Below are 57,671 nucleotides of genomic sequence, written 5' to 3' on the forward strand. Positions count from 1 at the left end.
AGGACACCGACGGGGAGATCGACCCCGCCGATCTGCTCGCCGCGATCGTGGCCGGCGGGGTGGTGGTGGCGATCGACGACACCGACTCGGTGGTGTTCATCCACGGGCAGGACGGGAAGCCGTGGTTGCCCGCGTTCGTCGACGCCGCCACCTGCGCCCGGGACGTCCCGCACGCCCGGCCCCACGTGTGCGACGCGGCGCGGCTGGTGGACATCGCCGGGCGGACCGGGGTGCGGACCATGACGGTGGCCTCCGCGACGCAGTGCGCGACGGTACCGCTGGCCCTGGTGGCCAAAGCGTCGACGGCCCGGGACTGACCTCCCGCCCGCCGTGAGGGGCTACTTCGCGCGCAGTCGGGCCGCCGCTCGGCTCACATTGCGGGCGATCTCCTCCTCGTCCACCCGGGACAGGTGACCCTGCTCGACCACCTCGCGGCCGTTCACGAGCAGCAGGGTCAGCGGGGCGGCGGCACCCAGGACCAGCGCGGCCACCGGGTCGACGACGCCCGAGTGCGACACGCCGTCCACCCGCCACATGGCCAGGTCGGCGAGCTTGCCCGGTTCCAGGGAGCCGATCTCGTGCTCCCGGCCGAGCACCTTCGCGCCGCCCGCGGTACCCAGGCGCAGCGCCTGACGGACCGTCAACGCGGCCGGGCCGCCGCGCAGTCGGGCGATCAGCAGCGCGTTGCGCAGTTCGCCACCCAGTTCCCCCGACTCGTTGGAGGCGGCGCCGTCCACGCCGAGGCCCACCGGGACGCCGGCGGCCAGCATGTCCGGCACTCGGGCGATGCCCGCCGCGATCCGGGCGTTGGAGGAGGGACAGTGCGCCACGCCGGTGCCGGTGGCGGCGAACTTGGCGATGTCCGAGTCGTCCATGTGGATGCAGTGCGCCATCCACACGTCCTCGCCCAACCAGCCCAGGCTCTCCAGGTAGTCGGTCGGCCCCATGCCGAATCGTTCCCGGCAGAACGCCTCCTCCTCCACCGTCTCGGCGCCGTGGGTGTGCAGCCGGACCCCCTTGGCGCGGGCCAACTCGGCTGCTCCGCGCAGCAGTTCGGGGGTAACGGAAAACGGCGAGCAGGGCGCGGCGGTGACCCGGACCATCGCGTCGAAGGAGGCGTCGTGCCAGCGGTCGATGGCCTCGGCGGTCGCGGCGAGCGCCGCGTCCGTGTCCTCGACGCACGCGTCCGGCGGCAGTCCGCCCCGCGAGGCGCCCAGGTCCATCGACCCCCGGGTGGGCTGGAATCGCATGCCCAACTCGGCCAGTGCGCGGATCTCCGCGCCCAGGATGTCGCCGCCGTCCTTGGGGAAGACGTAGGCGTGGTCGGTGGAGGTGGTACAGCCCGAACGCAGCAGCGCGGCGGCCGAACCCTGCGCCGCGGCGTAGCACATCTCGTCGTCGATCCCGGCCCAGACGGGGTAGAGCGTGACGAGCCAGTCGAAGAGGTCGCACTCCTGCGCGAGGCCGCGCGTGATCCACTGGTAGAAGTGGTGGTGGGTGTTGACCAGGCCGGGGGTGACCAGGTGCCCGGTCCCGTCGATCCGGCGCACGACCCGTTCCGCGCCGGCGGGGGCGGGCCCGGCGCCGACCGCCTCGATGCGGTTGCCGGCGACCACGACGTGGCCGGAGTCGTACTCGGTGTCCCGGGCGTCCACGGTGGCGATCGCGCAGTTCTCGATCACGATGCGCCCGGGGGCGGTGGTGTCGGTGGAGCCGGTGGAGCGGTCGACAGACATGGGGCGGTCCCTTTGCGGCAGCGGTCCGGACGGCGAACGTACCGCCGTCCGTTGCTGCGCGAGGGCCCCGGAGGCGGGACGGCGGACGAAGATCCTCCGGGGGAGTGATGTGCCGCTCGCGACGTCCGCGTCGACCGGTCGGGTGTTCGATCGGTCGGCGGGTCGGTGGGTTCAGTCCACCGGGATCAGTGGCGTGACACCCTCGCGGTGCACCGTGCCCTCGATCAGACCGTACGGCCGATCGGCGGCGTAGTACACCTCCCTGTCGTTCTCGACGCCCATGCGCTCCATGTCGACGAGGAAGTGGTGCTTGTTCGGCAGCGACAGGCGGACCTCGTCCACCTCGTGCCGGTGGGTCAGCACCCGGTCGGCCATCGCGTACAGGCTCTGCTGGAGCGAGTAGGAGTAGGTCTCGGCGAACGCTTCGAGCAGATGCCGGCGCACCTGCGCGTACGAGCGTTCCCAGTCCGGCTCGCTCGCGCCGGCGGAGGCGTCGAAGGAGAACCGCCAGCGGGCGCCGACCCGGGTGGCCAGGATGCGGTCGTACGCCTCCTGGAGGGTGGTGTAGCGATCCTTGATGTAGCCCCGGAATTCGGAGGCGGTCGTGTTCATCACCACCAGGTCCTTCAGCCCGGAGATCACCCGCACCCGTCCGTGCTCCCAGACGATCTCGGTGGTGCGGGTCTCGCTCCCGTCGCGGACGAACGAGTGGCGGATCTCGTCCGCGCCGACGAATCGATCGCGTCCCGGGGCCGAGGTGATCCGGTTCCACGGGTATTCCTCGATCCGGATCCGGGCCCGGGTGATCGACGGCTGCGATTCGACGAAGTGCCGGGCCAGGCATATCCCGTAGGTCTCGGCGGAGTCGATGCCGTGCTCGCGGGCGAAGGCGAACACGGTGTTCTTCATGGTGTCGGTCGGCAGTACCTTGTCGTTGCCGCCGGTGAAATGGGTGTCGGACAGGTCGCCCGACAGCGCGACGCCGACGTTGAGGTCCTTGACCTCGTGCCGATCGGTGTCGCGGCGGACCCGGACGACGCGGGTCTCCGCCTTTCCGTACTGGTTCTGGCCGAGCACCATCGGCATCTTGTCAGCTCCCTCGATAGACGGAGTATCCGTACGGGTTGAGCAAGAGCGGTACGTGGTAGGGCGTTTCGGGGTCGGCGGTGAAGACCACCCGTACCTCGGGGAAGAACGGCGTCTCGCCGCGGGCGCGGCGGTAGGCGCCGACGTCGAAGACCAGGCGCACGTCGACGGGGCCGGCGGCCGGGTCGACGCCGAGCGCGGGCAGGTCCGGGCAGCGGCCGTCGGCGTTCGTCGCGGACGTGCCGAGCACGATCCAGGTGCCGTCGGCGGTGCGTCGGGACAACTCGACGGGGACGTCGGCGGCCGGGCGGCCCTCACTGGTGTCGAGGATGTGGGTGGAGATCACGCGGAGATCAGTCCTTCCAGGCGCAGGCGGTTGATCTTCCGCAACTCCTCGCGGGTGACCTCCCACTCGGACGCCGGGTCGTTGTCGAGTCGGTGTCGCAGTTCGGCCAGGATCTCCGCGGCACCGCGCCCGCTCGCGCAGGTCAGGAAGACCCGACCGAAGCGGTCCCGGTACGCGATGTTCCCGGCCCGCAGGTCGGCCGACAGCGTGTCGTCCGCCTGCCGCACACCCGCCTGTTCGCGGGTCGACCGCGGATCGTCGTGCCGGGGACGCCCGATCACGGCGTGTCCCTCGATCGCCTCCCGCAGGTCGTCGGTGGTGAGCCCGGCGGTCGCCGCGTCGGAGCCGGCCAACAGCGCGGCCGGGTCCGCGTAGGGGCGCCCGGTCAGGACCGCCGCGATCCAGGCCCGACTGGCGCATACCTCGCCGAGCAGCCGGATGCCCTCGTCGACGGACGCGTCGTCGAGCCGTTTCAGTCCTGGGGTCGATGGCATGTCGAGGCCTCCTCGCTCGGCGGGTACTCCCGTCCAGAGGTGAGCACCACGCCCGAGCGACTACCCGGCGTCGGCACTGGCCGGAACGCTAGGCGTTGCGAATCCCGATCGTCAACAGTTTGTTGAAGTGGATCACCGAGGTGATCGTGGGGCCTCGGCTCAGGGGCGCGCGTCGCGGTTCAGGTAGTTGTAGACGGTGAAGCGGCTCACCCCGAGGGCCGCGGCCACCGTCTCGACGCCGTGGCGGATGGTGAACGCGCCGCGTTGTTCGAGGGTGCGGACCACCCGCTGCTTGTCCTCGCGGGCGAGGTCGGCCAGGGGGCCGTATTGGCGTTCGGCCTCGCCGAGGAGGCGGTCCAGGGCGCTGCCGAGGCCGGGCAGCCGTACGGCGACGGCGGGGCGGCCCTCCCAGTCGAGCACGACGTCCTCGGGGCCGGCGTCGCCCACCGGGACGAACTCGGCGCCGATCGCGGTCACCAGGGGCTTGATCGCGGCGGACAGGGGGTGTTCGGCGGTGCTCACGCCCGCCCTCCCGGCGTCCGCGGCACGCTCGTCACCTGGACCGAGACGCGGGACGCGCCGACCCCGAACGCACCTCGGCACACCCGCTCCAACGCCGCGAGCACCACCTCGGCCTCGCCCTCGGCGGTCGTGCCGAAGGGGCCGACCTCGATGTCGAGCCCCGCCTCGTCGAGGGCGCGTCGGGCCTCCAGGGCATGGGCCGGCACGCCGTCCAGATCGAACGGCTCGGTCGAGAACTCCATCCGCAATCGCACGCCCGAACCCTAGCCGGCCGATCCCGGGCAGGCCAGACTGCCGGCCGCCCATCCTTGACAAAGTGTTGAAGCCGCGTGGCATGATTTCGTTAAGCAGAATATTACTTCCGCATTATGGAATCAACGTGGAAGAGGTGGTCCCGTGAGCGCTCGCGAGCTGCGCTTCGACATCAATCTCTCGATCCTCTTCACCGAACTCCCGCTTCTGGAACGGCCCGCCGCCGCCGCCGAGGCCGGCTTCACCGAGATCGAGCTCTGGTGGCCCTTCGCCGGGCCGACCCCCGCCGACGCCGAGTTGGACGCGCTGGCCCGCGCCGTCCGCGACGCCGGCGTCGCCCTGGTCGGGCTGAACTTCGACGCCGGGGACATGCCCGCCGGGGATCGCGGCCTGCTGTCCCGACCCGCCGAGTCGGCGCGCTTCCGGGCCAACATCGACGTCGCGACCGGCTTCGCCGCGAGCCTGGGCTGCCGCGCGCTGAACGCGCTGTACGGCAACCGGGAGGAGGGTGTGGATCCGCGGGCCCAGGACGAACTCGCCCTGGAGAACCTGGTGTCGGCGGCGGTCGCCGCCGAGCGGGTCGGGGCGATCGTACTGATCGAGGCGCTGAACACCCCGGAGAACCCGCGCTACCCGATCGTCACCGCGGCCGACGCGCTCGCCGTGGTGGACAAGGTGAACGCCGAGACCGGCCTGGGCAACACGGCCTTCCTGGCCGACTTCTACCACCTCGCGCGCAACGGCGAGGCGCCGGCGGGGGTGATCGACGCCCACGCCGACCGCTTCGGCCACGTCCAGATCGCCGACACTCCCGGACGGGGGCAACCCGGCACCGGCGAACTGGACTTCGAAGACCTGTTCCGCCGACTCGTCACCGCCGGGTACACCGGGCGCGTCGGCCTCGAATACCGGCCGGTCGGCGCCGCCGCGGACAGTTTCGGCTGGCTCGCGCACGAGTCGCGCGGCAATCGGGGAGGGGCCGGATGACCGGCGCGGGGGACACCGGGCGGATCGGGTTCGTCGGTCTGGGCATCATGGGCGGCCCGATGGCGGCCCATCTGGTCCGGGCCGGCCACCGGGTCACCGGATACGACCTGGAGCGGGCCGCGGTCGACCGGCTGATCGCGGCCGGCGGCGAGGGCGCGGCGGACATCGCCGCCGCGGCGCGCGACGCGGACGTGGTGATCACCATGGTCCCGGCCGACCCGCAGGTCGAGCGGGTGATGTTCGGCGCGGGCGGCGTGCTGGAGACGGTCGCGCCCGGCACCCTCGTGATCGACATGAGCTCGATCAAGCCCGGCACCTCGATCGCGGTGGCCGAGGCCGGCGCCGAGCGCGGGCTGCGCGTGCTGGACGCGCCGGTCAGCGGCGGCGAGGCCGGGGCGATCGAGGCGGTGCTCTCGATCATGGTCGGCGGCACCGAGCAGGACTTCGCCGCCGCACTGCCGCTGTTCGAGGCGCTGGGCCGAACGATCGTGCACGTCGGTCCGCACGGTGCGGGCCAGACGGTCAAGGCCGCGAACCAGCTGATCGTCGCGGGCAACATCCAACTCGTCGCCGAGGCACTGCTGTTCCTGGAGCGCGCGGGTGTGGACACCGGGGCCGGGCTGAAGGTGCTGGCCGGCGGACTGGCCGGCAGCGCCGTGCTGGACCGCAAGGGGCGGGTGATGCGCGACCGCGACTTCGCGCCCGGATTCCGCATCGACCTGCACCACAAGGACATGGGCATCGTCACCGAGTCGGCCCGCGAGTTCGACCTCGTGCTGCCGCTGGCCGGGCTCACCGCGCAACTCGTCGCGTCGCTGCGCGCCCAGGGCGGGGGCGGCCTGGACCACTCCGGCCTGCTGCTCGGCCTGGAACGGCTCAACGGCGGGCCCCGCGAGGGCGGTTCGGTGGCCACCGGCCCCGAGGACAGCGTTTCGAAGCAGGGAGACAACTGATGGCACCCCGTCGTGTTCCGGTCATGAACGCCGTGGTGGAGGTGCTGAAGTCGGAGGGCGTGGACACCGCTTTCGGCTGTCCCGGCGCGGCCATCCTGCCGCTCTACGCGGCCCTGGAGGCGGTCGGCGGGATCGAGCACCTGATCGTCCGGCACGAGGAGGGCGCGACCCACATGGCCGACGGCTGGGCCCGGACCAACGGCGGTGTCGGCGTCGCGATCGGCACCTCGGGTCCGGCCGGCACCAACATGATCACCGGCCTGTACACCGCGCTCGCCGACTCCGTCCCGATCGTGTGCGTCACCGGTCAGGCCGTCTCCGACAAGCTGCACCAGGAGGCGTTCCAGGCGGTCGACATCGTGGAGATCGCCAAACCGGTGACCAAGTGGTCGGTGCAGGTCAAGGAGGCCGCGCAGGCCCCCTGGATCTTCCGCGAGGCGTTTCGCCGGGCCCGCTCGGGCCGCCCCGGCCCGGTGCTGATCGACCTCCCGCTGGACGTGCAGCGACAGGAGATCCGGTGGGACGCCGAGGTGGACGCGCCGCTGCCGGTGAACGAGGTGCACCCGCATCCGCCGCGGGTGGACGCCGCGTTGGACCTGCTGCTCGCCGCCGAACGCCCGCTGCTGCTCTCCGGCGGCGGGGTGATCATCGGCGAGGCGCACGAAGAACTGGTCGAACTCGCCGAACTGCTCCAGGTTCCGGTGCAGGTCACCCTGATGGGCAAGGGCTCGATCGACGAGGACCACGCGCTCTACAGCGGGATGACCGGCGTGCAGACCTCGCAGCGCTACGGCAACGCCTCGTTCCTGGAGTCGGACCTGGTGCTCGCGCTCGGTGCCCGCTTCGGTGACCGACACACCGGCACGCTCGATGTGTACCGGGGGCGGCGCACGTTCATCCACGTCGACATCGAACCCACCCAGATCGGCAAGGTGTTCGAGCCGGACCTGGGCGTCGTCTCGGACACCCGGTTGTTCCTCCGGGCGATCCTGGCCGCCGCCAAGGAGCGCGGCATCCGCCGCGAGGCGGGCGCGTGGGTCGCGCGGATCCGGGAGTTGCGCGCGTCGTTGACCCGGCGCGAGGACTTCGACACGGTGCCGATCAAGGCGCCGCGCGTGTACAAGGAGATCAACGAGGTCTTCGACGCCGACACCTACTTCGTCACCGCGATCGGGCTCTACCAGATCTGGGGCGGCCAGCACCAGAAGGCGTACAAGCCGCGCCACTACCAGGTCTGCGGCCAGGCCGGCCCGCTCGGCTGGGAGATCCCGGCGGCGATCGGGGTCAGGAAGGCGCTCGAGCGCGGCGACCCGGACGCCGAGGTGGTCGCCATCGTCGGCGACTACGGCTTCCAGTATCTGGTCGAGGAACTGGCCGTGGCGGCGCAGTACGACGTGCCGTTCGTGATCATCATGATCAACAACGAGTATCTGGGCCTGATCCGGCAGGCGTCGATTCCGTACGAGATGAACTTCCAGGTCGACATCCACTACGACGAGGTCGGCACCGACAACATCAAGTTGATGGAGGCGTACGGCTGTTCGGGCAAGCGGGTGATCGAGCCGGGCGACATTCGGGCGACGATCGAGTGGGCCCGCAAGGAGACGCGGCGCACCTCGCGGCCGGTCCTGGTGGAGATCATGATCGAGCGCAAGGCGAACACGCCGCACGGGCCCGCGATCGACGCGGTCGTGGAGTTCGAACCGGTGCCGTAGCGGACCCCGCTCCCATCGGTTCCGTCCGGTGCCGTCGACCCCGTTCGCGGTGTCGTGCCCGCGTCACCGGGCGGTTGCCGGCCCCGTCGGTCCTGCCCGAAACGGCGGCCGCGTAGTTGACTGTGCCCGCTGCACCGCCCACCCGACAGCCCACCCGAAGGAGCAGCGCATGGGCCCGGTCGTCGTGCTGGCCCCCGACAAGTTCAAGGGGACCCTGACCGCGGTCGAGGCCGCGGCCCGGATCGGTGCCGGGATCCGCCGGGCGCGCCCGGACGCGGAGATCCGCGTGTCGCCCGTCGCCGACGGCGGCGAGGGCACGGTCGACGCCGCGGTGGCGGCCGGCTTCGCCCGGATCCCGGCGCGGGTGAGCGGTCCCACGGGGCGGCCGGTCGACGCGGCGTTCGCGGTGCGCGGCGCCACCGCCGTGGTGGAACTGGCCGAGGCCGCCGGGTCGGCCCGGCTGCCCGCCGGACCCGAGCCGCTGACCGCCGACACCACCGGGGTGGGCGAGTCGATCGCCCGCGCGCTCGCACTGGGCTGCACCCGGATCGTGCTCGGCCTGGGCGGTGCCGCCGCCACCGACGGCGGCTCCGGCCTGGTCCGCGCGCTGGGCGTACGCCTCCTCGACGCGGCCGGGGCGGACCTGCCCCGGGGCGGGGCCGCGCTGCGCGACCTGGACCGGATCGACGGCGCCTCGGCCCTGGCCGCGCGGCTGACCGGCGTCGAGGTGGTGATCGCCTCGGACGTGGACAACCCGCTGCTCGGCCCCAAGGGCGCGGCGGCGGTGTACGGGCCGCAGAAGGGCGCCACGCCCGCCGACGTGGCCCTGCTCGACGCGGCCCTCGCGCGCTGGGCGGAGGTGGTCGCGCCGGACCTGGCCGACGTCCCCGGCGCGGGGGCGGCCGGCGGCACCGGGTTCGGCGCGCTGGCGCTGCTCGGCGCGACCGTGCGCCCCGGCATCGGCCTGCTGCTCGATCTCCTGGGCTTCGAGGAACTGCTCGACGGGGCCCGGCTCGTGGTCACGGGCGAGGGCAGCCTGGACGCACAGACCCTGCACGGCAAGGCACCCGCCGGGGTGGCCGCCGCCGCCCGCGCCCGGGGGGTGCCCGTCGCGGTGGTGTGCGGCCGCGTCGAGTTGAGCCGGGACCGACTCGACGCGGCCGGCATCGTCGCCGCCTACGCGCTGACCGATCTGGGCCCCGACAGCCTGACCCGTGCCGGCGCCCTCGCCGAGATCGCGGGCGAGCGGTTGGCCCGCGACCTGCTTACCGCATCGGAGGACGCGCCGTGACCCGCACCCCCACCCTCGTACTGCGCTCGCGCCGGGTGCTCGCCCCGGACGGGGAGCGACCCGCCGACGTGGTCGTGGCCGGCGACCGGATCGTCGAGGTGTCGCCGTATGGCACCGCCGCCGGCGGCGGTGCGCCGATCGAGGATCTGGGCGACGTCGCTTTGTTGCCGGGCCTGGTGGACACCCACGTACACGTCAACGAGCCGGGCCGCACCGCGTGGGAGGGCTTCACCAGCGCCACCCGGGCCGCCGCCGCCGGCGGGGTGACCACCCTGATCGACATGCCGCTCAACTCGATCCCGGCCACCGTCACGGTCGACGCGCTGCGGGTCAAGCGGGACGTGGCGCGCGGGCGGGTGTACGTGGACGTGGGCTTCTGGGGCGGGGCGATCCCGGGCAACACGGGCGAGTTGGCCGCGCTGTACCGGGCCGGCGTGTACGGCTTCAAGAGCTTCCTGGCGCCCTCCGGCGTGGACGAGTTCCCGCATGTGAACGCCGCCGAGCTGGCCGAGGCGCTGACCGAACAGGCCCGGCTGGGCGCGCTCGCGATCATCCACGCCGAGGCCCCGCGGATCCTGGACGCCGCCCCGCAGGTGCCCGGTCGGGCCTACGCCGACTTTCTCGCCTCCCGGCCCGACGCGGCGGAGACGGTCGCCGTGCGGCAACTGTTGGACACCGCCGAGCGCACCGGTGCGCGGGTGCACGTTTTGCACGTGTCCTCGGCGGACGTACTGCCGCTGCTCGCCGCCGCCCGCGCGGACGGGATCGCGGTCACCGCCGAGACCTGTCCGCACTATCTGACCCTGGTCGCCGAGGGGGTGCCGGCCGGCGACACCACGTTCAAGTGTTGCCCGCCGATCCGCTCCGAGGACAACCGCGACCGGCTGTGGCGCGGAATCGAGGCGGGCGCGTTCGCCGCCGTGGTCTCCGACCACTCGCCGTGCACCACCGACCTCAAGCGGCTGGACGTCGGCGACTTCGCCGCCGCGTGGGGCGGCATCGCCTCGCTGCAACTGGGCCTGCCAGCGGTATGGACCGAGGCCCGGGCGCGCGGTCTGGCGCTGGCGGAGGTCGTCGCGCTGATGTCGAGCGGGCCGGCCCGCCTGGTCGGCCTGGCCCGCAAGGGCACGATCGCGCCCGGATACGACGCGGACCTGGTCGCCTTCGACCCGGACGCGGTGTTCACCGTGGACCCGGGCGGGTTGCACCACCGCAATCCGGCCACCCCCTACGCCGGTCGCACGCTCACCGGCGTGGTTCGCGCCACCTGGCTCGCGGGCGCGCCCGTGGACGTACACGGCACCCCGCGCGGGCGCCTGCTGGACCGCGTGGGGACCGCCGCGTGATCACCCCCGTCGGGCGCCGCCCGCGCGGCCACGGCCCGCCTCGTTCCCGTGGTCTCCAGTCACCGCGGGCGTCCGCCCGCGGTTGTCGACTCCCGTTCCGGGTGAGGGGATTACCCATGACCACCGACTTCACCGCATACGTCAACCTGGCCTCGCGCGCGCTCGGCGCCGGCGTGGTCGCCGCCAACGACGAGTGGTTCGCCGAGAAGGAGAACCTGCTCCGGGCCGAGCCGCCGGTCTTCGCGCCGCACACGTTCGGCCCCAGGGGGCAGATCATGGACGGCTGGGAGACCCGCCGCCGGCGCGGCCCCTCGGCCGCACACCCGCACCCCGAACCGAACGCGCACGACTGGGCGATCGTGCGCCTCGGCGTGCCCGGCATCGTGCGCGGGGTCGTGATCGACACCGCGTTCTTCACCGGGAATCATCCTCCGGGCGCCTCGGTCGAGGCCGCCGCGGTGCCCGGTACGCCCTCGGTCGAGGAACTGCTCGACCCGGCGGTCGTATGGACCACGATCGTCGCCCGCACGGAGCTGAAGGGCGACACCGCGCATCCCTTCGAGGTGGACGCGGAACGGCGGTTCACCCATGTACGGCTGAACATCTTCCCCGACGGCGGGGTGGCCAGACTGCGGGTGCACGGCGAGGCGGTGCCGGATCCGGCCTGGCTCGACGGGCTCACCGTGGACCTCGCGGCGCAGGAGTTCGGCGGGGTCGCCGAGGCGGCCAGCGACCGCTACTTCTCCTCACCGCACAATCTCAACGCGCCGGGCCGCTCGCGGGTGATGGGTGAGGGCTGGGAGACCCGCAGGCGGCGCGACGACGGCCACGACTGGGTGCGGTTGCGCCTGGTCGGCCGCGCGGAACTCCTGGGTGCCGAGCTGGACATCGACAACTACCTGGGAAACGCGCCGGGTTGGGTCGCGTTGGCCGGCAGCGACGCGGGAGTCGATCCCGACGTGTGGTTCGAACTGCTGCCGCGCACCCGGGTCCAGCCGGACACCCGACACCGATTCCGCTTCACCGACGCGCCCCCGGTCACGCACGTACGCATCGAGATCTTCCCGGACGGCGGGGTGGCCCGACTGCGGCTGCCGGGCCGACTGACCGAGGCGGCCCTGACCGCGCTGCGCGAGCGCCTGCCCGGCGCCGGACCGGCATAGCCGACGGGGAGTCGAAGCCGAGCCGATCCCGGGGCGCGCGTTCGGCCGTTCGGACCAAGGCGGCCGGGCATCCGGACGACCCGGGAAACCTCCGTCAGAGCTAGTTAGCCAATTCGCACCCCCAGCAGTCTCACTCGTTCGGGTAATGGCCGGCCGTCGACGCAGCGGCGACGATTGACCGCGCAAACGGGTTCATCCAGGGGAGGCGGAATCGTTGTCGATCGATGCTGGGGCGCGCACCGAAGGTGACGCCCGGGACACGCAGGCCCGTTCGAGTCTCGCGACGGAGGCGGCGCGAAATCTCGCGACGACCACCAAGACCGTCCCGCAGATGCAGGACATCACGTCGCGATGGCTGCTGAAGATGCTGCCGTGGGTCCAGGTATCGGGTGGTACGTACCGGGTCAACCGACGGTTGAGCCATCGGGTGGGGGACGGTCGGGTCCAGTTCGTCCAGACCGGCTCCGATGTGCGGGTGATCCCGGCGGAGTTGGGCGAACTGGCGCCGCTGCGCGGGTTCGAGGACGAGGAGGTGCTGCGCGCGCTGGCGGACCGGTTCGTGCGGCGGGAGTTCGCGGCGGGGGAGACGTTGGCGACCCTGGGGGAGCCGACCGACCGGGTCTTCCTGGTCGTGCACGGCAAGATCAACCGGTTCGGCGAGGGCCGCTACGGCGACCGCACCGTGCTCGGACTGCACGGCGACGGCGACCACTTCGGCGAACGCATGCTCGTCGACCCGGACGCCACCTGGGGGTACTCGGCCACCGCGGCCACCTCGGTGATCGTGCTGGAGATGACCCGGGAGGCGTTCGACGCGGTGCGGGACGACGCGTTGCGCACGCACCTGACCGCATACGCCGAGGACAGCAGTCGACCGCAGAACGCCAAGGGCGAGGCGGAGATCCCGATGTCCGCCGGCCACCACGGCGAGGCGCTGCTGCCCGGCAGCTTCGTGGACTACGAACTCAAGCCGCGCGAATACGAGTTGAGCGCCGCGCAGACCGTGCTCAAGGTGCACAGCCGGGTCGCGGATCTGTACAACCAGCCGATGGATCAGATCGAGCAGCAACTGCGGCTGACCATCGAGGCGTTGCGCGAGCGCCAGGAACACGAGCTGATCAACAACCGCGAGTTCGGGCTGCTGCACAACGCCGACTACGACCAGCGCATCCAGGCCCAGTCCGGACCGCCCACCCCCGACGACATGGACGAACTGCTCAGCCGGCGGCGCGGCTCCAGGTTCTTCCTGGCCCACCCGCGCACGATCGCCGCGTTCGGCCGCGAGTGCAGCCGGCTCGGCCTGTACCCGAGCACGGTCGACGTGGGCGGCAACCAGATCCCGGCCTGGCGCGGCGTGCCGATCTTCCCGTGCAACAAGATCCCGATCTCGCAGGAGCGCACCAGTTCGATCCTGGTGATGCGTACCGGCGAGGACGACCAGGGTGTGGTGGGTCTGCACCAGACCGGGCTGCCCGACGAGTACCAGCCGGGCCTGTCGGTGCGCTTCATGGGCATCAACGAGCAGGCGCTGATCTCCTACCTGGTCACCGCCTACTACTCGGCGGCGGTACTGGTCCCGGACGCCCTGGGGGTCCTGGAGAACGTCGAGATCTCGCGGGCCCGATGAGCGGGAGAGACCACCCTGTGTGCGGCCCGGGTGACTCGATGAGAAAGATCACGAAGACCGGGCACGGGTGTCAAACCGGTCGTTTCCGGTTATAGGTCGGGCCGGACGTCGCGCGATCAACGGACGCGCGCGGTCTACCGCGACAGGAGACCCGAGACATGGGCATCGACGACAACATCCGCAACAAGGCCCAGGACGCAGCCGGCCAGGCCAAGGAGAAGGTCGGCGAGGCGACCGGCAACGAGGACCTGCGAGACGAGGGGCAGCAGGACCAGGGCTCGGCCAAGGCCAAGCAGGCCGTCGAGGGCGCCAAGGAAAAGGCCAACGAGGCGATCAACAAGATCAAGGGCTCGCTCAGGCGGGACTGATCGCGGGGTTCGCCCGGTCGCCGGGGGCGACGGGTTGTCGGGCAATCGTGAGGCCCCCGGTGCGCCGGGGGCCTCACGGTGTGCGTGAGCGGTCGGCCCGGGCGGGTCGGCCCGAACGGCCGAACGGGCGGTGGTCGGCCCGCAGCAGCACGAGTACGGCGATCGCGAGCGCGGCGGCCCAGGCGAGGTGGATGCCGGTCCGGCCGGGCGCACCCGCTTCGGCCGGGGCGAGGTGGGCGGCGCCAGGGTCGCGGCGGCCAGGGCCGAGACGGTGGCGATCGCGGTGAGCGCGGCGGTCTTGCCGGGTACGCGGTGGACGGCCCGCGCGGCGGCCTCCAGGGTCACGGTGGTCAGCACGGCGACCTCCAGGGTCAGGCCGACCCAGGGCGGCGCGGTGGGCGAGCGCCGGGTGACCACGACGGCCGCCACGCCCCGGACGGGGGCGATCGGGAGCAGCGCGACGAGGGTGCGCAGCCCCTGGCGCAGCGCGCGGGGGACCGGGAGGGCGGCGGTGTTCGACTCCATCGGGTCGACCGGCGCGACGGCCGAGGCGGCGCCGAGCAGGACGGCCGCGACCCGCGGGCACGTCACCGACTCGTCGGGCCTCGGCGCGCCCACCGCGGCCATCCGGGCGGCGATCGGCGCGACGGCGAGGAACGGGACCCGGTCGATCGCCCGGACCACGGCGGGCAGCAGGGCGCGGGCGGCGCGTGGGCCGCGGGAGGTGCCCGGGGCGGGGAGCGTGCGCCGGGCGGGCGGTACCCGCCGGTCGGGAACCAGGCGCACGGTTGCTCCCCGGCGGCCGGGATCGGTGTGTCGGCGGAGAGGCCGAGCAGCGGCAGGGCCTCGGCGAGCGATGCCCGCACGAGGGTGTCCCAGTGCGCTCCGACCCGCTCCCGCGTGCCCGGATCGGCGAGCAGTCGCCGGGCGTAGGTCACCTCGGCCTGCCCGTAGCCGCGACCGAGCGGGTTCGAGCGGCCCACCGTCCATTCGGGATCAGATCCATCCGCACCGGCCCGGGGTCGATCGCATATCCCGCCCGGCCGGGCAACCACAGCGCGACCACCGTGCGCGCCTGGCCCCGGGCGTCACAGCCCTCGGTGCCGAGCCAGGTCGCCTCCGCCGCGAATCCGCCCGCGAGCATCGTCCGGTAGGCGGGCGAGCGGACCCGGATCGGGCCGGTCCGTACCGAGTGCGGCGGCCGGTCGACGAACCACGACCACGATCCGGTCACCTGGCGCACCACCGGCAGGAGGGGTGCGGTGAGGCCGGTGAGCGCGACGGCGGCGAGCAGGTCGGCGTCGGCGGAGTCCTCGGTGACGGGCGGCGGGTCGGGGCGGGTCGCGAAGAACGGGCGCACACCCTGGACTATCGCCGTTGGTCGAGCGGCGGTTCGCACGATGGTGGGGTACGGCTCCGGACCGGAGCCGCGCGGGTGGCGGGCCGGGCCGCCGCGTGGTGGATCGGGCCCGTGGCGGTACGCAGGGGGCGGGCCGTGCCGCCGGTGCGGGTGGCCACCACCTCGGCGAAGATGGACAGCGCCGTCTCCTCGGGGGTGCGGGCGCCGAGGTCCAGGCCGATGGGGGAGTGCAGCGCGGCCGACTCCGCTTCGGTGAGCCCGATTTCGCGCAGCCGGGTCAGGCGCGCCTCGTGGGTGCGGCGGGAGCCCATGGCGCCGACGTAGGACAGGTCGAGGCGCAGCGCCAGATCCAGGAGGGGGACGTCGAACTTCGGGTCATGGGTCAGGACGGTGATCACCGTGCGGGCGTCGAGGGTGTCGGCGATCGAGGCCAGGTGGCGGTGCGGCCAGTCCACGACCACCTCGTCCGCGTCGGGGAAACGGCGCCGCGTGGCGAACACCTCCCTCGCGTCGCACACCGTCACCCGGTAGCCGAGCAGGTTGCCCATCCGGGTCACCGCCGCCGCGAAGTCGATCGCGCCGTAGACGAGCAGGCGCGGGGGCGGGGTGCGGGTCTCCACGAAGACGGTGACGTCGTCGGGGGCCGATTCCGGACCCGCGCGGCCGTCCGGGCGCAGCGTCGACAGGCCGGTGCGGCCCAGGTCGAGCATGGCCCGGGCCGCCGCGACCACGGACGCGTCCAGCGCGGGATCGGCGCCGAACGTACCGGTCGCAACCGACTCCGCGGGGTGCGCGCCGCGCGCCGCGCCCACGACCGTGATCGCCCGCCCCACCAGCGCGGCCGGACCCGCCACGACACGGGCGGCGGCCACGGGGATGTCCCGCTCGGCCGCGGCCAGGGCCGCCTCCACCGTCGCGTCGCCGGCGCGTTGTACGAAGATGTCGAGTATTCCGCCGCAGGTCAGACCCACGGCGAAGGCGTCCTCGTCGCTGTAGCCGAAGCGCTGGAGCACCGGGGTGCCGCTCTCCAGCGCCTCGCGGCACAACTCGTACACCGCACCCTCCACACACCCGCCGGACACGCTGCCGACGACCGTGCCGTCGGCGCCCACCGCGAGCGCCGCGCCCGGGGGGCGAGGCGCGCTCCCGCCGACGCGGACGACGGTGGCCAGGGCGTATGGCGTTCCCGCACGGCGCCATGCCGCGAGTTCGGTCCCGAGGTCGAGCATCGACGTCTCCTGGGATGTGGGCGGCGCGGTGTACGGGCGTCAGCCGACGCCCAACCACTCCTTGATCGGATGCAGGGCGAAGAACACGAGGAAGGCCAGGGTGAGGATCCACATCAGCGGGCCGATGTCGCGGAATCTGCCCTGGGCGGCCTTGATCAGCGTGTGGACGATCACGCCGGCGGCGACGCCCGCGGTGATCGAGTACGTGAACGGCATCAGCACGATGGTGAGGAAGGCGGGGATCGCCGCGGCCTTGTCGTCCCAGTCGATGTGCTTGACCTGGGTGATCATCATCGAGCCGATCACCACGAGCGCGGCGGCGGCGACCTGGTCGGGCACCACGCCGGCGATCGGGGTGAAGAACACCATCAGGCCGAAGACCGCGCCGGTGACCACGCTGGACAGCCCGGTGCGGGCGCCGTCGCCGACGCCGGTCGCCGATTCGATGAAGACGGTCTGACCGGACGAGCCGGTCACCCCACCGACGACGCCCCCCGCGCCGTCGATGGCCAGGGCCTTGGACAGTCCGGGCATCCGACCCTTGTCGTCCACGAGTTCGGCCTCGTTGCCGATGCCGATGATGGTCGCCATCGCGTCGAAGAAGCCCGCGAAGACGAGGGTGAACACCAGGACGGAGGCGGTGATGCCGCCGGCCTCGGAGAAGCCGCCGAACACGCTCACCTCGCCGAACAGTCCGAAGTCCGGCGTGTCGACCACCTTGTCCGGCAGGTTCGGTACGCCGCCGCCCCAGGTCTTGTCGGATATGTCCACGACGGCGTTGACCACCATCGCCAGCACGGTGCCGAAGACCAGGCCGATCAGGATCGCGCCGCGGATGTCGCGGGCCATCAGCACGAAGATGGTGAGCACCGTGACCGCGAAGATCAGCACCGGCCAGCCGGCCAACTCACCGGCCGGGCCGAGCGTCACCGGCGGTCCGCCCGGCGCGGCGTTCTCGGTCACCACGCCCGCCTTGTTCAGCCCGATCATCGCGATGAACAGGCCGATCCCGATGGTGATCGCGTGCTTGAGCGCCATCGGGATGGCGTTCATGATCCGCTCGCGCAGCCCGGAGACGACCATCAGCATGATGATCAGGCCGTAGATCACGCACAGGCCCATCGCCTGCGGCCAGGTCATCTCGGCCGCGACCTGGTTGCCCACGACGCCGGCCACGGACAGACCCGCGGCCAGCGCCAGCGGCACGTTGCCGATCAGACCCATCGCCACCGTGGTGACGAACGCGGCCAGCGCGGTCATCGTGGTGATCTGCGCGGGGTCGAGCCGATGCCCCTCGACGTCCTCGCCGCCGAGCAGGATCGGATTGAGCAGCAGGATGTACGCCATCGCCATGAACGTGGTGAGGCCGCCGCGCAGTTCGCGGCCCACCGAGCTGCCGCGCGCGCTGATCCGGAAGTACGTGTCCAACGCGCCCGAACCGGACGAGCCGGCCGGCGGCGGATCGCCGGCCCGGGCCGCCCCGGGTCCGCGAGGCGGATTCGGGGGGTTCTCGCCGGGTTCCGCCGGAACCGATGTCTGAGCCACTTTCCCACTCCCAAGTGTCCTAGGTGTTGTTGGGGTGGAGCCGGTCGCGGCGGCGCGGCCGCCCGGAACCCGTTCCGGGCAGGCGGGCGCGACGACCTTCCTGCGTGGGGGCGCGTCCGCTCGACGGCACGGCGATCGGCCGTGCGGGGTCGGGCCGGTCCGGCCCCGGGGGAGGCGTCTGCGCCGCCGCCGGGACCGTACTACGGTGACGAAAACGGGAACTGACGGTGTCTCAGATCCCGGTGAGGTGTTCCGGCCGGACCGGTACCCGGTTCAGGGCCAGGCCGGTCGCCGCGCGAATCGCCGCGACGATCGCGGGCGTCGCGGACAGAGTGGGTGCCTCGCCGGCCCCGCGCAGCCCGTACGGGGCGTGCGGGTCGGCCAGTTCGAGTACGTCCACCGGCATCGGCGGGGTGTCGAGGATGGTGGGGATCAGGTAGTCCGTGAAGGACGGATTGCGCACCCGCCCCTCGGCGACCACGATCTCCTCCATCACCGCCAGGCCCAGCCCCTGGGTGCTGCCGCCGTGGATCTGGCCGAGCACCGCGAGCGGGTTCATCGCCTTGCCGACGTCCTGCGCGGCGGCCAGTTCGACCACCTTGACCAGGCCCAGCTCCACATCCACGTCCACCACCGCGCGGTGTGCGCAGAAGGTGTACTGGACGTGCCCGAAGCCCTGTCCGGTGAGCCGGTCGAACGCCTGGGTGGGGCGGTGCCGGAACTCGACGGTCTCGTCCACGGGTTCGTCGCCGAGCAGGTCGACCAGGTCGGCGACCACCGCGTCGGCGCGGTCGACCACCTTGCCGTCGACCAGGCGCAGGCCCGCCACGAGATCGGGCGTCCAGCCGTGGCGCCGCCGGCCGCGCGCGAGCACCGTGCCGCGTACCGCCTCGGCGGCCGACTTGACCGCACCGCCCGTCATGTACGTCTGCCGCGACGCGGAGGTGGACCCGGCCGAACCCACCCGGGTATCGGCCGGCGCGATGGTCACCAGGTCCACGCCCAACTCGGTGCGCACGATCTGCGCGTGCACCGTGACACCGCCCTGGCCCACCTCGGCCATCGCGGTGTGCACCAGCGCGACCGGCGCGCCGTTGATCACCTCGAGCCGGACCCGCGCGGTGGAGTAGTCGTCGAAACCCTCGGAGAAGCCGACGTTCTTGATCCCGACCCCGTAGCCGATCCCGCGCACGACACCCTCGCCGTGCGTGCTGTTGGACACCCCGCCCGGCAACTCGCGGAGGTCCACACCGTCGCCGGTGCGCCGGTACGCCGCCGCCGGCAGCGGCATCGCCTCGACCCGGCGCAGCAGTTCGGCCACCGGCGCGGGGGCGTCCACGACCTGCCCGGTGGGCAGCACCGAGCCCTGCTCCATCGCGTTCAGCCGCCGCAACTTCACCGGATCCATGCCGAGTTCGGCGGCCAGCCGGTCCATCTGGCTCTCGTAGCCGAAGCACATCTGGACCGCGCCGAAGCCGCGCATCGCGCCGCACGGCGGGTTGTTCGTGTACACCGCGGTCGCGTCGATCGAGGCGTTCGGGATCACGTACGGACCGATCCCGAGCGAGGCCGCGTTGCCGACCACGGCGGGGGAGGAGGACGCGTACGCGCCGCCGTCGAGCACGATCTCCGCCCGGACGAACACCAACCGGCCGTCCCGAGTGGCGCCGTGCTCGAAGACCATCGTCGCCGGGTGGCGGTGCACGTGGCCGAAGAACGACTCCTCGCGGTTGTAGACGATCTTCACCGGCTTGCCCGTGTACTGCGCGAGCAGACACGCGTGCACCTGCATCGAGATGTCCTCGCGCCCGCCGAACGCGCCGCCGACACCGGCCAGGGTCAGCCGTACCTTCTCCGGCGGCAGAGCGAGCACCGGGCACATCTGCTGCCGGTCCACGTGCAACCACTGGGTGGCGATGTACAGATCGATCCCGCCGTCCTCGGCGGGCACCGCGAGCCCCGACTCCGGACCCAGGAACGCCTGGTCCTGCATGCCGACCTCGTACTCGCCGCGCACGATCACGTCGGCCCGCGCGCGAACCTCGGCCGAGTCCCCGTCGCCGTGGTGGACGTGCTGGCTGTGCACGATGTTGCCGGACGCGTGCGCCTTGTAGTCCGCCGGCGCGTGCACGTGGCCGTAGCGCTCCGGATCCAGCGCCTCGACCGGTCCGATCGCCGGCGACACGTCGTAGTCCACCACGATCCGGGCCACCGCGCGGCGCGCGGTCTCGGGGTGGTCGGCGGCCACGATCGCGATCGGCTCGCCGTGGAAGCGCACCTCGTCGATCGCCAGCACCGGCTGATCCGCGATCTCCAGGCCGTAGAACTTGCTGCCGGGGATGTCCTCGTGGGTGAGCACCGCGTACACCCCCGGCAGGGCCAGCGCCGCGGACACGTCCACGGACCGGATCCGGGCCCGGGCGTGCGGGCTGCGCAGCGTCGTGCCCCACAACATGTCCTCGTGCCACAGGTCCGAGGCGTAGGCGAAGTCGCCCTTGACCTTGAGGATCCCGTCGGGACGCGGGGGCGACGCGCCGATGCCGTCCCGACCGGGCGCGGAGACGGCCGACAGGTTCCTCGGCGTGGTCGGACCGGCCATGGCGTCAGCCCTCCGAACCGGCCGGGGCCGTACCGCGGGCGTCGGCCTTGCGCGCGGCCGCCAGCCGGACCGCGTCCATGATCTTCTCGTAGCCCGTACAACGACACAGGTTGCCGGACAGCGCCTCGCGGATCTCCGCGTCGGAGGGGTGGTGCGCCCGGTTCAGCAGGTCGTGCGTCTGGACCAGCAGGCCCGGCGTACAGAACCCGCACTGCACCGCGCCCGCGTCCACGAACGCCTGCTGCACCGGATCCAGCGTGTCCCCGTCCGCCAGCCCCTCGACCGTGCCGACCGCGCGGTCCTGCACCTGTCCGGCGGCGACCAGACACGCGCACACCGGGGCGCCGTCGAGATAGACCGTGCACGAGCCGCACTCGCCCTGCTCGCACGCGTTCTTCGAGCCGGGCAGCCCGACCCGCTCGCGCAGGACGTAGAGCAGGCTCTCGCCCTCCCACACGTCGTCCGCCTCGGTCGGGCGGCCGTTCACGGTGAATGTGACCCTCATGCGGCGGCCCTCCCGGTGGCGCGGTGGTCGTTCCAGGTCCAGAGCAGGGTGCGGCGCGCCAGCACGGCCAGCGCGTGGCGCCGGTACGCGGCCGACCCGCGCACGTCGTCGATCGGCGCGGCGGCTCCCGCCACCAGTTCGCCGAAGCGCCGCGCGGCGGCCCGCGGCAGCTCGCCGCCGGAGGTCCACAGACCGCTCTCGTCGAGTTCGGCCCGGATGAACTCCTCCGCCTCGCGCGCCCGCCGCGGGGTGGGCGCGGCGGAACCGATCCCGGTGCGCACGTCCCGGGTGTGCGGGTGCAGCGCGACCGCGAACGAGCAGACCGCGATCACCATCGCGTTGCGCGTGCCGATCTTGGCGAACTGCTGCGGCCCGGTCGCCGACGGGATGTGGACCGCCCGGATCAGCTCGTCCGGCTCCAGCGCGTTGCGCTTGACCCCGAGATAGAAGTCGTCGATCGGGATCAGCCGGGTGCCGCGCACCGACGCCGCCTCCACCGTCGCGCCCGAGGCGAGCAGCGGCGGGTGCGCGTCGCCCGCCGGCGAGGCACCGCCGAGGTTGCCGCCGACCGAACCCCGATTGCGGATCTGCGGCGAGCCGACCGTGCGCGCGCCGAGGGACAACCCCGGCAGCCGGTCGTGCAGCGCCTCGATGATCCGCGCGTATGGTACCGAGGCGCCCAGGCGCACCGTGTCGTCGTCCTCGATCCGCCATTCGTGCAACTCGCGGATACGGTTGAGATCCACCAGGGCATCGGGGCGACGCCGGTCGAAGTTCAGCTCGACCATCACGTCGGTGCCACCGGCGATCGGGACCGCGGACGGGTGCTGCGCCTTGACGGCGAGCGCCTCCTCCCACGTCGCGGGCCGCAGGAATTCCATGTCGGCTTTCTCCTTCTTCCTCGCGTATGGCCCTACCGTCCTTGTACCCGTCGCGGGGGGCGCGTCGCTCGGGGTGTCGTGACCGGTCGTTTTCGTGGATCGGAGGGTGCGCACCAGTACACCGAGACGGAGGTCACTGTGAGTACCCACCAAAGACATGACCCAGGCGTGTCACACGGGGGGTGTTCCCGTACTTTTCTCCAAGTGTTCGTCCGGTCGTCGAACCGGTATGACGGATCCGCCGCGCGGCCGACGCCGCGGCCGGCTCGATCGAGAGGGGGCCGTCGATGCGATTGCGCGCGCTTCTCGGCGATGGCACGACCGGCGTCGGCATGGCCGGCATCCGTCTGCTGGTGGGCGAGGGGGAGTTGGATCGCACCGTGCGGGCGGTGATGACCACCGACCTGCACGACCCCAGCCGCTACCTGACCGCCGGGGCCCTGGTGCTGACCGGGATGGGCTGGCGCTCCGGTCCGGCCGACTCGGACCGGTTCGTTCGTGTACTGACCCGGGGCGGAGCCACCGCGCTGGCCGCGGGGGAGGCGGAGATCGGCGCCATCCCGGCCGATCTGGTGGACGCGTGCGAGCGGCACCACCTGCCGCTGTTCGCGGTCGCGGAGGAGTTGTCCTTCGCCCACCTGACCGAGTTCGTGGTCCGGCGGATCTCCGCCGAGCGGGCCGACGACCTCACCGCCGTGGTCGACCGGCATCGGCGCCTGGTCCAGGCGGCGGCCGGCGGGGCCGGGCTCGACGGGGTGCTCGGGCTGGTCGCCGCGGACATCGACATCCACTGCTGGGTGCTCTCGCTGACCGGGCGGCAGGCCGCCGCCGGCGGGCCGGACCTGGCGTCGGGATTGCGGGTCAAGCTGGCCCGCGCGCACTTCGCCGCCCGCGAGCGCCGGGCCAGGGTGCCGTTCCGGCACCGGGCCGACGGGCGCTCGTTCTCGCTGCTTCCGGTGCCCGAGGCGGGCGGCGCGGGCGACCCGGACGCCTGGGGCGACTGGTTCCTGGCGGTCGAGGACGACGTGACCGACTGGCCGGACCGGCACCAGGCGCTGCTCGGTGAACTGGTCCGGCTGGTCTCGGTGGGCCGGGAGCGGGTCGAGGACGGGCGCCGGCACACCCGACGCCTGGCCGAGGACGTGCTGAACCTGCTCGTGTCCGGCGCCGACGCGTTGGAGGTGGCGACGCGCCTGCGGGCGGCCGAGCCGGACGAGGGCGACACGTGGTGCCGGCAGTTCGTCACCCTCGCGCTGCCCGACGTGCCCGTGCGGGACGCGCCCCGACTGGCCCGGGTGCTCCTGGAGGAGGCGTTGGCGGACCGACCGACGCCCGCCCTGGTGTCGGCGGCCGGGACCGGTGCGGTGGCGCTGATCTCGTGCGAGAGCCGGGAAGACCGGGACGGCGCCGAGCCGGATCCCACCACGGGCCTGCTGCGCGAGCGGCTGGCCGCGCTGGACGGACCCGCGACGGACGACCTGCGGGCGCACATCGGGGTGAGCGCCCGGGTGGCCCGCGCCGACGCGCTGCGCGGCGCCCTGGAGGAGGCCTGGCACGCGGGTCGGATCGCCGGCACCAGGCCGGGCCGGGTCGAGGTGGTCGGGCACGCCGAACTCGCCTCGCACGTCGCGCTGTTGGCCGCGGTGCCCGAGGACGTGCGCCGGGCCTTCCGGGGTCGGCTGCTGGAACCGCTGCGTGCGTACGACGCGAGCCATCAGGCGGACCTGATCGGCACGTTGGAGGTGTTCCTGGACTGCGACGGGTCGTGGACCAGGTGCGCCGCGCGGTTGCACGTTCACGTGAACACACTGCGCTACCGGATCGGCCGAATAGAGGAGCTGACCGGGCGTCAGCTGGCCCGCCTGGAGGACAAGGTGGACTTCTTCCTGGCCCTGCGGCTGCGCTGAGCGGGCCCGAACGGCCGGGTGGACTCCGGGTCAGCCGATGGAGACCCCCGACGTGACCGGGACGACCGTGCCGGTGATCGCCCGGGCCCGATCGCAGGCCAGGAAGGCGACCGCGTCGGCGACGTCCTCGGGTCGGGTGATCCGGCGCAGCGCCGAGGACCTGGTCAGCTCGGCCCGCACCTCGCTCTCCGGCACGTTTCGGCGCGCGGCGATGTCGGCGATGTACCCGGCGAGTTTGGCGTTCTCGGTGTAGCCCGCGACGACCACGTTGACCCGGATACCGTCCGGCCCGACCTCCTTGGCCAGCACCCCGGAGGCCACCTCCATCGCGGCCTTGGTCGCCGCGTACGCGCCCAGCCCGACCAGCTTCGCGCGCGGCGCCTCGGAACCGATCTGCACGATCGATCCGCCGCCGACCGCCCGCATATACGGCAACGCGGCCCGGGAGACGGCCAGTACGCCGAGCACGTTGACCTCGAACGCGCGCCGGAACTCGTCGGGGTCCAACTCCTCCAGGCGTCCGGAGGGGTTGTACGTCGCCACGTTCACCACCACGTCCACCCGGCCCGACTCCCGGGCCGCGATGTCCACCAGCGCGCGACAGGCGCCCTGGTCGGCCAGGTCGGTCGGCACCGCGAGGACCCGACGGCCCGTCAGTGCCCGGATCTCGTCCGCGAGTTCGCCCAGCGGTTCGGGGCGGCGGGCGGCCAGCACCAGATCCGCGCCGTCGCGGGCCAGCGCCAGTGCCGACGCGCGCCCGATGCCCGCTCCGGCTCCGGCGACGATTGCGACCCGTGCGTCCGGTTCCTCCGCCATCGACACCCCTTTCACATGCGCGAAATCCGCGACTCGCCACCCGTCCTATCGCACGGTGCTTTGCATTGCCATGATCATCCGGTTGGGTTACTGTGCGCGGCCGTTCGCCGCCGAAGCGTCAACCCGGCAAGCCGTACCGACACCACCGGAGGCACCGATGCCCACCGTCGTACTGATCGGAACGCTGGACACCAAGGGGTCCGAATACGCGTGGCTGGCCTACCGGCTGCGGGCCAGAGGCGTCGAGGTCGTGCTGATGAACGTCGGCGTCCTGGGCGACTCGCTGGCCCAGGCCGACGTGCAGGCGGGCGAGGTCGCGGCCGCGGCGGGCACCGATCTGGAGGACCTGCGCACCCGCGCCGACCGGGGCGCGGCCACCACCGCGATGGCCGAGGGCGCGGCCTCGATCCTGCGCGAACTCTTCGAGCAGGGACGGGTGGACGGGGTGCTCGCGATGGGCGGCTCGGGCGGCTCGGCGATCGCGTCCCACGCGATGCGCGCGCTGCCGGTGGGCGTGCCCAAACTGCTGGTGTCCACGATGGCGGCGGGCGACGTGTCGCCGTACGTGGGCGCGGTGGACGTGACGATGATGTACAGCGTCGTGGACATCGCCGGAATCAACCGGCTCTCCGAGCGCATCCTGGGCAACGCGGCGGACGCGATCGCGGGCATGGCCGGCGGCTACGCCGAGGACCGCGCGGCGGTCGCCGGGGTCACCGGCGAGGGCCGACCACTGGTGGCCGCGACCCAGTTCGGGGTGACCACCCCGGCGGTGGACGCGGCGCGCGAGCGGCTCAACGAACTGGGCTACGAGGTGCTGGTGTTCCACGCCACCGGGGCCGGCGGCCGGGCCATGGAGAACCTGGCCGAGGGCGGCTTCCTGGCCGGGGTCCTCGACCTGACCACCACGGAGTTGGCCGACGACCTGGTCGGCGGGGTGCTCAGCGCGGGCCCTCGACGGCTGACCGCGGCCGGGCGGACGGGATTGCCGCAGGTGGTCAGCGTGGGCGCTCTGGACATGGTCAACTTCGGCCCCCGCGACACCGTTCCGCCGCGTTTCGAGGACCGGGTGTTGTACGTGCACAACCCGACCGTGACGCTGATGCGCACCACACCGGCCGAAAACGCCGAACTGGGACGGCGGATCGCCGCCAAACTGATCGACGCGACCGGGCCCACCGCGCTGTACCTGCCGCTGCGCGGGGTCTCGGCGATCGACGTCGAGGGCGGACCCTTCTACGATTCCGACGCCGATACGGCGTTGTTCGACGCGCTGCGCGCCGGCCTCGACGGGACTGCCGTCGAGCTGCACGAGGCCGCGACGGACATCAACGATCCGGCGTTCGCCAAGGCGGCGGCGGATCGACTGCACGAATTGATCACGAAGGGACACGTGGACTGAGATGAACGGACGCGAGGCGCGGGGCCGACTGCGCACGACGGTCGAGCAGGGCGGCGTCGTGATCGGCGCGGGCGCGGGCACCGGATTGTCCGCCAAGTGCGCCGAGGCCGGGGGCGTGGACCTGATCATCATCTACAACTCGGGCCGCTATCGCATGGCCGGCCGGGGTTCGTTGGCGGGACTGCTGCCGTACGGCGACGCCAACGCGATCGTGGTGGAGATGGCGGGCGAGGTGCTGCCGGTGGTGCGCAGTACCCCGGTCCTCGCGGGGGTGTGCGGCACCGATCCGTTCCGGATCATGCCGCACTTCCTGGACCGACTCGCGGCCATGGGCTTCGCGGGAGTGCAGAACTTCCCGACGGTCGGCCTGTTCGACGGTGTCTTCCGGCAGAACCTGGAGGAGACCGGGATGGGCTACGACCTGGAGGTGGAGATGATCCGGCTGGCGGCGGAGCGCGGTCTGCTCACCGCGCCGTACGTCTTCGACCCCGAGCAGGCCCGCGCGATGGCCGCGGCCGGCGCCGACGTGCTGGTCCCGCACCTGGGCCTGACCACCAAGGGCAGCATCGGCGCGACCACCGCGGTCACCCTCGACCAGGCGGTGGAGCGGGTGCAGGAGATGCGCGACGCGGCGGCGGAGGTGAACCCCGACGTGCTGGTGCTCTGCCACGGCGGGCCGATCGCCGAACCCGAGGACGCGGCGTACGTCCTGGCCCACACCACCGGCGTGGTCGGCTTCTTCGGCGCCTCCAGCATGGAGCGCCTGCCGACCGAGGTGGCCATCACCGAGCAGGCCCGGGCGTTCAAGAGCATCACCACGAGTGGGGGCGTCGCCACGAAGGGCGACACCCCGGCGCATCCGTAGCGGGCGCGCCCCGGCGGACGCGTGGCGCGCACGCACGTCCCTCCGACCACCACGAACGTGAGGACTCGGCATGTACAAGTTGACCGTGCTCTACGGCCACCCCGAAGACCCGGCGGCGTTCGACTCCTACTACTGGGAGAAGCACGTCCCGCTGGCCCGCACCATGCCGGGACTCACCGGCTGGACCATCGGCAGGTGCGAGCCGGATCCGTCCGGCGACAAGCCCCCCTATCACCTGGTGGTCGCGCTGTACGCGCCATCGCGCGCGGAACTCGAGGCGGTGCTGGATTCGCCCGAGGGGCGGGCCACGGTGGCCGACGTGCCCAATTTCGCGACCGGCGGCGCGACGTTCCTCTGGGACGAGGAGCGGGTAGTGGTCCCGGTAGAGCTGCCCGCGACGGAATAGCCCGTCGCTGACGCACGCGTGACCACGCGGCCGCGCACCGTGTACGCCGGAGCCGTGACCTGCAAGGACGGCGACAAATCGGGCAAATAGGTGTTATTCCCCCTTATGGGGGACGTCACAAACCACCCGAAATGTTTGCCAACCCGGCGAATCGGTGCGTAGCTTCGTGGTTGTTCGCACAAGCGGACTCCCCGGGCGGTACGCCGAATCCTGCCGCCGCCCGAGGGAAGCAGTCGATATCGACTGGCGGCAGGAGCGGGGGAACCAAGTGAGCCGACATCGGCACTGCCGATGCCTGGGGTGAAGCCATGCCTGTGAGAGGCGAGGCCGGGCCATTCGTCCGAACCCGACAGCTAACTTCGTAGGCGCCCGACGAGGTAATCAATGACCTTCCGTGCCATCACCGCTCCGGTTCGTTCGCTCTCTCGTGGCCGTCGCGCCGGCATCGCCGTCGCCGCCGGTGCGGGTCTCGTCCTTCCCCTCGTGGGCATGGCGGGCAGCGCGAACGCCGCGACTTCGTCCACCTGGGACGCGGTCGCCCAGTGCGAGAGCACCGGAAACTGGAGCATCAACACGGGCAACGGCTTCTCCGGCGGTCTGCAGTTCACCCCGAGCACCTGGAACGCGTTCGGCGGCGGCCAGTACGCGGCCAGCGCCGAGCAGGCCTCCAAGGCGCAGCAGATCGCCGTCGCCGAGCGGGTCCTGGCGAGCCAGGGTCCCGGTGCCTGGCCGGTCTGCTCCGTGAAGGCCGGTCTGGGCAAGGGCGGCGACGCCAACGCCACGGCCGACTCCTCGACCACCGGCAAGACCAAGTCCGCGGTCGAGCCGAAGGCCGCGCCCAAGTCCGAGGCCAAGCCCGCGACCGGCAACGCGCCGAAGCTCGACGTGCAGCCGAAGCAGGACGTCGCCAAGCAGGACGTCGCCAAGCAGGCCGCGCCGAAGTCGGCCGCGACCGAGCGGGCGTCGGGCTCCGGCACCTACACCGTCAAGTCCGGTGACACGCTGTCCGCGATCGCGGCCAAGCTCGGTGTCAAGGGCGGCTACAAGGCCCTGCACACCGCCAACGCCGGCGTCATCGGCGACAACCCGAACGTGATCGGCGTGGGCACCAAGCTCGCCGTCTGATCCACCCTCACCACGTGGGCCCCGCCGAACACCTCGGCGGGGCCCACGTGCGTTCGGTGCGGCCCGGGCGGGGAACGAGGTGATCGCATTCTCAACTTATTCGGGCAAAACACACGGGAGGCGATAAGATTGCGTTTGAATCGGCCTTGCCACGTGAAAATCTTTTGACATAGGTTCGCCTGACCGTGGTTCCTGCGTTTCCCTGAGGGGGTTCCATGTCCGACATGACCCGCGTAGCCGTCCGTACCGCCGTCGACCACCCGCAGTGGCCGGTGCTCAAGGAAGCCGTTGCCGACCTGCGGCCGCTTCAGGCCAAGGACGGCTCGATCGAGCCGTCCGGGCATGCTTCCGCCCGTCTCCTGGTCGCCGACATCACCGCCGCGATAGCGGCCCTCGCCCCGCTGTTCCCGTACGACGAGACCTACCTCGAAGCCGTCGTGGCCGATTTCCACCGCTGGGCCGAGGCCGACTTCGGGCGCCCCGACTTCCTGGACTCGTTGGTCGCCTTCCGTCCCGAGCGGAACCGGCGGGACGGCCTGGAGCACCTCGTGGTCTTCCCGATGACCACCCAGAACGGCAATCCGAACCGCAACGTCGAGGCGGTCCTGCTGCGTGTGGTGTGGCCGCAGTGGCTGGCCGACCTGGAGGCCACGCGCTACGACAACGCGATGTTCGTGCCGCTCGCGTTCGTCGACTTCACCGACGGATACGACACCGACTCGGCGGTGCTCTTCCCCGAGACCGTGGCCGTCCGCGAAGTGCCCAGGTTCACCTGGGGCGGCATCTTCTGCGACCGCGAGGCGGCCCGCTTCCGTCGGGTCGGAGCCGCCGCGGCGGACACCCTCGGGCTGGAGCTGCCGCCGGAGGCACAGGCGTTGGTCGAGAGCCAGCAGCTCGCCCAGAACGCGTTCGTGTTGTGGGACCTGATCCACGACCGCAGCCACATGCGCGGGCACATGCCGTTCGACCCGTTCATGATCAAGCAGCGCATGCCGTTCTGGATGTACGCCCTGGAGGAACTGCGCTGCGACCTGACCGCGTTCCGCGAGGCGGTCGCGCTGTCCGCGGAGGGCGAGCCGACCGCGCCGCTGGTGCGCTACGCGGTGATCTTCGACCGGCTGTTCCGCTTCCCGGTCACCGGCGGGCGGGTGCGCAACTACGACGGCCTGGGTGGGCAACTGTTGTTCGCCTACCTGCACCGCGCGGGTGTGCTCGACTGGTCGGACAACCGGCTCACCATCGACTGGGACCGGATCACCGACGCGGTGCTCGGCCTGTTCGACGAGGTGGACCGGCTCTACCGCGAGGGTGTCGACCGTCCGAAGGTCGGCCACTGGCTGGCCGGCTACCGACTGGTCGCCAAGTATGTGCCGTCGCACCCGGGTTCGGTGTGGGCCAAGGGGACCGCGGCGCTGCCGATGGACGGCCCGCCGAAGGCGCTCGTGGACGCGGTGCTGCCCGACGAGTTCCCGCTGAGCATGTTCTACGAGGCGCTGAACCGGCGGCTGCGCGACGTGATCGCGTCCACCCGCGGGATCACCGCCGACGCCCCGCCGGTGGGCCCGGGCGAGGCGCGCGAGCGGGAGGCCGCGGCGTCGTGACCGTGCGCACGCGACGGATACGACGGACGCGATGGGTGCGACGGGTGCCCGCCGGGGTACGGGGCAGGACGAACGGCACGTGAACGAGGAGTCGCAGTGATGAACGGTCTCGAAGGCGCGGTGATCGCGGTCGCGGGCGCGGGTGGGCCCACCGGGCGAGCGGTGCTCGAACGGCTGACCGGCGCCGGCGCGCAGGTGTACGGCGCGGACGCGAACGCCGAACGATTGCGGGCGAGCGTGGACGCCGCGCCCGGAGCGCGCGGCGCGGTGGTGGACCTGCTCGACCCGGACGCCACCCGCCGCTGGGCGGAGGAGGTCGAGCGCGAGCACGGCCGGGTGGACGGGCTGGTGCACCTGGTCGGCGGCTGGCGCGGCGGCAAGAAGTTCGGCGACAACTCGCTCGACGACTGGGCCCTGCTGCACAACCTGCTCGTGCGTACCCTCCAGCACACCACGCTGGCCTTCCACGAAGCGCTCGCGCGCAGCCCGCGCGGCCGGTTCGTGCTGATCTCCGCCGCGGCGGCCGGACAGCCGACCCAGGGCAACGCGGGCTACGCCGCCGCCAAGGCCGCGGCGGAGACCTGGACCCTGGCGCTGGCCGACGCGTTCACCGACACCGAGGCGGCGGCCACGATCCTGGTGGTCAAGGCGCTCGTCAACGACGAGATGCGCGAGGCTCGACCCAACGCAAAGTTCGCCGGATTCACCGACGTCGCCGATCTCGCCGCCGAGATCGCGGGTCTGTGGAACACGCCGGCCATCGACCTGAACGGGAAACGACTGTGCCTGAACGTCCCCTGACCCCGCGTCACGACCCCGACGCGCGCGGTTTCGCCAGCGACAACTACGCGGGCATACATCCCGAGGTGTTGGCCGCGATCGGCACGGCCAACGGCGGACACCAGATCTCCTACGGCGAAGACGTCTACACCGAGCACCTGACCGAGGTCTTCCGCGCCCACTTCGGCGAGCGCGCCGAGGTGTTCCCGGTGTTCAACGGCACCGGGGCCAACGTGGTCGGCCTGCAGTCGATGACCGACCGCTGGGACTCGGTGATCTGCGCGGCCACCGCGCACATCAACGTGGACGAGTGCGGGGCGCCGGAGAAGGTGGCCGGCCTGAAGCTGCTCACCGTGGCGACCCCCGACGGCAAGCTCACCCCCGAACTCGTGGACACGCACGCGTGGGGCTGGGGCGACGAGCACCGGGCCCAGCCGAGGGTGGTCTCGTTCGCGGAGAGCACCGAACTGGGCACGGTCTACACGGTGGACGAGATCGCCGCGTTGGTCGCGCACGCGCACGACCACGGCATGCTCGCCCACCTGGACGGCTCGCGACTGGCCAACGCCGCCGCCGCGCTGGACGTTCCGCTGCGGGCGCTGAGTACGGACGTGGGCGTGGACGTGCTGTCCTTCGGCGGCACCAAGAGCGGCCTGATGTTCGGCGAGGCCGTGGTCGTGCTCAACCCGGACGCGGCCCGCGGCATCAAGTATCTGCGCAAGGCGGCGATGCAACTCGCGTCCAAGATGCGGTTCGTGTCGGTGCAGTTCGAGGCGCTGCTCGCCGGCGACCTGTGGCTGCGCAACGCGCGGCACGCGAACGCGATGGCGGCGCTGCTCGCCGAGAAGGTCGCCGACCTGGACGGGGTGACGCTGTCCCGGATGCCGCAGGCCAACGCGGTGTTCGCGGTGCTGCCGACGGATGTGACCGAGCGGATGCAGAAGCGGTTCCGGTTCTACACCTGGGACGAGTCGATCGGCGAGGTGCGCTGGATGACGGCGTTCGATACCACCGAGGCGGACATCGACGCCTTCGCGACCGCGCTGGCCGAGGAGTTGGGCGCGCGGTAGCCGACCGGGCGGGCGGCGTGGGCGGGTCGGGGCGAGTGCCCCGGCCCGCCTTCGCGTATCGCGGGATCCTTGTCGGGACGGATGGGTCGGCGGGGGTGCGTTCGCATCGGGTGCCCGATCGGCGGCGGCAGGTGCTACAGTCACCGACCCAGGTGATCGGAGCGCGCCGTCGTGGACCTGCGAAAGCCCTATCTCGCCGAGCACTTCGCCCCCGTCGCCGACGAGATCGACCGGCGCGACCTGAAGGTTCGGGGCATGCTTCCGCCGGAGCTGAACGGTCGCTACATCCGCAACGGCCACAACCCGCGGCCCGGTGACGTGCCGTCGCACTGGTTCCGGGGCAGCGGCATGCTGCACGGCATCCGGCTGCGGGCCGGCCGGGCCGAGTGGTACCGCAACCGGTGGGTGCGCACCCCCGCGTGGAACGGCGCGCCGTACGTGCGCGCGGACGGCGGCGTGGACCTGACCGCGAGCATCGCCGGCACGCACATCGTCGAACACGCCGGTCGGCTGCTCGCGCTCCAGGAGGGCAACCTCCCGTTCGAGGTGACCCGCGAGTTGGACACGGTCGGCCCGTACGACTTCGACGGCGGGCTGACCACCGCGATGACGGCGCACCCCAGGACCGATCCGGGTACCGGCGAACTGCACTTCTTCGGCTCCTCGCCGGTCCCGCCGTATCTCACGTACCACGTCGCGTCGCCCCGGGGGCGGATCATCCGCAGCGAGGTGATCTGCGGCGCGGGGCCCTCGCTGATGCACGACTTCGGGCTGACGCGGCGTCACGTGGTCTGGCTCGACCTGCCCGTGGTGTTCAACCCGGCGGAGTCCTCCGGCGTGCCCTACCGCTGGAGCGAGTCCTACGCGCCCCGGATCGGCGTGATGCCGCGCACCGGCCCGGCCGTGCCGACCTGGTTCGAGGTGTCGCCGGGGATGGTGCTGCACGTGGCCAACGCGTACGAGGACGCGCGCGGGCGGATCGTGCTGGAGGCGCCGAGGTTCGATCGGGCCGCGTGGGAGACGAGTTGGCGGTGGTGGGTGGGCGCGCCCGGCTATCCCGAGTCACCCGTGGTCGGCGCGATCTCGCACCGGTGGATCCTGGACCCGGCGTCGGGCGTCGCGGGGGAGCAGGAATTGGACTCGCTGGTCGTCGAGTTCCCCACGATCGACGCCCGTGCGGTGGGCCGGCCGCACCGCTTCGGCTACGCGTCGGCCTTTCCCGGGGCGGGGCTGCGCGAGTACGCGATCGTCAAGTACGACCGGGTGAGCGGGCAACGGTGGATCGCCGGGCAGGGGCGCGACCGCATGCCCGGCGAGGCGGTGTTCGTGCCGGCCGAGGGCGGCACCGCCGAGGACGACGGCTACCTGCTCACCGTGGTCGGCGATCTGGCCCGGAACGCGTCGGAGTTGCTGGTGCTGGACGCGCGCAGGATCACCGCGCCGCCGATCGCGGTGGTCGAACTGCCGCGCCGGGTACCGGCCGGCATCCACGGCTCGTGGATCCCCGACCCCGACGGATCGGTTGCCGACGGCTGAACCCGATCACGGTGATCTCCGTGCCCTACAGTCCGAGCAGTGTGCTCGGGTGGGCCGAGCACCGGGTGGGGTGGGAGTGGGATTCGGGTGGGTGCGGCCAGGTTGCTGGGAGTTCTGCTGTTCGTCGGCACGACGGCGTTGGGCATCGTGCTGTATTTCGTCGAGGACACGTCGTTGTCGGATCTGCTCTCGCTCGGGGCGGGGGCGCTGTGCCTGTTCTGGCTGATCATGGTGCTGACCGCGCCGTGGAACCTGTACTTCCGGGCCCAGCGGGTGATCACGGAGATCGCGATCAGCCGGGAGCGGGGCCTGGCCGTGCCGGAGGGGCGCGACGTCGAGGCTCGGCGGATCGCCCGCCGACTGCTCTGCGGCGCGATCGGCGCACACGTGGTCTCCGCCGCGGTGATCGCGTTGATCACCTGGATCTCCGGCGGCGTGGTGGGCTACTGGTTCGCCGGGTTCTACCTGCTCAGCACCCTGTTCCGACCCGGGCAGGCGTATGCGGAGCACCTGTCCCAGCGGTTGCGCGCCATGCTGCGCGAGGTGACCCACCCCCGCGACGACGTGCTCGCGGTCGGTCAGGAGATCACGGCGCTGAAGGCCAGGGTCGAGGCACTGGAGACCCGCACCGAGGAACTGCGGGCGAGTGTCGCGCGACTCGAGGAGACGGCGGTCTCCGAGGCCGCCCACACCACCGCCCGCTTCCACGAAGCGGACCGCAGGGTGGAAGCCCTCGGCCGCCGCTTCGAGGACACCATCAGCCAGTTGACGGACAACCAGGAGGTCATCTCCGGCATCAAGGCGTTCCTGCGTCTTTTGCGCACCGAGCAGAGCTGACCGATATCGCGTCGTTCGGGGCGCCCCCACCTGGGAGGATGGGCGCGTGTACGGGTCGGGTGGGGTCGAGGGCGCGGGGTTTCCCGGTGCGGTGGTCGGGCTGTTCGAGACGCACGTCACCGTGGGGACCCCGGACGTGGACGGGTTGGTTCGGTGGGCCGCCGGGGCCGGCGTCGGGGTGACGCACATCGTGTTGGCGCGGGGACGGACGGTGTCGCAGCCGATGGTCACCGAGCGGTCCACCACGACCCTGCGGGCGGCCCGGGAGCGGGCCGCGGAGTTGGCCGAGGTGTTGCGGCGGGGCGGGCATCGGGTGACGCGGACCAAGATCGAGGTGGCGCCGTCGCATCCGGGGGTGCCTCGGACGGACGCGCGGGCGCGGGAACTCGGGACCGGGATGTACTTCGAGCATCACGTGAAGCTGGTGCTGGCCGAGGGCGCCGCCGAGTCGGGCGGGTTGGTGGCCGAGGTGGAGCGGCACGGGGCGCACCTGTCGTACAACGCGCGGCGGGTGCGGGCGGACGGGCGGGCCGAGCGGTTTGTCACGCAGCGCTGCCACGGGGTCGGCGACGTGGCGGCCACCCGGGCCGCGAAGGACCTGGTGGCCGCCTTGGCCGCATACGAAATCGCCTCGGTGGAGCGGGAGTTCGTGGTGTTCGACGACAACGGGTCGTTGGATGACGGCTGGTTGGGTGCGCGGTCAGGGTAGGAGCACGTCCAGGAACGGGTTGGCGAAGACGCGGCCCGGGTCGTACTTGTTCAAGGTGGCGCGGGCCGTGTCGAAATCGGCCGTGGTGGGCAGGCCGGTGCGGAACGCGTCGGGGATGCGGCCGGTGACGGCCGCCGTGTCGGTCCAGGCACCGCCGAGGCCGTACGCCCAGCCCTTGGACCACTCCGGGCGGACACAGGCGTAGGCGCCGGTGTAGTTGGCCCAGATCCAGGAGTCCATCTCCCGGTAGAAGTCGTGGTTGGCGGGGGTGCCGGGCAGGGTGGCGACGTCGAGCCAGACCACGGTGTCCCATTCGGGGTGATCGGGGCGCGGGCGGGCGGCGGACAGGGTCGGCTCGACCGCGTTCGGGACCACGACCTCGCTCGCCCGGTCCACGCCGGTCACCCGCAACTCGATCGGACTGTTGCACGGATATCGGCCGTTGGCCTTGTACGCGCTCAACAGGCCCGTGTAGCGCACGAAGAACTCGTTGAGCACCCGCTGTACGTTCGCCCGCGCGGTCAACACCGCCCAGCCGCCCTCGTGGATGCGCAGCGTGGTCGGTTCGACGAAGAGTTGGGTGTTCTTCGACCACCCCCAGATGTCCCAGGTCCAGGTCACGATCAGGCCCGAACCGACCACCGCCATCTCGGCGTTGGTGAACACCTCGGTGCCGCCGACGTTACCGGTGGCGATGTCGGCGAGGAATTTCGCCTGGTCCTCGGTGACGAAGTTGGCGAACGTGTAGGGATAGGGCGCGTCGATCCGGGTGGACGTCCACGGTTTGCTCGGTGCCACGCTCCACACCTTGAGCCACGGCACCGTGGTGAACGGGAACCAGATCACCTCGACCCGGCCCGAGTCGCGCAGGTAGTCGGCGAGCTTCTTGCCGGAGCCGCCGGGCGGGCCCAGCAGGGTGCCGATCTGGTCGTGGTAGAAGTTCTGGCAGCGCAGCCGTTGGTTCGCGTTGGTCTGGAGGGTGACCTCGGTGACGAACGCCCGGCCCAGGTGCACCAGGAAGGGGCCGATCTCGGGGTTGTCGCGCCGGAAGGTCTTCAGGACGTACGCGCCGGCCGCCGGGTCCCACACCACCGCGGTCAGTGCCGTCACCAGGTTGCTCAGCGTGCCGTAAGTGCCGCCCTGGGGCAGGGTTTCGCCGGGCGTCGGGATGCCGCTGCCGTGTGCGCCGATGGCCAGCACCCCACCCACGCTCAGCTTGCCCGGCGCGGTGGTGGCGATCATCCCGCGACCGGCCTCCTCCAGTTTGGTGAGCAGGCGCTCGACGCTGCACCCGGTCTCGACGGTCACCGTGGTCGGCGAGCCCGGATTGATCACCAGCGAGGTCAGGTTCTGTGTGGTGTCCACCATCAGGGTGCGCGAGGTGTCCGCGCCGGGTGGGATCAGGATCGGCGACCAGTTGTGGCTCATGCCGCGCGGGCGGAGCCGGTAGCCCTTCGCGCGCGCCCAGTTCGCCAGCGTCACCACGTCGGAGGGGTGCGCGGGTACCGCCGTCCAGACGTCGTCGGCGCGCATTTCGCCGGACCAGTTCCGGTATTGCCGCACGCCCAGCGTGATGCCGGCCGGGAAGTCGGGCGGGGTCGGCGGCGCGGCGGCCCCGGCGGCGGGGATCAGACCGACGGGGGTCCACTGGGCCGCGACGAGTGCGGCGCCGGCGAGGCCGCCGAGCACCGCGCGGCGGGACGGACCCGGGTCGGGGTTGGGACCCGGGTCGGAGTCGGGGTTCGGGTTCGGGTGGTTCGGTCGGGGCATCAGGATGCCTTTCGGGGCGTCCCGAGGGCCTGCAGCCCGGGGGAGTTCGACATACGGAAGCGGTGGCTCCGGTTCCGGAAGATCGATCCGCTGCGTGCCGAGGTGCGGGTGGAGCGGTGATGTCGAGGCCACGGCGCGGGGGTGGGTGAACGGTTCCGGGCGCCGTGCGATGCCGTGCCGGGCGTGCCGAGGCGGTGGGTTCGGGGCGGTGCCGGAACCCGGGACCGGTCGGCCGAACGGTGCGACGCGGCTGGCCCGAGGGTCCATCCGGAGGCTGCGCAAGTCAACACCGAAAGGTGGGTGACACGTGTCGAGGATGGAGAAGTCGGAGCGGTCGGATCCGCCGGGTATCAGCCGGTTTCGGGGCGTGATCCCGTCAGTACTCCCGGTGTCGAAGTCGGGGTCGGGTCCGAGCGATCGTGGTGATCCGAGCGGCCCGAACGCTCCGCGTGCTCCGGGGTGGGGTGGCCCGCCTTCGACCGGTCCCGGCCCGACCGCTCCCGGGCCGGGCGCACCGGACGCGCGCGCAACACCCCCACGACCGCGCTCGGCGGTTCGCCGGGCGCGGCCTCGGTCGAAGTCGCGGACCGCGACGGCTCGTTCGGATCACCCGGCGCGCCGGAGACCACGGACGCCGTCCCCGCCCCCACCGACAACCGCGCGTCCAACTCGAAGCCGCCATCCGACCGCGGCCCGGCCCGGAACGTGCCCCCCGTCAGCTCGATCCGCCGATGCAGCCCGACCAATCCCGTGCCACCCGCGCCCAGTTCGATCTCCGGCGGCCGGGTGGGCGCGGTGTTCGTCACGGTGATCCGCAACTCGCCGTCGGTGTGCCGCACCAGGACCCGGACGAAGGCGCCGGGCGCGTGCTTGTGCACATTCGTCAGCGACTCCTGGACCACCCGATAGGCGGTGCGCACCACGACCGGCGAGGCCGGCCGGGCCGTACCCTCCACCTCCAGGCGCACATCCACGCCCGCCGCCGCCGACTCCTCCACCAGCGCGGACGCGTCCAGCACCGCCGGCTCCACCGGGGCACGCGCGTCACGCTCCTGCGCGGTGCGCAACACCGAGACCAGGTCCCGCAGTTCGGCCAGCGCCTGACACCCGGTCGAACGCAGGTCCTCCGCCGCCCGCCGGGTCGCGTCGTCGACCGCCCGCGAACGCATCGCGCCCGCCTGGAGGACCATCAGGCTCACCCGGTGCGTGACGATGTCGTGCATGTCCCCGGCCAGCCGGTCGCGCTCCTCCTCTCGAGCCTGCTCGGCGCGCAACTCCTGTTCACGCTCGGCCCGTTCGGCACGCTCCCCGAGGGCCGCGATGAGCCGGCGGCGGGAGGCGATGTAGAGCCCATAGCACGCCGGGGTGAGAGTTCCGAAGGTGTTCCCGGTGTTGGTGCCGAGATCCCGCCAATCCCAGGGCTGCCATGTGGCCAGGCACAGGACGCCGATCAACAGCCACATCCGCCGGCGGTCGCTCACGTAGGCCGCGACCGCGTAGGCCGCGAGCAGGGCGCCGAAGGATTGGTCCTGCAGCAGCGTCGGCGCGACGATCGCGACGCACACCTCGGGATGCCGGCGTCGGACGATCAGGACCAGCCCGGCGATCACCTGCGCCGCGTACGTCAGCCACGCGTCCGCGACGTCCACACCCGACTCCCGCAGATGCAACGCCAAGGCGATCGCGGGAACCAGCGGCCCGACCACGATCGCCAGCGTGACGTCGAAGGCGAACGAGCGTCGGGCCTGCGGCCAGGAGGGGAAGGGGCGGCGGATCGACTCGGCGGCGGAGCGAAAAGTCACGGATGCAACGGTAGCCGGCCGCACCCGACGCGCCGTCAGCCCAGCGGAGGAGAGCACGCGTGGTACCTGAGGCGCGATCCACCCGCGGCGCGGGCCGTCCCGGAACGGTCCCCGCCGGCTCTCGACCACGCGTGTGACCCGTGTAGTCCCCGAGAGCTACCCGCAGGGTCCACTCCCTGGCGCGACGCGGGCTACGGACGCCGATTCCTAGCTTCGTGTCCGGAACGTCGAGGACGGGAGCGGGAGATGCGTGGTCGGCTGCGAATGGGCCTGGTCTCGGTGCTGGTGGCGGCCGGGCTGGCCGGGCCGGGCGTGGGCGCGGCGGAGGCCGCCGCCGCGGCCCCGCCGACGCTGCCGGCGATGTCCGCGACCACCCTGGGCGAGCGCTACACCGCCAACCAGCGGGCCATCGCCGACGCGGCCGGGCTGGCCCGGGACACCGGACACACCGGCCGGGCGGACAAGCTGGCGCGGATGGCCGACCCGGGCCGGACCTTCCTGTCCTTCGACGGCCGCGCGGGCCGGGTCCGAGCGGTCGAGGTGGTCGGCGACCTGGCCGCCGCGGACCGGATCGCCGTCCTGGTGCCGGGCGCCGACACCGATCTGGACCACTTCGACACGCGCGGCGACAAGCCGTACTCGGCCCCCGGCGGCGGCGCGCGCGCCCTGTACGCGCAGATCCACACCCAGGACCCGACCGCGCGCGTCGCGGTGATCGCCTGGCTCGGCTACTCGCCGCCGCACACGATCAGCCTCGACGTGCTGACCACCGGCCGGGCCGACGACGGCGCGCGCGAGCTGCGCCGCTTCGTGGCCGGGCTGCACGCGGTCGCGCCCGCCGCGCAGGTCTCCCTGCTGTGCCACTCCTACGGCTCGGTGGTGTGCGGGCGGGCGGTCTCCACGATCGACGTGGCCGACCTCGCCGTGTTCGGCAGCCCCGGCCTGGGCGTCGACGACCGGGACGACCTGGGCACCGGTGCCCGCGTGTGGGCCGGTCGCGGCGGCTCGGACTGGATCGACGTGGTGCCGCACGTGAGCATCCCGTTCTTCGACACCACCGTCGGCTTCGGCGCGGACCCGACCTCGCGCGGCTTCGGCGCCCGCGACTTCGCCGCCGGCGGCGGGGGCCACTCGGACTACCTGCGGCCCGGCGGGCGGGCCCTGTACAACCTCGCGCTGATCGCGCGGGGCCGCGCGACGGAGGTGACCCATGGCTGAACCGGGCGTGCTGGTACGCCGGATCGAGCGATCGACGCCCGCCGACCGCGAGCGGGAGGTGGACGGTCTGCGGGCGTTCGCCATCCTCGGCGTGGTCCTCGGTCACTGGATCGTCACGGGCGTGTCCGCCGGCGCCGACCACTGGCGGACCGACAGCCCGCTGAGCCGGCTGCCGGACTTCGCCCCGGTCACCTGGCTGCTCCAGCCGCTGGCGGTGTTCTTCCTGGTCGGCGGGTACGTGGGGGCACGCTCGTACGCCCACGCGACGAGCTACCGCTCGTGGGCCCGGCGGCGGCTGATCCGGCTCGGCCGGCCGATCGCCGCGCTGCTCGCGGTGTGGACCGTGCTCATGGCGCTGCTCGCCGACTTCGTGCCCGGCGACACCCTCTACACGCTCGGCAGGCTCGTGCTCTCCCCGCTGTGGTTCGTGCTCGTCTACGCGGGCCTGACCCTGCTCACCCCGCAGGTGGTCCGCCTCGGCCGGGCCGGACCACCGCTCGCGCTCGCCGTGGTCGCCGCGGTGGACCCGACCAGGTTCGCCGCCGACGGGCCGGCCGCGCTCGGCTGGGTGAACGTGCCGGCCGGCTGGCTGGTCCCGTACAGCCTCGGGGTGCTCTGGGCGGGTCCGCATCGGGCCCGGATCGAGCGGTTGGGCGGTCCGCTCCTGGTGGTGGGCGCGCTCGGCTGCGCCGCGCTGATCCGCTGGTGCGGCTATCCGGTCAGCATGGTCGGCGTCCCGGGCCGGGCGATCTCCAACCTCAACCCGCCCACGCTCGCGGCGGTCGCCTTCGGTCTCGCCCAGTGCGGCCTCGCGCTGCTGGTCCGGGCCCCGCTGCGCCGGGTGCTGCGCCGGCGGCCGCGGACCTGGGCGGCGGTGGCGCTGGTCAATCTGTCCGCGATGACGGTGTTCCTGTGGCACCAGAGCGCGATGCTCGCGACCACCTCGGTCGGCATCGGCCTCGGCGGGCTGCCCGGCCTGGGCACCGCGCCGGACGGACTGCCGTGGGTGGCCGCGCGGATCGGCTGGATGCCGGTGTTCGCGGCCGTGCTGCTCGTGTTGTGGGCGGTGTTCCGTCGGTGGGAGGCCGCCGGTGGGCGAGCGCGTGGCTCCTCGGACGCCGGGCGTAGCTCCCGAGAGTGACATCCCGGATCACCCGGGCCGGGGACGCCGTGCCCCGGCCGGGGCCCTAGCCTGCTGTGGATGAGCACCAGGGCAGGCGGATCGGGCGGGCGGGACGTCGACGCCGCGCATGCGGCGGGCCGCGCCGAAATCTCGACCGCCGGCCGGGCCGGTGCGGTCGGCCGGGTGCGGCGGGGGCTGACCACACTGCGCGGCGACCTGTTCGACGCCCGGGTCCGGACGCAGCGTCCGCCCGCCCCGTTCAGCAGCCGCGCGGTCGCGGTGGCCCTGCACTACCTCACCGTGGTGCTCGTCGTGGGCATCCAGGGGTCGGTGTTCGCCGGCTATCCCGGGGTGTCCGGCGGACTGGCCTTCGCCCTGGGCCTGGCCACCGGTGTACCGATCCTGCTCGCACCGCAACGACCGATCGTGGCCTGGTGGATGTCGCTCGGCGCCGCCCTGCTGTGCGCGTTGGTCGCCACGCCGGACGACTTCGCCCCGTCGGGGTCCGGCGGCATGCTGTGGCCGTGGAGCGCGGTCGGCCTGGTCGCCCAGGTGGTGGTGATGGCCTACGTCGCCTTCCACACCCGGGTGCGGATCGTGCTGGAGACGTGGGTGTGCACCGCGCTGCTGGGCGTGCTGCTGGTGCGCAACGCGCAGGACCACCCCTCGCGCTGGGGCACGATGCCCACCCTGGCGATGCTGACCGCGACCGTGATGATCGTCGTGGTCGCCTTCCGGGGCCGCAGCGACGCGCGCCGCGAACTCGCCGTACAGTCCGACCTGACCGCCACCGAACGGGAGCGCAGCGCACTCCTGGAGGAACGCGCGCGGATCGCCCGCGAGTTGCACGACGTGGTCGCGCACCACATGTCGGTGATCGCGATCCAGGCCGAGGCGGCCCGCTACCGGGTCGCCGACCCGCCACCGGAGTTGGTGCGCAGCTTCGTCACGATCCGGGCCAACGCGGTCGACGCGCTGGCCGAACTCCGGCGCGTTCTCGGTTTGTTGCGCACCGATGACGAAGGCGAGGGAGTCGCGGCGGTGGACCGGGACGGCCGACCCGCCCCGCTGCCGACGCTGGAGCGACTGCCCGAACTGATCGACAACGTGCGCGCGGCCGGGATGACGGTGGACCGCGTCACCGTCGGCGCCGCGCGCCCGCTGCCCCAGGGCGTCGACCTGTCCGCCTACCGGATCGCCCAGGAGGCACTGAGCAACGCGCTGCGCCACGCGCCCGGCGCGCGGGTACGGGTCGAGGTCGCGTACGTGCCGACCGGACTCGGGCTGCGCGTGCACAACGAACCGCCGCCGCACCCGACGCCGCCCGCGCGCGACGGCTCCGGACACGGCGTGATGGGCATGCGCGAGCGGGCCGCGATGATCGGCGGCACCCTCGAGGCCGGGCATACTCCCGAGGGCGGCTACCACGTCGAGGTCTTCCTGCCGACGGACGGGCAATGACACTCTCCGGCGGGTGGGGAGCCGGGACGCCACCCGCCGACCGCGACCGAACCGACCGAACCGACCGAGCAGTAGGGACCTCCATGGCCATCCGCGTGCTGATCGCCGACGACCAGATGATGGTGCGCGAGGGCTTCTCGGTCCTGCTCGGCGCCCAGCCCGGGATCGAGGTCGCGGGCGAGGCGGTGGACGGGCGCGACGCGGTCGAACAGGTCGCGGCGCTGCGCCCGGACGTGGTGCTGATGGATGTGCGGATGCCGGTCCTGGACGGCCTCGCCGCCACCCGCGAGATCACCGCCGACCCCGGCTGCGCGACCCGGGTCCTGGTGTTGACCACGTTCGACCTGGACGAGTACGTCTACGAGGCGCTGCGCGCGGGGGCGAGCGGGTTTTTGCTCAAGGACGCCTCGGCGCTGCAACTGGCGGACGCGGTTCGGGTGGTGGCGGCCGGCGAAGCGCTGCTCGCGCCGACCGTGACCCGGCGGCTGATCGCCGAGTTCGCCCGGCTCGGCGGTCCGAGCGCCGGCCCGCGGCCCCGGGTCGAACAGCTCACCGAGCGGGAGACCGAGGTGTTGTCGCTGATCGCCCACGGGTTGTCCAACGCGGAGATCGCCGCGCGGTTGGTGCTCAGCGAGCAGACGGTGAAGACGCACGTCAGCCGTCTCCTGACCAAGCTGAACCTGCGCGACCGCACGCAGGCGGCGGTGTTCGCGTACGAGAACGGCGTGGTCCGGGCGGGCGAGCGCCGCTGACGCGCGGGATCAGCCCGCGTCGGCGGTGCGCGGGTAGGTGTCGATCAGCCGGGTCAGGTGGGTGCCGGCGAGCAGCAGCGGTTCCTCGCTGCGGGTCACCTGGGCGGCCAGTTCGGCGCCCTCCAGCGTGCTGATCACGGTGTGCGCGAGTTCGCGCGCGTCGGTCTCGGCCAGCCCCGCCTCGATCAGCTTGGCGAGGACCGCCTCCCGCCAGTGCGCGAACGCCTCGGCCGCGGCGGCCTGGATGTCCGGCAGGCCGGCGGCGGTGCCGAGCGCGGTCGCGGTGACCGGGCAGCCGTCGATCCAGTCGGAGGCGCGCAGCCCCTCGGCCAGACTCCGGGTGAGCGCGCGGATCGCCGCGCCCGGGTCCGGCTCGGCGGCCAGTACGGCGCCCAGGATGTCGACGAACTCCGCGTCCCCGTGTCGGATCGCGGCGACCGCCAACTCCTGCTTGCCGCCCGGGAAGAAGTGGTACATCGAGCCGAGCGTGGCACCGGCCTCCGTGGAGATCTGCTTGATCCCGGTGCCGTCGTAGCCCTGCCGCTGCATCAGTCGCGACGCCGTGCGCACGATGCGCTCGCGCGTGCCGAGCGGGGTCGCCGGGGCGGCGGGCTCGGACTGATCGGGTCGGCTCCGCTGCGTCTTCGTCTGCACGGGCCGAGTCTATCGAATAGAGCGTTCGTTCCAGGCGTGCTACGTTTCTCTCGCTGGATAGAGCGTTCATTCTAGTCCGGGCGCACCTTTACTCATGCCTCGAAACGGGAGTACTCATGGGCGACAAGCAGGCGGTCACGGTCATCGGTCTCGGTCCGATGGGGCAGGCGATGACCCGCGCGTTCCTGGCCGCCGGCCACCCGGTGACGGTGTGGAACAGGACCGCGAGCAGGGCCGACGAAGTGGTGGCCGAGGGGGCGGTACGGGCCGACTCGATCGAGGCGGCGCTGGCCGCGAACGAGCTGGTGGTGCTGAGCCTGACCGACTACGCGGCGATGTACGCGCTGCTCGAACCGGTCGCCGCGGCGCTGGCCGGGCGCGTGGTGGTCAACCTCGGCTCGGACACCCCGGAGCAGGCCCGCAAGGCGGCCGAGTGGGTGGGGCGGCACGGCGGCCGGCAGCTGACCGGCGGGGTGCAGTCGCCGCCCTCGGGCATCGGGTCGCCGGAGATGTCGACCTTCTACAGCGGCCCGGCCGACGTCTTCGAGGCGCATCGGGACACGCTGGCCGTACTCACCGGCACCGACTATCGGGGCGCCGACCCGGGTCTGGCCGCGCTGCTCTACCAGCTCCAGATGGACATCTTCTGGACCTCGATGCTCAGTGCGGTGCACGCCCTGACGGTGGCCCGGGCGAACGGCATCTCGGCCGAGGAGTTCCTGCCGTACGCGTCCTCGACGGCCGCGTCGGTGCCGGATTTTCTCGCCTTCTGCGCGCCGCGCCTGGACGCGGACGACCACACCGGGGACATGGACAACCTGGCGATGGGCGTGGCGAGCGTCGAGCACGTGCTGCACACCACGCGCGACTCGGGCGTGGACGCGGCACTGCCGGCGGCGGTCCTGGAGATCTTCCGGCGGGGGATCGCGGCCGGGCACGGCAAGGACAGCTTCACCAGCCTGACCGAGGTCTTCCGGTCGGGCCGGGGGTGATTCGGGACGCGGGCAGGCCCCGGCGCAGCGGCAGGACGCAGCGCGGATCCGGGACGCGCAGCGCCACGCCGAGGGGGTGCAGCGCGCCGGTGCCCGGGGTCCAGCCGAACGCGGTGACCGCGTGGGCGTCGGGCACGGCCGCGTACAGGACCCGGCCGACGAAGGCCAGGTCCTGCGGGGCGGCGCCGCCGACGGGGAGGTCGGACATCGGGTGCGGGGCGCCGGCGGCCAGGGTCGTGATGGTGCCCGGGCCGCGGTTGGCCGCGTACACGTGGGCCCCGTCGGGCGCGGTGACGATCGCGGACGGCAGGCCGGGTGCGGCCAGCGGGTGGCGGGTGAGGTCGGGCAACGCCAGGATCGCCGGGTCGAGTTCGCCCAGCAGCCAGCGACCGGACAGGTGCCGGGGGCCGGTTCCGGGTGGAACGGGACGGGTGGCGAGCAACCGCGGCCGGCCCTCGACCAGTCGGTAGGTCAGCAGCGCGTCGCCGCCGAGGTCGACCACGGTGAACGTATCGGTGTCCGCGAACACGATCTGGTGCGGATGCGCGGCGGATTGCCGCTCCGGGACGGCTCCGGAGCCCGACCCCGGCAGCGGGACGGAGGCGGTCGTACCCGCGAGCGCGCCGTCCGGGGCGAGCCGGTGCACGACCAGGTCGCCGCTGCCGTAGTTGGCGGTGATCAGCCGCCCGCCGTCGGGGGAGACCGCGAGATGGCAGGGGATCGCGCCGTGCGACGGGGCCTGTTGCCGGATCCGGGCGCCGTCGGTCGGGTCGATCACGGTGATCGTGCCGACCGGCGCCTCGTCCACGCCGTAGACCAGGCCGAGGCGCGGATGGGCGGCGGCGTACGCGGTGCGGACCGGAGCCGGCGGGCCGACCGGGGTCAGTACGCCCGTGTCCGGGTCGGCGGCGCAGACCACCGTGCGGGCACCGCCGACCAGGACCGGCACCCGACTCGGCGGCACGGGGTGATTCCTCGCCGAGTCGGGTGGTATCGCGGCGTCCTGACGGCTCATCAGAACGCGTCCGCCGGCCAGTGGATCGCGCCGGGGGCGGTGATCGTCGCGCGTACCCGGGCCCGGTCGCTTTGGATCGGCCGGGCCAGCCCGAACGTGGTGTGCCCGGTGCTCAGGTCGGCGAGCACCGCGCCGACCGCCCGGGTCAGCGCCGCGTCGATCGGCACGTGCAGCGTCACCACCGTGCCGGGGCCGCCGAGTTCGCGCGTCGCCGCCCGCAACAGCGCGGGCAGCGCGTACGGGCGGCCCGGGCCGAGCGCGAGTTCGAGCACCTCGCCCGTGTCCGGCCGAACCACCGCGTAGTCGCCCTCCTCGGTGACCAGCACCCGGGTCGGCGGCGCGTACCAGTGCGGGAAGCGGTGCGCCCAGTCGTCGGCGGAACGCACCGTGGCCAGCGGCCGGTTCGCGTTCCAGGCGGCGTGCGTGGCGACCATCCGGGGCAGGTCGGCGGGGGCGGCCGGGCGGACCCGACGATCCCCCCACGCCGCCTCGGGACCGGCCACGCCGCGCAGGTACGGGGTCGCGAAGGTCTCCCAGCCGGATCCCGTGTACACCCCCGGCGTACCGCTGAACATCAACGACCACGCGCAACCGTGGCTCGTCATGTCGTCGACGGCCAGGGAGAGCAGCCGCCGGATCAGCCCCCGGCCGCGGGCCCGGGGCGCACTGGCCACGCTGCCCACGCACCCGACCGTGTCCACCCCGCCCGCCGGGGCGCGGATCGGGCGGGGCTGCCAGTGCACGACGGCGTCGATCGTGCCGTCGTCGTCGGTGGCCACCAGGGTGCGCGGATGCCGGCCCGCGTCGCGCGCGTGCAGCGCGGGCAGGGTGGGCGCGTCCGGGAAGGCCACCGCCCACAGGGCGCGCAGCGCGGGTTCGTCGGCCGTGGTGGTCGGGCGCAACCGCATCTCAGATCGCCAGGTTCCCGCTCGTGGCCACCCGCGCGCCGTCCGCCGGCATCGCGGTCCGGGTCACCCCGTCCTCGACGCAACCGGTGTGCAGCGCCGAGGAGGCGCCGCCGAACGCCTCCGGGCGCAGCTCCAACCGGCCGCCGGTGAACCGGGTCTGGCCGGCCATCCAGTGGTTGACCCCGCCCGCCAGGCGCACGTGCGCACCGTCGGTGGTCGAGGCCGCGCCGGCCAGATGCCAGCGCAGCACACCAGCCCCGGCGCCCCGGGACAGCAGCGCGCCCGCGCCGTTGGCGCCGCTCAGTCGGGTGCCGGCGCTCACATGCAGGTTCTGGTCGCGGACGGCCGACAGCAGGATTCCGGTATCGGTCAGGGTGCTCGCGGTCAGGCGCAGTACGGCCGAGCCGACCTCCAGCGGCGCGGCGGCCGGCCCCGCGCCGACGAGGGTGCAGGAGTCGAAGTCGACCTCGCCCGAGCCGCGCAGGATCGCGCCGTCGACACCGGTGAACAGGCAGTCCCGGAAGTGCACGGTGTTGCTCACCGGCGTTTGCACCAGCACCTGCTTCGCGGGCAGGTCGAACGTACAACCCTCGACGATGTTCGGCCGGGTCGAGCGGTTGGAGCGCTGGCCGATCGCGAACGTGCGGGCCACACAGCCGCGCATCTGCACGCCGTCGGCGTTGACCTGCAGCGTGCCGCCCGGGTCGAAGGTCGGGCGCGGGATCACCCGGACGTTCTCCAGGGTCAGATCGGTGATCTTCGTACCCGCGACGAACCACGAGCAGGTGTGGTCGCGCACCGTGATGCGCTTGGCCGAAGTACCCCACAACACACCGGAGTTGGCGATATCCATCAGTCCGGAGTTGCCCTCGAAGAGCAGATCGTGCTCGTACTGGCCGTGTGTGGTGAAGGGGTTGCCGCCCTGGTCGTCGCCGTCGCCGTGACAGTTGACGACGTGGCAGTAGGCGGACGCGGTCAGGTCGTTCAGGTGTCGGGCGTTGCTGGAGACGCAGTCCTCGACCCGGCCGTAGAGGCAGTAGATCTGCTGGGTCAGATACCCCGCGCCGCCGTACATCACCGTCGGCGGGTTCTTCAACGACGAGCGGGCGGTGACGAAGTGGGTGCACCAGCGGCGCATGACCACCGGCCAGAACGAGCCGGTCGCCTCGATCCCGTCGACATCGCAGCGCACCGCGTACTCGTACGCGATCGGGTGCGAGCCGGTGTACTCGTCGTCGTTGGCACCGGCCCCGAAGAACACCATGTTTTGGACGTCGGCGCGCCGCACGGGTTCCACCCGGGTCCAGGTGATGCGGCGCCCGGCGGTCAGTTCCCACCCGTTGAGGTAGTCGGCCCGGATGTGCTTGCCGTCCACGATCTGGGTGATCTCGACGAGCTTCTGCAACTCGCGCTCGTAGGTGCCGCCGCCGGCGATCGGGTCGATCTCGACCGTCCACCACTGGCCGACCTCGAACGCGCCGGCGTCGGGAACCGGGAAGACGTCGGTGAGTTCGATGACGGTCTCGGCCAGGGGGTAGGTGACGACGGTGTCGGTGACCTTGCCCCGGAAGTACAGGACGGCGCCGAACGGGTTGTCGTGGGTGTTCTTCTCGATGCCGGTGGTGCGTACGGTGTGGCCGCCGAAGTCGAGCACGATGCGGGAGCGGCCGAAGGTGTGGCGCTTGACGAAGAGCAGGTCGGTGTGGGCCTCGACGCGGTGGATGTACGGGTCGTTCACCATCGCGTCGAGCGCCGCGTCGGCGGGGACCTTGTCGTCCAGGATGCCGAACCGACGGAAATCCATCACCCCGTCGTGCACCTGGATCCACCGACCGTCCCGGCGCGGCGACGGATCGGCCAACACGGTGCCGCCGTTGACCGCGAGCCGCGAGCGCGGGTCCCAGCGCACCACCATGCCGCCGCCGTCGCCCGCCGCGTGGTAGCCGGCCACCAGGACCACGGCGTCCGTCGGGAATCGGCGCGGGTCCAGGCGCAGCAGCGCGGCGACGTTCGGCACGCTCGTGGACACCTCGCGCGGGCCGCCGCCGTTGCGGTCGTCGTCGGGGGCGGCCGAGGCGGTGCCCGCGGCGGCCGTGCCGGCGAGCAACAACCCGCCCAATCCGCCCGCGGCCAGCAGTCGGCGGCGGGACGACGAAGGGGAAGAACCGAGTGAGGACATGGGGGTCCCGCTCACTTTCTCGATCCGTGCACGAAGTGGGGTCGGGTGTACGCCCGTCGGCCCTGTTCGGGCCGACGGGCGTACACCGGTGATCAGAGCGAGCTGCGGTACGGCGGCATGTGGCGCATGCGCGGCATCTGGTCCGCGAGCACGCCGCCGTCGACGACGACGCGGGTGCCCGTCACGTAGGACGCGGCGGGCGAGGCCAGGAAGACCACCGCGCCGGCGCACTCGTCGGGGGTGGCGTAGCGGCCGAGCGGGATTCGTTCCCGGTAGGCGGCCTCGAACGGCTCCCGGTCCAGCGGGAATTCGCCGTCGATGGGCGTCTCGACCATGCCGGGCGCCACGGCGTTGACGGTGATCCCGTGCGGGGCGAGTTCGACCGCCAGGCTCTGCACGAGCAGGTCCACACCCGCCTTGGACGCGTTGTAGTGGGCCAACCCGGCCTCGGCGACGTGGGCGTTCTTCGAGGTCACCGCGATGATCCGGCCGGCGACCCGGTCCGCGATCTGGTGCTCGGCGACGCGCTGGGACAGGAAGAACACCGCGTCCAGGTTCACCGCGAGCACCCGTCGCCAACTCGCCACGGAGATCTCGTTGAACCGTTCCAGTGCGGCCGTGCCCGCGTTGTTGACCAGGATGTGCAGCGGCCCGGCCGCGGCCCGCACCTCGTCCACGAAGCCGGCCAGACCGGCGGTGTCGGCCAGATCGAACGGCATCACCCGGGCGGTGCGGCCGGTCGCCTCGACGGCCGCGCGGGTCGGCTCCAGGTCGACGCCCGGCAGGTCGGTGAGCACGATGTCGGCGCCCGCCCCGGCCAGCGCGACCGCGAACGCCCGGCCCAGGCCGCCGGCCGCGCCGGTGACCAGGGCGGTGCGGTCGGTCAGCGCGAAATCCACCGTGCGCCCCGCCCCGCCGCCGGTCACGACAACCCCAGCAGGGGCAGCGCGTCGCGGAAGATGATCGCCTCCACCGCGTCCCGGTCCAGCGGCGGCAGACCCGGGATGCCCGGCACGGCGGCCACCTCGCGCAGCCCGGTCACCGACGCGTCCACCGTGGTGAACGGGTAGTCGCTGCCGAACAGCAGCTTGTGCAGCACGCCGTAGTCCTGGGCCAGCCGCAGGCTGTGCCACAGCTGGAACGGCCGGTAGTGCAGCGCGCTCAGATCGGCGTACAGGTGCGGGTGCTTGCGGATCACCGCGATGCACTCGCCCTCGAACGGGTGGCCCAGATGCGCGAGCACCATGCGCAGTTCCGGATGCCGGATGGCCACCGGGTCCAGCAACCTCGGCTGCGCGTAGGCGATCGGCGCCGCCGAGACGAACGTGGTCCCGGTGTGCACCAGGATCGGCAGGCCGTTGTCCTCGGCGTAGGCGAACAGCGGGTCGTACTGCGGATCGCCCGGGTCGAAGCCCGCGTACATCGGCATCAGCTTGATCCCACGCAGCCCCAACTCCTGGTGGCCGAACCGTAGTTCGTCCTGCCAGCCGGGTTGGGTCGGATCGATCGACAGATAGCCGATCAGCCGCTCCGGCTGCGCGCCGACATACTCGGCGACCGCCTTGTCCTCGACCCAGAGACCGCTGCGCCGGGCCTTGCCGCCGACCACGATGGTGCGGGTGTTCGCCGGGCTGCTCGCCGCGTAGTCGGCCCAGCGCACGGTCAGGTCCACCTCACCCGCGTGCGCGCGGGCCGACTCGGCCTTGAACGCGTCGTCGAAGTCGCAACACTGCCGGAACAGATGGGAGTGCACGTCGACGATGCCGGGGCTCGCCGGCGCGGACGTCATGTGCGATTCCTCTTCTCCCAGCCGGCCGAGAACATGTTCCAGAACCGGTGCGTCGGCGGGTGTTCGGCGAACACGTCGTCGTCGAGTTCGACGCCGAAGCCGGGCGCGGTGGGGATCTCCACGTGGCCGTCGGCGGTCACCGGCAGCGCGCCGCGCACCGCGTCGAACACGTACGGCTCCAGCAGACCGTCGAAGGTCTCCAGGATCTTGAAGTTGGTGATCCCGAGCGCGGCGTGCACCGAAACCGTGGTGCACAGCGGGGAGTTGGAGTTGTGCGGGGCGACCATCACGCCGTGCGTGTCGGCGATCGCGGCCAGTTTGCGCACCTCGGTGAGACCCCCGGCCATGGACAGGTCCGGCTGGATGATGTCCACCGCGTCGGTCGCGAACAGTTGCTTGTACTCGTAGCGGTTGTGGAAGTGTTCGCCGCCGGAGATCGGGAACGGCGCCCGGGCGCGCAGTTCCGCGTAGCGCTCGATGTGCGTCCAGGGCATCGGCTCCTCCAGCCAGCCGATGTCGAACGGCTCCAACGCCCGCAGCAGCGCCGAGGCGGTGGTCATCGCGAACCGCGCGTGTCCCTCGACGAACAGGTCCACGTCCGGCCCGATCGCCTCGCGGACCGCGCCGACCAACTCGACCGACTGGCGCAGTTCGGCCCGGGACAACTCGTGCAGCCCGGCCCCGAACGGGTCGAACTTGAGCGCCGAATACCCCTTGGCCACGGTCTCCTTGGCCTTCGCCGCGAACACCGCCGGGTCGCGCTCGCCGTTGTACCAGCCGTTCGCGTACACCCGGACCCGGTTCCGGCAGGCGCCGCCGGTGAGCCGGTACACCGGCACACCCAGCGCCTTGCCTATCAGGTCGTGCATGGCCTGGTCGAAGCCGGAGAGCACGATGCCGCCGATGTCGCCGCCGCGCAGGAAGTCGCCCTGGTACAGGCGCAGCCAGATCTCCTCGGTGTCGAACGGGTCGGCGCCGATCAGGTGCCGCCGCGCCATCGCCTCGGCCAGTGCCGCGGTCTCGGCGACCCGGTAGGGGTGGGTGATCTCGCCGACGCCGGACAGGCCCTGGTCGGTGTGGACGCGGACGTAGCCGAAGTCGCGCCACGCGGTGCCCAGGAGCAGGGTCTCGACGTGGGTGATCCGGCCGGCGGGTCCGGTGGGTCGGGTGCGGTCGACGACGAGCATCAGTGGGCCGTCCCCTCGGTCGCGCCGCCCATCGTGGAGGTGCCGGCGAGTTCGTCGATGCCGCCGTCCTTGATCGCGTCCTGCACGGCCAGTTCGGTGGCGGCGATCAGGTGGTCCACGTCGGCGTCGGTGTGGGCGTACGAGATGTGACTGCGCTTGAGGTTCAACGGCAACTCGAACACGCCGTGTTCGAGCAGTCGGCGGCGGTAGCCGATGAACAGGTTCGCGTCGTTGGCGAGCAGGTCGTCGTAGCTGCGCGGCTCGCCGCCGGCCATGAAGTAGGTGACGAACACCGAGCCGTAGCCGGTGACCACGGCCGGGACGCCGAGCCGGGTGTACATCTCGGCCAGGCCGGTGCGCACTCGCTCGCCGAGGCGGAACACGTGCTCGTGGACCGGCTGTTCGCGCAGCTTGCGCAGCGTCTCCAGGGCGGCGGCGACCACCCACGGGTGGCCGTTGTAGGTGCCGGCGAAGAACGCGGGCGCGCCGGGACGGGTGCTGAACTGCTCCATCAGGTCGGCCCGGCCGCCGAGCGCGCCGACCGGGGCGCCGTTGGCGATGGCCTTGCCGAAGGTGGTCAGGTCGGGGGTGATCCCGGCGATCTTCTGGTAGCCGCCGAGGTCGTGCCGAAAGCCGGTGATCACCTCGTCGAAGACCAGCACCGAGCCGTGCGCGGTGCACTGTTCGCGCAGCGTGGTCAGGAACTCGGCGTCGGGCAGCAGGCAACCGACGTTGTGCGGGATCGGCTCCAGGATCACCGCGGCGATGTCCGCGCCGTGTTCGGCGAACGCGGCGCGCACCGCGGCCGGGTCGTTGAACGGCAGGACCAGGGTGGCGGCCAGCACCTCGGGCAGGATCCCGGTGGAGATCGGGTCGGGCGCGCCGACCGCCTCGGGCGAGGAGATCACGTTCAGGCTGACCGCGTCGTGCCAACCGTGGTAGCAGCCCTGGAACTTGACGATCAGCCGCCGTCCGGTCACCGCGCGGGCGACCCGCAGCGCGTGGAACGTGGCTTCGCTGCCGGTGCTGGTCAGCAGCACCTTCTCGACCGAGGGGACCAGGTCGACCAGGGTCTCGGCGAGGGTGACCTCGCCCTCGGTGACGGCGACGCCGGTCAGGTCCAGGCGCGTCGCGGCCTCGGCCACCGCGCGCTGTACGTCGGGGTCGTTGTGGCCGAGCAGCGGCGGACCGAACGCGGAGTGGTAGTCGGTGTAGACGCGCCCCTCGGCGTCGGTGAAGGTCGCCCCGCTCGTGCCGGTGACGATCAGGTCGGTCAGGCCCGGGATCCGGCGCTGACCGCTGTTCACCCCGCCCGGAATGACCCGAAGGGCTCGGGCGGGAAGGGAGTCGGTGGCGGCTGTGCCGACACTCATCGGTGGGCTCCTTGCGTCGTTCGTGACCGTTCGGATCCGCGGCCCTGCCAGGCCGTGGACCTCCGGCGCCATCCGCCTTCGGCACGCGTCGCAGGTGGTGCATTTTCGTTTTCTGAACACTGTTCGACAGAGCCGAACAGTACGAGACTCTACATTTGGATGTACAAAGCAGTCAAGAGGTCTGGACCGGTAAAGTGTTCTGCTATGTCGAACAGCGTTAACGAGAATGTCGAGGAGTCGAAGTACTGGGTGAAGTCCGTCGCCCGGGCCGCGGACATCCTCGAAGTGCTCTCCGCACGTGGTCCGGGGGACGGCATGAGCGTCACGGAGGTCGGTCAGGCCTGCGGGATCTCGAAGAGCGCGACCTTCGGACTGCTCCAGACCCTGCGCGGCTACGGCCTCGTATCCGACGAAGGCGAGGGGATGAATCGGCGCTACCGGCTCGGGATGGGCCTGGCCCGACTCGGCGACCGGGCCCAGGCCCAGGTGTCGCTGCGCGACGTGGCCCGCCCGGTGCTGGCCGAGCTGACCCGGCAGACCGGCATGGCCGCCCGCTTCGCGGTGCCCGAGGGCGGGCTCGCGGTGGTGGTCGACCAGATCGGCATAGAGCAGCGGGTCCGCCTGGACCTGCGCATGGGGGTGCGGGAACTGCCGCACTGCACGGGCCTGGGCAAGGCGATCCTGTCCGCGTTGCCCGAGGCCGAGGCGCGCGAGGTGATCCAGCGCTCCGGGCTGCCCCGGCGTACCTCGCACACCATCACCGACACCGAAACCCTGATCGCCCACCTGCGCGACGTGCGGGCGACCGGCTACGCGCTCGACGACGAGGAGGACGCGGACGGGATCTTCTGCATCGGCAGCCCGGTTCGCGACCACCGCGACCAGTGTGTGGGCGCGATCAGCATCACCGGCCTCAAGCTCGACCTGCCCGGCTGGCGATTCCAGGAACTGGGCCGCCAGGTGCGGGCCGGCGCGCTGCGGGTCAGCCGCGAACTGGGCAGCACGGAGAGTGGCGAAGGCGACATCGGCGCCGGCTGAAACCGATGGGTGAACAATCGGGTGAAGGGGTCGTGATGGAACAATTCGTCGCGACCCCTTCGTGTTCCCGCGATTACGGACGATGAAAGTCGGCCAAGGGGGCTTGACCAGGATCGATGTCCGGGCCTACGTTCCTGGACTCATCAGGGCCCGCACGTTCGCTGCCACGAATCGTGCCCGATCGCCGGCCCTGGGTTGACGGTCCGTCACCACGGCCACGCAGCCCACCCCATGCCATCCGCCGCGCGTTTCCCTCCCCGGTCGGGAAGCGACGTCATCGGCACGCGCCACGGGAAGCATCCTCCGTCGAAGGCCGAGGTTCCCCGATGAGCACGTCCCCCACTCCTTCCACCTCCACCGCCACGCCGTCGGCTCCCGCTCCCGGGTCGTCGCGCCGGCGGCTGCTCGCCGCCGGCGGTCTCGGCGGGTTGTTGCTCGCCGGCACCGCCGCGGTGGGTTCGGCCTCGGCCGCTCCCGACGACGACCGGCACGGCGCCGGCTCGCGCGACGTGTCGATGAGCGTGCCGAACGTGGCCGCGTTGTTGCGGATGAACGTCAAGCCCCTCGAGGCCGACGCGATGGTGCTGGTCGCCGGCTACCACGCGGCGGGCGACGGCGGCGGCATGGTGGTGCGCTGGGACCCCCGGTCGAAGCTGGCGGTCAACGGCGGCACCGTGCTCGCCGATCCCGCCGTCCGTCGGGACGGTCGGTGGATCCAGGTGCACGACGGGGTGATGGATTTCCGTCGGTTCGGCATCCTGGACGACAAGGTCCCCGCCGACGCGGCGCTCGACGCGATGGTGAACGACCCGTACATCCACCGCGTCGAGGCCCACTCCGACCTGCTCTTCGTCAAGCGCCACACCTTCGGCCGCTCCCGCATCGTGCTCGACTTCGGCGGCCACACCGTGCGCACCACCGGCATCGAGAAGAACACGTACGACAACCCGTTCGGCGCCGTCCTGTACTTCCGGGGCAAGGTCACCGACACCGTGGTCAAGGCCAGGCTGTCCCAGCCGATGCCGGACCTCGCGGACGTGTTCGAGGTGCCGGACAGCGCGGCGTTCAAGGTCGGCGACTGGTGGGCGGTCACCATCGACCCCGAACCGGGCAAGGGCAAGTACGAGCAGGAGGTGCAGCGCCTGGTCGAGATCACCCAACTCGTCGACGCCACGCACATCCGGGTCGGCTACAAGATCGGGTGGGACCTCGCCGCCGGTCGCACCTTCACCTGGACCCGGATCGAACCGGTGGACCGGGCGCACGTGCGCAACATGGTCTTCCAGGGCATCGCCGACGGCGACCAGTACACCGGATCGCACCCGATCGCCTACGAGTACACGACCAACTGCGACGTCGAACACGTCGACGCGGTAGGCACGTTCTGGCCGGTGATCATGCGCCGCTGGTGCACCCACTACCGCACCCGCGCCTGCTCGCTGCGCAACCCGGCGAGCGTCACCTGGGGCGGCGCCGGCTATCTCACCCAGCAGATCTACTGCCTGTACGGGCACGTCGAGGACTGCCACGTGGCGAACAGCCGGCACCTCAACGACCTGACCGCCTCCGCCTACTGCTACGTGACGAACTGTCACGGCGACGGCGACGACCAGGGCCCGTTCGTGACGCACGGTCAGTTCGAGCACGATCTCGTCTACACCGGCAACTCCGGCCTGATGACCTTCGCCAACTCCGGTGCCGCCTGGGGGTCGGTGGCCAAGCGCATCACCGTCCGCAAGCACGTGTGCTCGTGGTTCGTGGCCCGGGTGAAGATCACCGATCTGACCCTGGAGGACATGCAGGTGATCGGCAAACCCGCGCTGGCCGGCTCCGGGATGCTCTGGGTCAACGCGGACGGCGTCCAGATCCGCGGCTGTACCGCGTCGGGGCCGCTGATCGTCTCGCAGGCCTCCAACCGTTCGCAACGCGCCAACGTGATCGCCGACTCGACGTTCACCCTGGCCAAGGACGCCGAGATCACCCAGGCGAACGTGACCAACGACCTGCACCTGGAACGGGTCACGCTCAAGGGACTGGACAACGCGGCGCTGCGCAACGCCGGTCGGCTCGTACTCACCGAGTGCACCCTGATCGGTGCGCCGAACGCCGCACCGGTCACCGTCACCGGCGCCGCGCTGGCCGTGTCCGGCGGCGAACTGCGGGACACCGGGCTGCGGTTGGCGGGCACCGGCGAGCAGAGCGTGGCGCTGTCGCGCACCCGGCTCGGCGGCACCAACGCCGCCCGCGCGCTGCTGTCGCGCACCGGCGGCGCCCGCACGGTCCGCTGGCAGTTGGACGGTTGCGCGTCGACCACCGCCGACGCGGCCACCGCGCACGTATTGATCGGCGAGGGCACCAACCGCTACCGCGCGGCGGGCAACACCTTCGCCGGCGGCCGACTCGAACTGGCCGGCGCGGCCTTCGGCGGGACCGGCGCACTGCTGCACAGCGGCTGCGTCGAGGACGGCGTCACCCGTACCGCGATGCCCGACGAGGGCCCGCGCGTCGCGCACACGGCCGGCAACCAGCTGATCTGACCCGCCCGCACCAGGGCCCGCAGCACCCTCGTATCCGCACCGCCCTCGCACCACGGGAAGCACCATGACCGCCACCGGTTCGACCACGAACACCGCCACGCCGGCCCGCACCGACCGACCGGCCATCACCGACCGACCCGTACGGTTCGCGCTGGTCGGCGCGGGCAACCGGGGTCTGACCTACACCGATTGGATCCGCCGGCACCCCGACCGCGCCGAACTGGTCGCGGTGGCCGACCCGCGCGCCTCGGCCCGGACCGCGTCCGGGGCGAGCACGCAGTTCGAGGACTGGCGACCACTGCTCGACGAGCGCATCGCGGACGCGGTGATCGTGGCCACCCAGGACCGCGAACACGTCGAGCCGATCCTGGCGTTGGCCGCGGCCGGCTACGCGATCCTCACCGAGAAGCCGATGGCCGCCACCGAGGCGGACTGCCGGCGCATCCTGGACGGCGTGACCTCGGCCGGTGTGCCGTTCGCGGTGTGCCACGTGCTCCGGTACACCCCCTACACCGACCTGGTGAAGGGGGTCCTGGACTCCGGCGTACTCGGCTCGATCGTCAGCCTGGACCTGCTGGAGCCGGTCGGCTGGTGGCACTACGCGCACAGCTACGTACGCGGCCCGTGGAGTCGCGAGGCCGATTCGTCGCCGATGATCCTGGCCAAGTCCTCGCACGACCTGGACTGGATCGGGTACGTCACCGGCGCCCGGATCGAGACGGTGGCGAGCTTCGGCGGCCTCGCCCACTTCAAGCCGGAGAACGCGCCGGCGGGCTCGGCCCGCAACTGCCTGGACTGCGCGGTCGAGCCCGAC

The 57,671-nt window shown here is 72.3% G+C and carries 51 protein-coding genes and 1 riboswitch (2 of these 52 running past the window's edge); of the genes, 28 read left to right on the forward strand and 23 right to left on the reverse strand.

Going from position 1 to position 57,671, the window contains the following annotated elements; translation table 11 throughout:
- Positions 1-317, forward strand: the 3' portion of a protein-coding gene (locus EMA17_RS05135; RefSeq protein WP_126635705.1) for an SseB family protein. It extends 37 nt beyond the left edge of the window; the window shows 317 of its 354 coding nt (coding positions 38-354); its start codon lies beyond the left edge, outside the window; its stop codon occupies positions 315-317.
- A gap of 21 nt (positions 318-338) precedes the next feature.
- Here the strand turns inward: EMA17_RS05135 and EMA17_RS05140 are convergent, their stop codons facing one another.
- The 6 genes from EMA17_RS05140 to EMA17_RS05165 all read right to left on the reverse strand — a co-directional run bounded on the left by EMA17_RS05140 (position 339) and on the right by EMA17_RS05165 (position 4,438).
- Entirely contained in the window at positions 339-1,736 is a 1,398-nt protein-coding gene (locus tag EMA17_RS05140; protein ID WP_126635706.1) for an 8-oxoguanine deaminase, read from the reverse strand.
- Positions 1,737-1,907: 171 nt separating this feature from the next.
- On the reverse strand, positions 1,908-2,822 hold the full coding sequence (gene pucL, locus EMA17_RS05145; RefSeq protein WP_126635707.1) for a factor-independent urate hydroxylase: 915 nt from the start codon (positions 2,820-2,822) through the stop codon (positions 1,908-1,910).
- Between the two features lie 4 nt (positions 2,823-2,826).
- Positions 2,827-3,168, reverse strand: coding sequence for a hydroxyisourate hydrolase (gene uraH, locus EMA17_RS05150; protein ID WP_126635708.1), 342 nt, complete (start codon positions 3,166-3,168; stop codon positions 2,827-2,829).
- A complete protein-coding gene (gene uraD, locus EMA17_RS05155) occupies positions 3,165-3,662 on the reverse strand; it encodes a 2-oxo-4-hydroxy-4-carboxy-5-ureidoimidazoline decarboxylase (protein ID WP_126635709.1) in 498 nt (165 codons plus the stop codon). Before uraD ends, uraH begins: the two co-directional genes overlap by 4 nt.
- Before the next feature lie 159 nt (positions 3,663-3,821).
- Positions 3,822-4,184, reverse strand: a complete 363-nt coding sequence (locus EMA17_RS05160) for a helix-turn-helix domain-containing protein (RefSeq protein ID WP_126635710.1) — start codon at positions 4,182-4,184, stop codon at positions 3,822-3,824.
- Complete coding sequence (locus EMA17_RS05165; protein WP_126635711.1) at positions 4,181-4,438, reverse strand: thiamine-binding protein; 258 nt, start codon at positions 4,436-4,438, stop codon at positions 4,181-4,183. Before EMA17_RS05165 ends, EMA17_RS05160 begins: the two co-directional genes overlap by 4 nt.
- Before the next feature lie 142 nt (positions 4,439-4,580).
- Here EMA17_RS05165 and EMA17_RS05170 point away from each other — a divergent pair, with 142 nt between their 5' ends.
- From EMA17_RS05170 to EMA17_RS05205, 8 genes are all read left to right on the forward strand, one after another.
- Positions 4,581-5,423, forward strand: coding sequence for a hydroxypyruvate isomerase family protein (locus tag EMA17_RS05170; protein WP_126635712.1), 843 nt, complete (start codon positions 4,581-4,583; stop codon positions 5,421-5,423).
- Positions 5,420-6,376: a 2-hydroxy-3-oxopropionate reductase gene (locus EMA17_RS05175; RefSeq protein ID WP_126635713.1), complete on the forward strand. Its 957-nt coding sequence runs from the start codon at positions 5,420-5,422 to the stop codon at positions 6,374-6,376. Before EMA17_RS05170 ends, EMA17_RS05175 begins: the two co-directional genes overlap by 4 nt.
- Positions 6,376-8,091, forward strand: coding sequence for a glyoxylate carboligase (gene gcl / locus EMA17_RS05180; protein WP_126635714.1), 1,716 nt, complete (start codon positions 6,376-6,378; stop codon positions 8,089-8,091). Before EMA17_RS05175 ends, gcl begins: the two co-directional genes overlap by 1 nt.
- A 169-nt stretch (positions 8,092-8,260) precedes the next feature.
- Positions 8,261-9,382 carry a glycerate kinase gene (locus EMA17_RS05185; RefSeq protein ID WP_126635715.1) on the forward strand — a complete coding sequence of 374 codons (1,122 nt, stop codon included), beginning with the start codon at positions 8,261-8,263 and terminating at the stop codon, positions 9,380-9,382.
- Complete coding sequence (gene allB / locus EMA17_RS05190; protein ID WP_126635716.1) at positions 9,379-10,728, forward strand: allantoinase AllB; 1,350 nt, start codon at positions 9,379-9,381, stop codon at positions 10,726-10,728. Before EMA17_RS05185 ends, allB begins: the two co-directional genes overlap by 4 nt.
- A gap of 116 nt (positions 10,729-10,844) precedes the next feature.
- A complete protein-coding gene (gene alc / locus EMA17_RS05195; RefSeq protein ID WP_126635717.1) occupies positions 10,845-11,891 on the forward strand; it encodes an allantoicase in 1,047 nt (348 codons plus the stop codon).
- A 331-nt stretch (positions 11,892-12,222) separates the two neighbouring features.
- The gene (locus tag EMA17_RS05200; protein WP_126635718.1) at positions 12,223-13,518 is read left to right on the forward strand and encodes a family 2B encapsulin nanocompartment shell protein; all 1,296 of its coding nucleotides are present in this window, start codon (positions 12,223-12,225) and stop codon (positions 13,516-13,518) included.
- A 158-nt stretch (positions 13,519-13,676) separates the two neighbouring features.
- Positions 13,677-13,886 carry a CsbD family protein gene (locus tag EMA17_RS05205; protein WP_126635719.1) on the forward strand — a complete coding sequence of 70 codons (210 nt, stop codon included), beginning with the start codon at positions 13,677-13,679 and terminating at the stop codon, positions 13,884-13,886.
- A gap of 934 nt (positions 13,887-14,820) precedes the next feature.
- Here EMA17_RS05205 and EMA17_RS05210 read toward each other — a convergent pair.
- The 6 genes from EMA17_RS05210 to EMA17_RS05235 all read right to left on the reverse strand — a co-directional run bounded on the left by EMA17_RS05210 (position 14,821) and on the right by EMA17_RS05235 (position 22,005).
- Positions 14,821-15,246 (reverse strand): hypothetical protein, encoded by a 426-nt coding sequence (locus EMA17_RS05210; RefSeq protein ID WP_126635720.1) that lies wholly within the window; start codon positions 15,244-15,246, stop codon positions 14,821-14,823.
- An 8-nt stretch (positions 15,247-15,254) separates the two neighbouring features.
- Entirely contained in the window at positions 15,255-16,475 is a 1,221-nt protein-coding gene (locus EMA17_RS05215; protein WP_126635721.1) for an XdhC family protein, read from the reverse strand.
- A gap of 39 nt (positions 16,476-16,514) precedes the next feature.
- Positions 16,515-18,020 (reverse strand): NCS2 family permease, encoded by a 1,506-nt coding sequence (locus tag EMA17_RS05220; protein ID WP_126635722.1) that lies wholly within the window; start codon positions 18,018-18,020, stop codon positions 16,515-16,517.
- A gap of 232 nt (positions 18,021-18,252) precedes the next feature.
- Positions 18,253-20,619, reverse strand: coding sequence for a xanthine dehydrogenase subunit D (gene pucD / locus EMA17_RS05225; RefSeq protein WP_126635723.1), 2,367 nt, complete (start codon positions 20,617-20,619; stop codon positions 18,253-18,255).
- A gap of 4 nt (positions 20,620-20,623) precedes the next feature.
- Positions 20,624-21,124: a (2Fe-2S)-binding protein gene (locus EMA17_RS05230; RefSeq protein ID WP_078978087.1), complete on the reverse strand. Its 501-nt coding sequence runs from the start codon at positions 21,122-21,124 to the stop codon at positions 20,624-20,626.
- A complete protein-coding gene (locus tag EMA17_RS05235; protein ID WP_126635724.1) occupies positions 21,121-22,005 on the reverse strand; it encodes an FAD binding domain-containing protein in 885 nt (294 codons plus the stop codon). The genes EMA17_RS05230 and EMA17_RS05235 overlap by 4 nt, the downstream gene beginning before the upstream one ends.
- A gap of 287 nt (positions 22,006-22,292) precedes the next feature.
- Between EMA17_RS05235 and EMA17_RS05240 the strand changes: the two genes are divergently transcribed.
- The gene (locus EMA17_RS05240; RefSeq protein ID WP_126635725.1) at positions 22,293-23,912 is read left to right on the forward strand and encodes a PucR family transcriptional regulator; all 1,620 of its coding nucleotides are present in this window, start codon (positions 22,293-22,295) and stop codon (positions 23,910-23,912) included.
- 30 nt (positions 23,913-23,942) lie between these two features.
- Here the strand turns inward: EMA17_RS05240 and EMA17_RS05245 are convergent, their stop codons facing one another.
- Complete coding sequence (locus EMA17_RS05245) at positions 23,943-24,728, reverse strand: SDR family oxidoreductase (protein ID WP_126635726.1); 786 nt, start codon at positions 24,726-24,728, stop codon at positions 23,943-23,945.
- 157 nt (positions 24,729-24,885) lie between these two features.
- On the opposite strand from EMA17_RS05245, the gene EMA17_RS05250 reads away from it, so the two are divergent.
- The 10 genes from EMA17_RS05250 to EMA17_RS05295 all read left to right on the forward strand — a co-directional run bounded on the left by EMA17_RS05250 (position 24,886) and on the right by EMA17_RS05295 (position 35,059).
- Entirely contained in the window at positions 24,886-26,130 is a 1,245-nt protein-coding gene (locus tag EMA17_RS05250; protein ID WP_126635727.1) for a Tm-1-like ATP-binding domain-containing protein, read from the forward strand.
- Position 26,131: 1 nt separating this feature from the next.
- The gene (locus EMA17_RS05255) at positions 26,132-26,995 is read left to right on the forward strand and encodes a phosphoenolpyruvate hydrolase family protein (protein WP_126635728.1); all 864 of its coding nucleotides are present in this window, start codon (positions 26,132-26,134) and stop codon (positions 26,993-26,995) included.
- 70 nt (positions 26,996-27,065) lie between these two features.
- A complete protein-coding gene (locus EMA17_RS05260; protein ID WP_126635729.1) occupies positions 27,066-27,401 on the forward strand; it encodes an EthD family reductase in 336 nt (111 codons plus the stop codon).
- Between the two features lie 221 nt (positions 27,402-27,622).
- Positions 27,623-27,785: riboswitch (cyclic di-AMP (ydaO/yuaA leader) on the forward strand.
- A gap of 105 nt (positions 27,786-27,890) precedes the next feature.
- Positions 27,891-28,526, forward strand: coding sequence for a transglycosylase family protein (locus EMA17_RS55215; protein ID WP_281290436.1), 636 nt, complete (start codon positions 27,891-27,893; stop codon positions 28,524-28,526).
- Positions 28,527-28,741: 215 nt separating this feature from the next.
- Complete coding sequence (locus EMA17_RS05270) at positions 28,742-30,127, forward strand: DUF6421 family protein (RefSeq protein ID WP_126635731.1); 1,386 nt, start codon at positions 28,742-28,744, stop codon at positions 30,125-30,127.
- A gap of 99 nt (positions 30,128-30,226) precedes the next feature.
- Positions 30,227-30,928, forward strand: a complete 702-nt coding sequence (locus EMA17_RS05275) for an SDR family NAD(P)-dependent oxidoreductase (protein WP_174861310.1) — start codon at positions 30,227-30,229, stop codon at positions 30,926-30,928.
- On the forward strand, positions 30,910-31,977 hold the full coding sequence (locus EMA17_RS05280; protein ID WP_126635733.1) for a threonine aldolase family protein: 1,068 nt from the start codon (positions 30,910-30,912) through the stop codon (positions 31,975-31,977). The genes EMA17_RS05275 and EMA17_RS05280 overlap by 19 nt, the downstream gene beginning before the upstream one ends.
- A 171-nt stretch (positions 31,978-32,148) precedes the next feature.
- Entirely contained in the window at positions 32,149-33,513 is a 1,365-nt protein-coding gene (locus EMA17_RS05285; RefSeq protein ID WP_126635734.1) for a carotenoid oxygenase family protein, read from the forward strand.
- 87 nt (positions 33,514-33,600) lie between these two features.
- Entirely contained in the window at positions 33,601-34,350 is a 750-nt protein-coding gene (locus EMA17_RS05290; RefSeq protein WP_126635735.1) for a coiled-coil domain-containing protein, read from the forward strand.
- A gap of 46 nt (positions 34,351-34,396) precedes the next feature.
- The gene (locus EMA17_RS05295) at positions 34,397-35,059 is read left to right on the forward strand and encodes a hypothetical protein (protein ID WP_246126461.1); all 663 of its coding nucleotides are present in this window, start codon (positions 34,397-34,399) and stop codon (positions 35,057-35,059) included.
- Here EMA17_RS05295 and EMA17_RS05300 read toward each other — a convergent pair.
- Positions 35,051-36,829 (reverse strand): cholesterol oxidase substrate-binding domain-containing protein, encoded by a 1,779-nt coding sequence (locus EMA17_RS05300; RefSeq protein WP_126635736.1) that lies wholly within the window; start codon positions 36,827-36,829, stop codon positions 35,051-35,053. The genes EMA17_RS05295 and EMA17_RS05300 overlap by 9 nt on opposite strands.
- 350 nt (positions 36,830-37,179) lie before the next feature.
- Entirely contained in the window at positions 37,180-38,631 is a 1,452-nt protein-coding gene (locus EMA17_RS55220) for a sensor histidine kinase (protein ID WP_281290437.1), read from the reverse strand.
- Positions 38,632-38,877: 246 nt separating this feature from the next.
- On the opposite strand from EMA17_RS55220, the gene EMA17_RS05310 reads away from it, so the two are divergent.
- The 4 genes from EMA17_RS05310 (at position 38,878) to EMA17_RS05325 (ending at position 43,185) form a co-directional block, all read left to right on the forward strand.
- Complete coding sequence (locus tag EMA17_RS05310) at positions 38,878-39,849, forward strand: alpha/beta hydrolase (protein WP_126635737.1); 972 nt, start codon at positions 38,878-38,880, stop codon at positions 39,847-39,849.
- Positions 39,842-40,990 carry an acyltransferase family protein gene (locus EMA17_RS05315; protein ID WP_126635738.1) on the forward strand — a complete coding sequence of 383 codons (1,149 nt, stop codon included), beginning with the start codon at positions 39,842-39,844 and terminating at the stop codon, positions 40,988-40,990. Before EMA17_RS05310 ends, EMA17_RS05315 begins: the two co-directional genes overlap by 8 nt.
- A gap of 60 nt (positions 40,991-41,050) precedes the next feature.
- Positions 41,051-42,433, forward strand: coding sequence for a sensor histidine kinase (locus EMA17_RS05320; RefSeq protein ID WP_126635739.1), 1,383 nt, complete (start codon positions 41,051-41,053; stop codon positions 42,431-42,433).
- An 83-nt stretch (positions 42,434-42,516) separates the two neighbouring features.
- Positions 42,517-43,185, forward strand: coding sequence for a response regulator (locus tag EMA17_RS05325; RefSeq protein ID WP_126635740.1), 669 nt, complete (start codon positions 42,517-42,519; stop codon positions 43,183-43,185).
- A gap of 9 nt (positions 43,186-43,194) precedes the next feature.
- Here the strand turns inward: EMA17_RS05325 and EMA17_RS05330 are convergent, their stop codons facing one another.
- Complete coding sequence (locus EMA17_RS05330; RefSeq protein ID WP_126635741.1) at positions 43,195-43,839, reverse strand: TetR/AcrR family transcriptional regulator; 645 nt, start codon at positions 43,837-43,839, stop codon at positions 43,195-43,197.
- Positions 43,840-43,955: 116 nt separating this feature from the next.
- On the opposite strand from EMA17_RS05330, the gene EMA17_RS05335 reads away from it, so the two are divergent.
- Positions 43,956-44,831, forward strand: a complete 876-nt coding sequence (locus tag EMA17_RS05335; protein WP_126635742.1) for an NAD(P)-dependent oxidoreductase — start codon at positions 43,956-43,958, stop codon at positions 44,829-44,831.
- Here EMA17_RS05335 and EMA17_RS05340 read toward each other — a convergent pair.
- The 7 genes from EMA17_RS05340 to EMA17_RS05370 form a co-directional block, all read right to left on the reverse strand.
- Positions 44,791-45,846, reverse strand: a complete 1,056-nt coding sequence (locus tag EMA17_RS05340) for a lactonase family protein (RefSeq protein WP_126635743.1) — start codon at positions 45,844-45,846, stop codon at positions 44,791-44,793. The genes EMA17_RS05335 and EMA17_RS05340 overlap by 41 nt on opposite strands.
- On the reverse strand, positions 45,846-46,754 hold the full coding sequence (locus tag EMA17_RS05345; RefSeq protein WP_126635744.1) for a GNAT family N-acetyltransferase: 909 nt from the start codon (positions 46,752-46,754) through the stop codon (positions 45,846-45,848). The genes EMA17_RS05340 and EMA17_RS05345 overlap by 1 nt, the downstream gene beginning before the upstream one ends.
- 1 nt (position 46,755) lies before the next feature.
- Entirely contained in the window at positions 46,756-48,933 is a 2,178-nt protein-coding gene (locus tag EMA17_RS05350; protein WP_126635745.1) for a peptidase C14, read from the reverse strand.
- A gap of 92 nt (positions 48,934-49,025) precedes the next feature.
- Positions 49,026-49,859: an SDR family NAD(P)-dependent oxidoreductase gene (locus tag EMA17_RS05355; RefSeq protein ID WP_371862960.1), complete on the reverse strand. Its 834-nt coding sequence runs from the start codon at positions 49,857-49,859 to the stop codon at positions 49,026-49,028.
- Positions 49,856-50,722 (reverse strand): amidohydrolase family protein, encoded by an 867-nt coding sequence (locus EMA17_RS05360; RefSeq protein ID WP_126635746.1) that lies wholly within the window; start codon positions 50,720-50,722, stop codon positions 49,856-49,858. Before EMA17_RS05360 ends, EMA17_RS05355 begins: the two co-directional genes overlap by 4 nt.
- Positions 50,719-51,909 (reverse strand): mandelate racemase/muconate lactonizing enzyme family protein, encoded by a 1,191-nt coding sequence (locus EMA17_RS05365; protein ID WP_126635747.1) that lies wholly within the window; start codon positions 51,907-51,909, stop codon positions 50,719-50,721. Before EMA17_RS05365 ends, EMA17_RS05360 begins: the two co-directional genes overlap by 4 nt.
- Positions 51,909-53,282, reverse strand: a complete 1,374-nt coding sequence (locus EMA17_RS05370; RefSeq protein WP_126635748.1) for an aspartate aminotransferase family protein — start codon at positions 53,280-53,282, stop codon at positions 51,909-51,911. Before EMA17_RS05370 ends, EMA17_RS05365 begins: the two co-directional genes overlap by 1 nt.
- 204 nt (positions 53,283-53,486) lie before the next feature.
- Between EMA17_RS05370 and EMA17_RS05375 the strand changes: the two genes are divergently transcribed.
- The 3 genes from EMA17_RS05375 to EMA17_RS05385 form a co-directional block, all read left to right on the forward strand.
- Positions 53,487-54,320 carry an IclR family transcriptional regulator gene (locus tag EMA17_RS05375; RefSeq protein ID WP_126635749.1) on the forward strand — a complete coding sequence of 278 codons (834 nt, stop codon included), beginning with the start codon at positions 53,487-53,489 and terminating at the stop codon, positions 54,318-54,320.
- A 326-nt stretch (positions 54,321-54,646) separates the two neighbouring features.
- Entirely contained in the window at positions 54,647-56,857 is a 2,211-nt protein-coding gene (locus tag EMA17_RS05380) for a peptidase C14 (protein WP_371862961.1), read from the forward strand.
- 64 nt (positions 56,858-56,921) lie between these two features.
- Positions 56,922-57,671 carry the 5' portion of a Gfo/Idh/MocA family protein gene (locus EMA17_RS05385; RefSeq protein ID WP_126635750.1) on the forward strand. 561 nt of this gene lie beyond the right edge of the window, so the window shows 750 of its 1,311 coding nt (coding positions 1-750); its start codon is at positions 56,922-56,924; the stop codon falls past the right edge of the window.

This window comes from Embleya hyalina, assembly GCF_003967355.1.
Lineage (GTDB): Bacteria > Actinomycetota > Actinomycetes > Streptomycetales > Streptomycetaceae > Embleya > Embleya hyalina.

What these genes read in the sequence shown, in the direction of transcription:
- EMA17_RS05140 (WP_126635706.1), bottom strand. Translation starts at nt 1,736, where the DNA reads ATGTCTGTCGACCGCTCCACCGGCTCCACCGACACCACCGCCCCCGGG.
- pucL (WP_126635707.1), bottom strand. Translation starts at nt 2,822, where the DNA reads ATGCCGATGGTGCTCGGCCAGAACCAGTACGGAAAGGCGGAGACCCGC.
- uraD (WP_126635709.1), bottom strand. Translation starts at nt 3,662, where the DNA reads ATGCCATCGACCCCAGGACTGAAACGGCTCGACGACGCGTCCGTCGAC.
- EMA17_RS05175 (WP_126635713.1), top strand. Translation starts at nt 5,420, where the DNA reads ATGACCGGCGCGGGGGACACCGGGCGGATCGGGTTCGTCGGTCTGGGC.
- gcl (WP_126635714.1), top strand. Translation starts at nt 6,376, where the DNA reads ATGGCACCCCGTCGTGTTCCGGTCATGAACGCCGTGGTGGAGGTGCTG.
- EMA17_RS05185 (WP_126635715.1), top strand. Translation starts at nt 8,261, where the DNA reads ATGGGCCCGGTCGTCGTGCTGGCCCCCGACAAGTTCAAGGGGACCCTG.
- alc (WP_126635717.1), top strand. Translation starts at nt 10,845, where the DNA reads ATGACCACCGACTTCACCGCATACGTCAACCTGGCCTCGCGCGCGCTC.
- EMA17_RS05200 (WP_126635718.1), top strand. Translation starts at nt 12,223, where the DNA reads ATGCAGGACATCACGTCGCGATGGCTGCTGAAGATGCTGCCGTGGGTC.
- EMA17_RS05205 (WP_126635719.1), top strand. Translation starts at nt 13,677, where the DNA reads ATGGGCATCGACGACAACATCCGCAACAAGGCCCAGGACGCAGCCGGC.
- EMA17_RS05215 (WP_126635721.1), bottom strand. Translation starts at nt 16,475, where the DNA reads ATGCTCGACCTCGGGACCGAACTCGCGGCATGGCGCCGTGCGGGAACG.
- pucD (WP_126635723.1), bottom strand. Translation starts at nt 20,619, where the DNA reads ATGGCCGGTCCGACCACGCCGAGGAACCTGTCGGCCGTCTCCGCGCCC.
- EMA17_RS05230 (WP_078978087.1), bottom strand. Translation starts at nt 21,124, where the DNA reads ATGAGGGTCACATTCACCGTGAACGGCCGCCCGACCGAGGCGGACGAC.
- EMA17_RS05235 (WP_126635724.1), bottom strand. Translation starts at nt 22,005, where the DNA reads ATGGAATTCCTGCGGCCCGCGACGTGGGAGGAGGCGCTCGCCGTCAAG.
- EMA17_RS05240 (WP_126635725.1), top strand. Translation starts at nt 22,293, where the DNA reads ATGCGATTGCGCGCGCTTCTCGGCGATGGCACGACCGGCGTCGGCATG.
- EMA17_RS05245 (WP_126635726.1), bottom strand. Translation starts at nt 24,728, where the DNA reads ATGGCGGAGGAACCGGACGCACGGGTCGCAATCGTCGCCGGAGCCGGA.
- EMA17_RS05250 (WP_126635727.1), top strand. Translation starts at nt 24,886, where the DNA reads ATGCCCACCGTCGTACTGATCGGAACGCTGGACACCAAGGGGTCCGAA.
- EMA17_RS05255 (WP_126635728.1), top strand. Translation starts at nt 26,132, where the DNA reads ATGAACGGACGCGAGGCGCGGGGCCGACTGCGCACGACGGTCGAGCAG.
- EMA17_RS05260 (WP_126635729.1), top strand. Translation starts at nt 27,066, where the DNA reads ATGTACAAGTTGACCGTGCTCTACGGCCACCCCGAAGACCCGGCGGCG.
- EMA17_RS55215 (WP_281290436.1), top strand. Translation starts at nt 27,891, where the DNA reads ATGGCGGGCAGCGCGAACGCCGCGACTTCGTCCACCTGGGACGCGGTC.
- EMA17_RS05270 (WP_126635731.1), top strand. Translation starts at nt 28,742, where the DNA reads ATGTCCGACATGACCCGCGTAGCCGTCCGTACCGCCGTCGACCACCCG.
- EMA17_RS05275 (WP_174861310.1), top strand. Translation starts at nt 30,227, where the DNA reads ATGAACGGTCTCGAAGGCGCGGTGATCGCGGTCGCGGGCGCGGGTGGG.
- EMA17_RS05300 (WP_126635736.1), bottom strand. Translation starts at nt 36,829, where the DNA reads ATGCCCCGACCGAACCACCCGAACCCGAACCCCGACTCCGACCCGGGT.
- EMA17_RS05310 (WP_126635737.1), top strand. Translation starts at nt 38,878, where the DNA reads ATGCGTGGTCGGCTGCGAATGGGCCTGGTCTCGGTGCTGGTGGCGGCC.
- EMA17_RS05315 (WP_126635738.1), top strand. Translation starts at nt 39,842, where the DNA reads ATGGCTGAACCGGGCGTGCTGGTACGCCGGATCGAGCGATCGACGCCC.
- EMA17_RS05320 (WP_126635739.1), top strand. Translation starts at nt 41,051, where the DNA reads ATGAGCACCAGGGCAGGCGGATCGGGCGGGCGGGACGTCGACGCCGCG.
- EMA17_RS05325 (WP_126635740.1), top strand. Translation starts at nt 42,517, where the DNA reads ATGGCCATCCGCGTGCTGATCGCCGACGACCAGATGATGGTGCGCGAG.
- EMA17_RS05335 (WP_126635742.1), top strand. Translation starts at nt 43,956, where the DNA reads ATGGGCGACAAGCAGGCGGTCACGGTCATCGGTCTCGGTCCGATGGGG.
- EMA17_RS05340 (WP_126635743.1), bottom strand. Translation starts at nt 45,846, where the DNA reads ATGAGCCGTCAGGACGCCGCGATACCACCCGACTCGGCGAGGAATCAC.
- EMA17_RS05345 (WP_126635744.1), bottom strand. Translation starts at nt 46,754, where the DNA reads ATGCGGTTGCGCCCGACCACCACGGCCGACGAACCCGCGCTGCGCGCC.
- EMA17_RS05350 (WP_126635745.1), bottom strand. Translation starts at nt 48,933, where the DNA reads ATGTCCTCACTCGGTTCTTCCCCTTCGTCGTCCCGCCGCCGACTGCTG.
- EMA17_RS05360 (WP_126635746.1), bottom strand. Translation starts at nt 50,722, where the DNA reads ATGACGTCCGCGCCGGCGAGCCCCGGCATCGTCGACGTGCACTCCCAT.
- EMA17_RS05365 (WP_126635747.1), bottom strand. Translation starts at nt 51,909, where the DNA reads ATGCTCGTCGTCGACCGCACCCGACCCACCGGACCCGCCGGCCGGATC.
- EMA17_RS05370 (WP_126635748.1), bottom strand. Translation starts at nt 53,282, where the DNA reads ATGAGTGTCGGCACAGCCGCCACCGACTCCCTTCCCGCCCGAGCCCTT.
- EMA17_RS05375 (WP_126635749.1), top strand. Translation starts at nt 53,487, where the DNA reads ATGTCGAACAGCGTTAACGAGAATGTCGAGGAGTCGAAGTACTGGGTG.
- EMA17_RS05380 (WP_371862961.1), top strand. Translation starts at nt 54,647, where the DNA reads ATGAGCACGTCCCCCACTCCTTCCACCTCCACCGCCACGCCGTCGGCT.